At 71.2% G+C, this 42,184-nt stretch carries 42 protein-coding genes and 2 pseudogenes (1 of these 44 only partly in view); 18 read left to right on the top strand and 26 right to left on the bottom strand.

Annotated features, from left to right (window positions below; translation table 11 throughout):
• From ADK65_RS16730 to ADK65_RS16700, 7 genes and pseudogenes are all read right to left on the bottom strand, one after another.
• Positions 1-526, bottom strand: a pseudogene (locus tag ADK65_RS16730) (type VI secretion protein); the annotation flags it as partial.
• Positions 527-544: 18 nt separating this feature from the next.
• Positions 545-1,954, bottom strand: a complete 1,410-nt coding sequence (locus tag ADK65_RS16725; protein WP_053670941.1) for an ATP-binding protein — start codon at positions 1,952-1,954, stop codon at positions 545-547.
• 6 nt (positions 1,955-1,960) lie between these two features.
• Entirely contained in the window at positions 1,961-3,517 is a 1,557-nt protein-coding gene (locus ADK65_RS16720; RefSeq protein ID WP_053670940.1) for an SCO6880 family protein, read from the bottom strand.
• Positions 3,514-4,848 carry a hypothetical protein gene (locus ADK65_RS16715; protein WP_053670939.1) on the bottom strand — a complete coding sequence of 445 codons (1,335 nt, stop codon included), beginning with the start codon at positions 4,846-4,848 and terminating at the stop codon, positions 3,514-3,516. Before ADK65_RS16715 ends, ADK65_RS16720 begins: the two co-directional genes overlap by 4 nt.
• The gene (locus ADK65_RS16710; protein ID WP_053670938.1) at positions 4,838-5,665 is read right to left on the bottom strand and encodes a hypothetical protein; all 828 of its coding nucleotides are present in this window, start codon (positions 5,663-5,665) and stop codon (positions 4,838-4,840) included. Before ADK65_RS16710 ends, ADK65_RS16715 begins: the two co-directional genes overlap by 11 nt.
• Positions 5,666-5,874: 209 nt before the next feature.
• Positions 5,875-6,183 carry a hypothetical protein gene (locus ADK65_RS16705; RefSeq protein ID WP_003991275.1) on the bottom strand — a complete coding sequence of 103 codons (309 nt, stop codon included), beginning with the start codon at positions 6,181-6,183 and terminating at the stop codon, positions 5,875-5,877.
• Positions 6,184-6,661: 478 nt separating this feature from the next.
• Positions 6,662-7,951: a S53 family peptidase gene (locus ADK65_RS16700; RefSeq protein ID WP_053670937.1), complete on the bottom strand. Its 1,290-nt coding sequence runs from the start codon at positions 7,949-7,951 to the stop codon at positions 6,662-6,664.
• A gap of 215 nt (positions 7,952-8,166) precedes the next feature.
• On the opposite strand from ADK65_RS16700, the gene ADK65_RS16695 reads away from it, so the two are divergent.
• The 3 genes from ADK65_RS16695 to ADK65_RS16685 all read left to right on the top strand — a co-directional run bounded on the left by ADK65_RS16695 (position 8,167) and on the right by ADK65_RS16685 (position 11,041).
• Positions 8,167-8,913, top strand: coding sequence for a trypsin-like peptidase domain-containing protein (locus tag ADK65_RS16695; RefSeq protein ID WP_053670936.1), 747 nt, complete (start codon positions 8,167-8,169; stop codon positions 8,911-8,913).
• 197 nt (positions 8,914-9,110) lie between these two features.
• Positions 9,111-10,118 carry an NlpC/P60 family protein gene (locus ADK65_RS16690; protein WP_234352895.1) on the top strand — a complete coding sequence of 336 codons (1,008 nt, stop codon included), beginning with the start codon at positions 9,111-9,113 and terminating at the stop codon, positions 10,116-10,118.
• 224 nt (positions 10,119-10,342) lie between these two features.
• Positions 10,343-11,041 (top strand): phosphatase PAP2 family protein, encoded by a 699-nt coding sequence (locus tag ADK65_RS16685; protein ID WP_053670935.1) that lies wholly within the window; start codon positions 10,343-10,345, stop codon positions 11,039-11,041.
• A gap of 7 nt (positions 11,042-11,048) precedes the next feature.
• Here ADK65_RS16685 and ADK65_RS16680 read toward each other — a convergent pair whose 3' ends face one another.
• Together ADK65_RS16680 and ADK65_RS37185 are read right to left on the bottom strand one after the other, a co-directional pair.
• Complete coding sequence (locus tag ADK65_RS16680; RefSeq protein WP_053670934.1) at positions 11,049-12,602, bottom strand: FAD-binding oxidoreductase; 1,554 nt, start codon at positions 12,600-12,602, stop codon at positions 11,049-11,051.
• A gap of 90 nt (positions 12,603-12,692) precedes the next feature.
• A complete protein-coding gene (locus ADK65_RS37185; protein WP_159038793.1) occupies positions 12,693-12,863 on the bottom strand; it encodes a hypothetical protein in 171 nt (56 codons plus the stop codon).
• A gap of 138 nt (positions 12,864-13,001) precedes the next feature.
• Here ADK65_RS37185 and ADK65_RS16675 point away from each other — a divergent pair, with 138 nt between their 5' ends.
• Both ADK65_RS16675 and ADK65_RS38850 read left to right on the top strand, forming a co-directional pair.
• Entirely contained in the window at positions 13,002-13,853 is an 852-nt protein-coding gene (locus ADK65_RS16675) for a hypothetical protein (protein WP_053670933.1), read from the top strand.
• A 91-nt stretch (positions 13,854-13,944) separates the two neighbouring features.
• Entirely contained in the window at positions 13,945-14,106 is a 162-nt protein-coding gene (locus ADK65_RS38850) for a hypothetical protein (protein WP_199825650.1), read from the top strand.
• A 36-nt stretch (positions 14,107-14,142) separates the two neighbouring features.
• Here ADK65_RS38850 and ADK65_RS16670 read toward each other — a convergent pair whose 3' ends face one another.
• Positions 14,143-14,520, bottom strand: a complete 378-nt coding sequence (locus ADK65_RS16670) for a metal-sensitive transcriptional regulator (RefSeq protein WP_053670932.1) — start codon at positions 14,518-14,520, stop codon at positions 14,143-14,145.
• Positions 14,521-14,724: 204 nt separating this feature from the next.
• Here ADK65_RS16670 and ADK65_RS16665 point away from each other — a divergent pair, with 204 nt between their 5' ends.
• Together ADK65_RS16665 and ADK65_RS16660 are read left to right on the top strand one after the other, a co-directional pair.
• Positions 14,725-15,345 carry a DUF47 domain-containing protein gene (locus ADK65_RS16665; protein ID WP_053670931.1) on the top strand — a complete coding sequence of 207 codons (621 nt, stop codon included), beginning with the start codon at positions 14,725-14,727 and terminating at the stop codon, positions 15,343-15,345.
• A 7-nt stretch (positions 15,346-15,352) separates the two neighbouring features.
• Positions 15,353-16,351 carry an inorganic phosphate transporter gene (locus ADK65_RS16660; RefSeq protein WP_053670930.1) on the top strand — a complete coding sequence of 333 codons (999 nt, stop codon included), beginning with the start codon at positions 15,353-15,355 and terminating at the stop codon, positions 16,349-16,351.
• A 125-nt stretch (positions 16,352-16,476) separates the two neighbouring features.
• Here the strand turns inward: ADK65_RS16660 and pstB are convergent, their stop codons facing one another.
• The 11 genes from pstB to ADK65_RS16605 all read right to left on the bottom strand — a co-directional run bounded on the left by pstB (position 16,477) and on the right by ADK65_RS16605 (position 28,171).
• Positions 16,477-17,253, bottom strand: a complete 777-nt coding sequence (gene pstB, locus ADK65_RS16655) for a phosphate ABC transporter ATP-binding protein PstB (RefSeq protein ID WP_053670929.1) — start codon at positions 17,251-17,253, stop codon at positions 16,477-16,479.
• Positions 17,254-17,323: 70 nt separating this feature from the next.
• The gene (gene pstA / locus ADK65_RS16650) at positions 17,324-18,385 is read right to left on the bottom strand and encodes a phosphate ABC transporter permease PstA (protein WP_053670928.1); all 1,062 of its coding nucleotides are present in this window, start codon (positions 18,383-18,385) and stop codon (positions 17,324-17,326) included.
• Complete coding sequence (gene pstC / locus ADK65_RS16645; protein WP_053670927.1) at positions 18,382-19,383, bottom strand: phosphate ABC transporter permease subunit PstC; 1,002 nt, start codon at positions 19,381-19,383, stop codon at positions 18,382-18,384. Before pstC ends, pstA begins: the two co-directional genes overlap by 4 nt.
• A gap of 103 nt (positions 19,384-19,486) precedes the next feature.
• Positions 19,487-20,614, bottom strand: coding sequence for a phosphate ABC transporter substrate-binding protein PstS (gene pstS / locus ADK65_RS16640; protein ID WP_053670926.1), 1,128 nt, complete (start codon positions 20,612-20,614; stop codon positions 19,487-19,489).
• Positions 20,615-20,860: 246 nt separating this feature from the next.
• On the bottom strand, positions 20,861-21,295 hold the full coding sequence (locus ADK65_RS16635; protein ID WP_053670925.1) for an NUDIX hydrolase: 435 nt from the start codon (positions 21,293-21,295) through the stop codon (positions 20,861-20,863).
• A 32-nt stretch (positions 21,296-21,327) separates the two neighbouring features.
• A complete protein-coding gene (locus ADK65_RS16630) occupies positions 21,328-22,404 on the bottom strand; it encodes a CHAD domain-containing protein (RefSeq protein WP_053670924.1) in 1,077 nt (358 codons plus the stop codon).
• Positions 22,385-24,619, bottom strand: coding sequence for an RNA degradosome polyphosphate kinase (locus ADK65_RS16625; protein ID WP_053670955.1), 2,235 nt, complete (start codon positions 24,617-24,619; stop codon positions 22,385-22,387). The genes ADK65_RS16630 and ADK65_RS16625 overlap by 20 nt, the downstream gene beginning before the upstream one ends.
• A 351-nt stretch (positions 24,620-24,970) precedes the next feature.
• The gene (locus ADK65_RS16620; protein ID WP_053670923.1) at positions 24,971-25,897 is read right to left on the bottom strand and encodes a hypothetical protein; all 927 of its coding nucleotides are present in this window, start codon (positions 25,895-25,897) and stop codon (positions 24,971-24,973) included.
• Positions 25,894-26,901 carry an ABC transporter gene (locus tag ADK65_RS16615; protein ID WP_053670922.1) on the bottom strand — a complete coding sequence of 336 codons (1,008 nt, stop codon included), beginning with the start codon at positions 26,899-26,901 and terminating at the stop codon, positions 25,894-25,896. Before ADK65_RS16615 ends, ADK65_RS16620 begins: the two co-directional genes overlap by 4 nt.
• Positions 26,898-27,782 (bottom strand): ABC transporter ATP-binding protein, encoded by an 885-nt coding sequence (locus ADK65_RS16610; protein WP_053670921.1) that lies wholly within the window; start codon positions 27,780-27,782, stop codon positions 26,898-26,900. The genes ADK65_RS16615 and ADK65_RS16610 overlap by 4 nt, the downstream gene beginning before the upstream one ends.
• Positions 27,779-28,171, bottom strand: coding sequence for a GntR family transcriptional regulator (locus ADK65_RS16605; protein ID WP_053670920.1), 393 nt, complete (start codon positions 28,169-28,171; stop codon positions 27,779-27,781). The genes ADK65_RS16610 and ADK65_RS16605 overlap by 4 nt, the downstream gene beginning before the upstream one ends.
• Before the next feature lie 108 nt (positions 28,172-28,279).
• Between ADK65_RS16605 and ADK65_RS16600 the strand changes: the two genes are divergently transcribed.
• The 6 genes from ADK65_RS16600 to ADK65_RS16575 all read left to right on the top strand — a co-directional run bounded on the left by ADK65_RS16600 (position 28,280) and on the right by ADK65_RS16575 (position 33,696).
• Positions 28,280-28,831, top strand: coding sequence for an RNA polymerase sigma factor (locus ADK65_RS16600; protein ID WP_053670919.1), 552 nt, complete (start codon positions 28,280-28,282; stop codon positions 28,829-28,831).
• Positions 28,828-29,664: a hypothetical protein gene (locus ADK65_RS16595; protein WP_053670918.1), complete on the top strand. Its 837-nt coding sequence runs from the start codon at positions 28,828-28,830 to the stop codon at positions 29,662-29,664. Before ADK65_RS16600 ends, ADK65_RS16595 begins: the two co-directional genes overlap by 4 nt.
• Complete coding sequence (locus ADK65_RS16590; RefSeq protein WP_053670917.1) at positions 29,661-30,521, top strand: ABC transporter ATP-binding protein; 861 nt, start codon at positions 29,661-29,663, stop codon at positions 30,519-30,521. Before ADK65_RS16595 ends, ADK65_RS16590 begins: the two co-directional genes overlap by 4 nt.
• Entirely contained in the window at positions 30,518-32,029 is a 1,512-nt protein-coding gene (locus ADK65_RS16585; protein ID WP_053670916.1) for a hypothetical protein, read from the top strand. Before ADK65_RS16590 ends, ADK65_RS16585 begins: the two co-directional genes overlap by 4 nt.
• Complete coding sequence (locus ADK65_RS16580) at positions 32,026-32,646, top strand: ABC transporter (RefSeq protein ID WP_324614275.1); 621 nt, start codon at positions 32,026-32,028, stop codon at positions 32,644-32,646. The genes ADK65_RS16585 and ADK65_RS16580 overlap by 4 nt, the downstream gene beginning before the upstream one ends.
• 108 nt (positions 32,647-32,754) lie before the next feature.
• A complete protein-coding gene (locus ADK65_RS16575) occupies positions 32,755-33,696 on the top strand; it encodes a LysR family transcriptional regulator (RefSeq protein ID WP_053670915.1) in 942 nt (313 codons plus the stop codon).
• Here ADK65_RS16575 and ADK65_RS16570 read toward each other — a convergent pair.
• Both ADK65_RS16570 and ADK65_RS16565 read right to left on the bottom strand, forming a co-directional pair.
• On the bottom strand, positions 33,686-33,883 hold the full coding sequence (locus ADK65_RS16570) for a DUF397 domain-containing protein (protein ID WP_053670914.1): 198 nt from the start codon (positions 33,881-33,883) through the stop codon (positions 33,686-33,688). The genes ADK65_RS16575 and ADK65_RS16570 overlap by 11 nt on opposite strands.
• Complete coding sequence (locus ADK65_RS16565) at positions 33,880-34,704, bottom strand: helix-turn-helix domain-containing protein (RefSeq protein ID WP_199825649.1); 825 nt, start codon at positions 34,702-34,704, stop codon at positions 33,880-33,882. The genes ADK65_RS16570 and ADK65_RS16565 overlap by 4 nt, the downstream gene beginning before the upstream one ends.
• A gap of 144 nt (positions 34,705-34,848) precedes the next feature.
• Here ADK65_RS16565 and ADK65_RS16560 point away from each other — a divergent pair, with 144 nt between their 5' ends.
• A complete protein-coding gene (locus tag ADK65_RS16560) occupies positions 34,849-35,067 on the top strand; it encodes a hypothetical protein (protein WP_053670913.1) in 219 nt (72 codons plus the stop codon).
• On the top strand, positions 35,064-35,408 hold the full coding sequence (locus ADK65_RS37180) for a hypothetical protein (RefSeq protein WP_234352893.1): 345 nt from the start codon (positions 35,064-35,066) through the stop codon (positions 35,406-35,408). The genes ADK65_RS16560 and ADK65_RS37180 overlap by 4 nt, the downstream gene beginning before the upstream one ends.
• Here ADK65_RS37180 and mshD read toward each other — a convergent pair.
• Positions 35,365-36,291: a mycothiol synthase gene (gene mshD / locus ADK65_RS16555; RefSeq protein WP_053670912.1), complete on the bottom strand. Its 927-nt coding sequence runs from the start codon at positions 36,289-36,291 to the stop codon at positions 35,365-35,367. The two genes, ADK65_RS37180 and mshD, sit on opposite strands and share 44 nt — an antisense overlap.
• Positions 36,292-36,436: 145 nt before the next feature.
• Between mshD and ADK65_RS16550 the strand changes: the two genes are divergently transcribed.
• From ADK65_RS16550 to ADK65_RS16540, 3 genes are all read left to right on the top strand, one after another.
• Positions 36,437-38,254, top strand: coding sequence for a bifunctional metallophosphatase/5'-nucleotidase (locus ADK65_RS16550; protein WP_053670911.1), 1,818 nt, complete (start codon positions 36,437-36,439; stop codon positions 38,252-38,254).
• Between the two features lie 58 nt (positions 38,255-38,312).
• Positions 38,313-39,524 carry a DUF2993 domain-containing protein gene (locus ADK65_RS16545; RefSeq protein WP_053670910.1) on the top strand — a complete coding sequence of 404 codons (1,212 nt, stop codon included), beginning with the start codon at positions 38,313-38,315 and terminating at the stop codon, positions 39,522-39,524.
• 147 nt (positions 39,525-39,671) lie between these two features.
• On the top strand, positions 39,672-40,703 hold the full coding sequence (locus ADK65_RS16540) for a glycoside hydrolase family 5 protein (RefSeq protein ID WP_053670909.1): 1,032 nt from the start codon (positions 39,672-39,674) through the stop codon (positions 40,701-40,703).
• A 67-nt stretch (positions 40,704-40,770) separates the two neighbouring features.
• On the opposite strand, the pseudogene ADK65_RS16535 reads toward ADK65_RS16540, so the two are convergent.
• Together ADK65_RS16535 and ADK65_RS16530 are read right to left on the bottom strand one after the other, a co-directional pair.
• A pseudogene (locus ADK65_RS16535) lies at positions 40,771-41,739 on the bottom strand (pectinesterase family protein); the annotation flags it as partial.
• A gap of 197 nt (positions 41,740-41,936) precedes the next feature.
• Positions 41,937-42,184, bottom strand: partial view of a hypothetical protein gene (locus ADK65_RS16530; RefSeq protein ID WP_053670907.1) — the 3' end only. The gene runs 601 nt beyond the window's last position; 248 of the gene's 849 nt are visible here — the last part of the coding sequence; the start codon falls outside the window, past its right edge — the gene reads right to left on this strand; it ends in the stop codon at positions 41,937-41,939.

Raw genomic sequence — 42,184 nt, 5'->3', positions numbered from 1 at the left:
GGGCGGGGGCGTGGTGCTGGGATGTCCCCGGTGTCGCGTGCTGTGCCGGTGCCTGGGTCCCGTGCCGTACCGGGGCCGGGGCAGGGTGTTCGTGGGCCGGAGCCGCGGCGGGGGCATGCGTCGGGGTGCCGTCCGCCGGTGTCGCCTTCTCCAGGCGGCGTCCCGCCCGGACCGCCCGCCACCGGGCCAGTGTGCCCATCACGAACACCGTCAGGACGACCAGGATCATCAGCTGGCCGATGAACAGGCCCCAGAACAGGCCGTAGCCGGAGAGTTCGGTGGGGGGTGTGCCGGGCCAGGCGGCGGGGATGTCGTGGGGCTTGGCGATGAGGGCGCGCATGGCCAGCGGCGTGCGGGTGAAGGTGATGCCGGACGGCCAGGAGCCGTGGGCGAACCAGGCGGCGAGGCCGGTGGCCGTCCACACCAGCAGGGTCATGCCGAGGAGGAACGCGAGTATGCCGACCAGCAGGCCGTCGGGGATGCCTCCCTGGCCGTCCCGCTGGGTGCGGCGGTCGTCCGGTCTCACGCGTCCTCCCCTGCCGGCCTACGCCACCGTTGATTCGGAGTCGCCCAGGTGGTGCTCCACGAAGGCCGCGGCCCGTTCCTCCGCCTCGAGCTCGGCGGCGTGCAGGGCGTCGTCGGCGAGGTCGTGGGAGGACTCGGTCATCGCGCGGTCGGTGAAGACCAGGGGGCGTTCGGTCTCGGTGATCAGGTGTTTGACGACCTGGACGTTGCCGTTGACGTCCCAGACGGCGATGCCGGGGGTGAGGGTCGGGATGATCTCGACCGCCCACCTGGGCAGGCCGAGGACCCGCCCCGTCGCCCTCGCCTCGTCGGCCTTCTGGGCGTAGATCGTCCGGGTGGAGGCCATCTTGAGGATCGCCGCCGCTTCCTTGGCGGCGGCTCCGTCCACGACGTCGGACAAGTGGTGGACGACCGCCACGAAGGACAGGCCGAGGCGCCGGCCGAACTTCAGCAGGCGCTGGAACAGCTGCGCGACGAAGGGGCTGTTGATGATGTGCCAGGCCTCCTCGACCAGGAAGATGCGCTTCTTCCGGTCGGGGCGGATCCAGGTGTGCTCCAGCCACACGCCGACGATCGCCATGAGGATGGGCATGGCGATGGAGTTGCGGTCGATGTGGGACAGGTCGAAGACGATGAGCGGCGCGTCGAGGTCGATGCCGACCGTGGTGGGGCCGTCGAACATGCCGCGCAGGTCACCGTCGACCAGACGGTCCAGGACCAGGGCGACGTCGAGGCCCCAGGCGCGTACGTCGTCTATGGCGACGTTCATCGCCTCGGCCGACTCGGGTTCGGGGTGGCGCAGCTGCTCGACGATGTCGGTCAGGACCGGCTGGCGGTCGACGATGGTCTCGTTGACGTAGGCGTGGGCGACCTTGAGGGCGAAGCCGGAGCGTTCGTCGAGGCCGTGGCCCATGGCGACCTCGATGATCGTGCGGAGCAGCGCGAGCTGGCCCGTGGTGGTGATCGCGGGGTCGAGCGGGTTGAGGCGGATGCCCATGTCCAGGGCCGCCGTCGGGTCGAGGCGGATGGGAGTTATGCCCAGCTCCTCGGCGATGAGGTTCCACTCGCCGACGCCGTCCTCGCCCTGGGCGTCCAGGACGACGACCTGGCGGTCGCGGAAGCGGAGCTGGCGCAGGACGTAGGTCTTCTCCAGCGCCGACTTGCCGTTGCCGGACTCGCCGAGGACCAGCCAGTGCGGCGCGGGCAGCTGCTGGCCGTAGAGCTGGAAGGGGTCGTAGATGTAGCCCTTTCCGGAGTACACCTCGCGGCCGATGATGACGCCGGAGTCGCCGAGGCCCGGGGCGGCGGTCGGGAGATAGACCGCCTGGGCCTGGCCCGTGGACGTGCGCACCGGAAGCCTGGTCGTCTCGACCTTCCCGAAGAGGAAGGAGGTGAAGGCCTCGGTGAGGACGGACAGCGGATCCCGCATCAGGTCCTACCTCCGAATGCCGGTGGCGAAGGGAAGGGTGTTCACGAAGGCGCGGTGGTGCTCGCGGTCGCACCATTCCAGCTTGAGGTACGACTTTCCGGCCGAGGCCCTTATCGTCCGCTTGTCGCGGGCGAGGGCGTCGGGGGAGCGGGAGCTGACGGTGATGTAGCCGACGAGGTTGACGCCGGCGGCGCCGCTGGCGAGGTCCTCGCCCCGCTGGTCGAGCCGGGAGTGCGCGGCGACGTCGCGTGGGTCGACGGTGCGGTTCATCTTGGCGGCGCGGGACGCCTCGGCCTCGTCGTTGGTCTTCTCGGTGAGCATGCGCTCGATGGCGACCTCGGTGGGTTCGAGGTCCATGGTGACGGCGACCGTGCGGATGACGTCCGGGGTGTGGACGAGGAGCGGGGCGAGGAAGTTGACGCCGACGGGGGTCATCGGCCACTCCTTCACCCAGGCCGTGGCGTGGCACCAGGGGGCGCGGGTGGAGGACTCGCGGGTCTTGGCCTGGAGGTAGGTGGGCTCCATGGCGTCCAGTTCGGCCGGCCAGGCGTTGCGCTTGGTCATCGCCTGGATGTGGTCGATGGGGTGGTCCGGGTCGTACATGGAGTGGATCAGCGAGGACAGCCGCCCCTGGCCGAGCGGCTGGCGGACGCGGATGTCGGCTTCCTGGAGGCGCGAGCAGATGTCGGTGAGCTCGCGGGCCATGACGACGGCGAGTCCGGCGTCCCGGTCGACCTTGCCGCCGTGGGCGCGGGCGGCCCGGGCCATGGCGTTGGCCTCGGCGGCGAGTTCGCGGGTGTAGTGCATGCAGGCGACGAGGTAGGCGCGGTGCTGCTCGCTGCTGGTGGACACCATGGACTGGAGCTGGTCGTAGGACTCCTGGAGCCACGGCAGGGCCTTGTCGTCGCCGCGGACGGCGACGTCCTTGGCGTGGGCGTCCGGGTCGGCCGGGAGGGTGCGGGCCAGCATCTGCAGGCGGGTGACGAAGCCGTCGCCGTTGGCCACGTGCTTGAGCAGGGTGCCGAAGCGGTCGACGAGGGCTTCCTGGTCCTCGCTGTCGCGCAGGCCGACGCCGGGGCCCTCGATCTCGATGGCGGCGGTGACGGTCTTGCGGTCGGCGTGCAGGAGCACGGCGATCTCGTCGGGGCCGAAGGGGGCGGCCAGCCAGGTGATGCGGCCGATGCCCGGTGGCGGGCCGACCTCGATCTCCTTGCCGTCCAGCCGGGTGCCCGCCTCGATCGCCGAGGAGCGGTAGGTGGTGCCCTGCTTGAGGGTCCGCTTGTAGCTGCGGTTGATCTCGAACCACTTGTAGAAGGTGCGGTGCTTGTACGGCACGTACACCGCGGCCAGCGCCAGCATCGGGAACCCGGCGAGCAGCACGATGCGCAGCGACAGGACCGGGACGAGGAGCCCGCACATCATGCCGAGGAACGCGCCCACGACGATCAGGGCGATCTCGCCGGTCTCGCGGTTGCGGCCGATGATCGCGTTCGGCCGGGCGCGGCCGATCAGATATGTCCGGCGGGGCGTGACCGGATGGGACACGTGGGACTCGGTTGTCAACGCCCTTCACCTCCCGTGCGGTTGCTACTGCTGTTGCGGGTGTTGCTGGCGTGCGGGGTGTTGACGGGGCTGCTCGAACGGGGGGCGGGTGCGGCGGAGGGGACAGATCCGCCGCCGCCGTTCGAGGTGCGGGCGCTGTGCGCGGCGACCCCGCCGGATGCGGGGTTGCTGGGGCGGGGGGCGGAGGACTGGCTGCCTCCGCCGTTGTTGTCGGCGCGGGAGCTGTGGGTCTTGATGCCCTGCGCGACGAGGGTGGCGGGGGAGCTGATGACCGCGGCGGCCTTGCTCTCGGCGCCCTGCATGAGGCGGTTGTTGCGGGAGCCGGCGATCTCGTCGCCGAAGCCGGGGACGAAGCGGTAGATCATCGCGCTGGCGAAGATGGCGAGCAGGATGATGGCGAGGCCGGAGACGACGGCGGAGAAGGCGTTCGGGCCGTCGTCGGCGGAGAGTGCGCCGGCGAGGCCGAGGACGATGACGATGACCGGCTTGATGAGGATGACGGCGATCATGATGCCGGCCCAGCGGCGGACGTGGCCCCACAGGTTCTTGTCGACGAGGCCGGCGTAGACGACGGTGCCGAGGAGGGCGCCGACGTAGAGGAGCGCGGCCCTGATGACGAGCTCCAGCCAGAGGACTCCGGCGGCGAGGATGCTGACCAGGGAGACGACGATCAGCATGATCGGGCCGCCGCCGATGTCCTCGCCCTTCTTGAGGGCTTCGGAGAAGGTGCCGAAGAACGCGTCGGTCTGGTCGCCGGTGGCTTTGGCGAGGACCTCGGTGATGCCGTCGGTGGCGGAGACGACGGTGTAGAGGATCAGGGGGGTGAAGGCGGAGGCCAGCACCGTGAGCCACAGGAAGCCGATGGCTTCGGAGAGGGCGGTGGTGAGGGGGACGCCGCGGACGGCTCGCTTGGCGACGGCCAGGAGCCAGAGCAGGAGCGTGAGGATCGTCGAGGCGGCGAAGACGACGGCGTACTGCTGGAGGAACTTGGGGTTGGTGAAGTCGACGTTGGCGGTCTCCTTCACGGCGTCGCTGAGCTTGTCGACGGTCCAGGAGGCGGCGTCGGCGCAGCCCTTGGCGAGGGAGGAGAGGGGGTCGAGGGTGGAGGTGGGGTCCAGGCGGGAGGTACCGCTGCCGGTGCGGTCGCCGGTGTCGCCTTCGCAGATTTCCAGGGCCCGGCCGGAGAGCAGGGAGCAGTTGCCCTTGCTGGGGCTGGGGCTGGGCGAGGGCGTGGGAGCGGCTGTCGCCCGGGTTGCGAACAGGACGAGGGCGGTCTGCACGGCAGTGAGGGTCGCGGCGACCTTGACCGAGCGGCGCGGGCTACCGGGCATAAGTGAACCCTCCGAACTCCTCGACGGCCTTCGAGATGGCCTCCGACGTCGACACCCTGTTGTCGCCGTTGACCGGCGCGGGGCCTTCCTTCTGGGAGAAGCTGTCGACTTTCCAGTCGCCGTCGGTCCAGCGCAGCTGGAGGGTCATGGTGAACCAGTCGTTGGTGACCGGGTCCTGTGAGCTCTCCCCCGTCATCCCGAACACGCCGGTGCACCAGACCTCGACCGTGGCGGTGTTGCCCGAGTAGTCGGTGACCTTGGTGCCGACCGGCATGGTGCGGGAGACGTAGGTGCTGCCCTTGGGGGCCTCGCCGTTCGCGTCGAGGCCCACCTTCTCCAGGAACGCCTTGCCGTAGACCTGGTCGAGGTTTCTCTCCAGCCCGGAGACCTTGTCGGCGTCGAACACCTGGCGGAGGATCTCGGTCCGCCGTGCGGGCTTGAGGATGTCGGCCGAGACCAGCACGACAGCGTAGTTCGCCGCGGCGCTCTCAGCTCCCTGCTGGTCCTGGGCGAAACCCGAGGGGATTCCGGCGGCCGACTTGCCCTTGACGGGACGCTGGCCGGAGGGGGCCGTCGCCGTCGAGTCCGGTTTGCCCGAGGAGCCGCCCGTCGAAGAGGACGAGTCGCCGTCCCCCCGGTTGGCGAAGGCGATCGCTGCGATCAGGAGGACCACCACGCCGACCACTGTGACCAGGCTGCGGGAGGAGGAGCGGCGGCGGGGGTCGGTGAAGGCGTCGCCGGAATCGGGCAGGCGGGTGCGGGTCTGGCCCGTGCCGGCGTAACCGCCGGAGGACTGGTGGTCGTCACCGAGACTCATGCCGCGTACGCCCCCTCGACGTCGTGCGGAAACACTTCGTACCGGTCGTACTTTTCATACTGCTCGTACGACGGTAGCCGTGCTGGTTCCCGCGCGGGCGCGGTGTGGTGACTCGACATCAGGGAAACGCAACCTCAGCCGGTGGGCACGACGGGCGGGTGGGATGGAGGGGGAGCCGGGCGGGACCGGCCGGACGGACGGTGCCCGGGCTACACGGCCATGCCGTACACGATGGTGAAGAGGGTGCCGAGGGAGCCGATGATGAAGACTCCTGTGAGACCGGCGATGATCAGGCCCTTGCCCTGCTCCGCGCTGAAGGTGTCCCGCAGGGCGGTGGCTCCGATGCGCTGCTTGGCGGCGCCCCAGATCGCGATGCCGAGGCAGAGCAGGATGGCCACCGCCATCACGACCTCGATCATCACCTTCGCCTCGTTGCCCAGGCTGCCGAAGGGGCCCCAGTCCGGAGCGATCCCGCCGATGATGGTGTTGATGTCTCCCTTGTCGGCCGCAAAGAGCATGTAAGTCACCGCCCCTGTTGGGTAGTTCCGCACCCTCTGCGGTAGTGCAGAGGTCAGGCCTCATTGTCGCCGACAATGATGCTGTCGGATGTCGACTTGGCGTCATTGATTGGCGGGTTTCGTACCAATACCTTGCCACCGTTCCGCTCCGGGCCCTAGGGGAGGTGACGGGCGGTGCGCGAAGGATCGTATGGTTACTCTGTGTATCACGGCAGGTCACGCCGGGCAATGAGGCCTGAGCGGAACCTGGTGTGTGGTTCTGTCGTTGTGCCCTCTTGCGGCCTTTTCCACCGTTGGGGGCCGTTTCTGACGGCCGGTCGGGTGAGTGGTCGCGCCGGTGTTCTCCGGGTGAAGGCTACCTGGCAGGGCGAAGGGGCCGCGGCTGGGATGCCGCGGCCCCTTCGCCCACCCGCCCCCCGGGCCCCCACAGCGCCGGGCGGCGGCCCCCGGTGACGGTCCGTCACCGGGGGGAAGTACGTCAGCCGGTGAAGGCGCCCAGTCCCTGCGGGGTGCCCAGACCGGTCGGGCCGTCGTAGCCCGTCCGGGCGGTGCAGAAGTAGCTGGTGGTGCAGCTGCCGTTGCTGCCGCTGGTGACGTCGTTCAGGGCGGTGGTGTTCGCGTAGGGGAACCTGGCCGGGTAGGAGCCGGTGGACGGGGTGCCCGCGAGGGCGTAGACACTCGCGATGATCGGGGCGGAGGCGCTGGTGCCGCCGTAGGTGGCCCAGCCCTGGCCGTCGGCGCCGTAGGTGTCGTAGACGGAGACGCCGGTCGCCGGGTCGGCGACGGCCGAGACGTCGGCGATCATGCGCTTGGTGCAGCCGGTGTCGGTCTGCCAGGCGGGCTTGGTGTCGTAGGCGGAGCAGCCGGAGCCGGTGCCTTCGGTGCTGCTGGTCCGCCAGACGCTCTCGGTCCAGCCGCGGGTGGTGGAGGACGTGGAAAGTCTGGTGCCGCCCACGGCCGTGACGTACTTGGAGGCCGCCGGGTACTCGGCGCCGTAGCCCGCGTCGCCCGCGCTGACGGTGATGGCGACGCCCGGGTGGTTGAAGTAGGCGGAGTCGTACGAGGTGTCGGAGGAGGACTCGCCGCCGCCGTAGCTGTTGGAGACGTACTTGGCGCCGAGGGCGACGGCCTCGTTGACGGCGGTGCCGAGGTTGGTCATGGTGGCGGACTTGGCCTCGACGAGCGTGATGTGGCAGTTCGGGCAGATGGCGCTCGCCATGTCGAGGTCGAGGGATATCTCGCCGGCCCAGCCGCTGTCGGGGGCGGGGAGGGCGGTGGTGGAGCCGGTCTGGCTCACCTTCTTGAAGCAGCCGTTGGCGGTGGTGCAGGCGGGCAGGCCGTACTGGGAGCGGTAGGCGGCGAGGTCGGATTCGGCGTTGGGGTCGTCGTAGGCGTCGACGATGGCGATGGTCCGGCCGGAGCCGTTGCTCGTGGCGGCGGAGGTCAGTCCGTAGGCGCTGCGCAGGTCGGAGGGGCCGTAGCCGGAGGGGGAGGAGGCGTCGGCGGCCTTGGCGGAGAGGCCGTGCTGCTGCTGGAAGGCGGTGCGGCCGCCGGTGACGCGCAGGGCGTTGCAGGCCATCTCGCCCTGGTGACGGGGCAGGGCGCAGGAGCGGGTCCAGGTGACCTTGGACGTGCTCGGGTCCGCGGCCTGGGCGTGGGCGGCGGTGGTGAGGCCGGTGAGGAGGAGTGCGGCGGTGGCGGTGACGGCGGACGCCACGCGGCGCCATCTGAGGTGGGACGTGGGGGGAGTCGGGGGTGTCGTGCGCAAGGTACAGCCTCCTGGCAGTGGTGGTGAGAGGCCTGCGGGTGGGGGAACCGCCGGTGTGATTCCCGGCGGGGGCGGCGACCCGCGACGACCATGGCTTGTTGAGTACGTGACAACAAGACAGCGCTCGGAATCCTGACTTCCGCCTTACTGAAGAGGGTGCGGGGCTTACCTGTCGCTGACGGCCCGATGGCCCTGGGATGGGGGCGGCTTGACTGATGCCGCTCTCACCTTCGTCTGGCACAGTCGCCCGGGTGAAGCGCGTCCTGTCCGTCGCCGTGATCCTCGTCGCCCTCATCACCGCGTCCACCGCGACCGCCGACGACGGGGCCGGCCCGTTCGGTGTGACCGTCACCGGCCGCGACGCCCGGGTCGGGGTGCTCCTCCGTGGCGCAGGGGGAGGGCACTTCTGTACGGCGTCCGTGGTGGACGCGCCACACCGGAACCTGATCGTCACCGCGGCGCACTGCCTCGGCGGAGACGGTGCGCAGGTCTTCGTGCCGGGCTACCGCAACGGACGTGCGCCCTACGGCGAGTGGACGGTGCGGCGGCGGTTCCTGCCCCGCGGCTGGACCGACGGGCACGACGAGGACAGCGACGTGGGATTCGCCGTGCTCGCGCCGCGGGGCGGCACGGAGGTCCAGGACGTCGTCGGCGGGAACCGGTTCGTGACCGGCACGGCGACCGGGGCCACCGCGGTGACCGTCACCGGGTACCCCAACGCCCGTGAGACGCCGGTCCGCTGCACCGACAAGCCGGCCGCGTTCGGCCGCACCCAGCAGCGCATCGCGTGCCCCGGCTTCAGCGGGGGCACCAGCGGCAGCCCCTGGGTGAACGGGGACGGGCAGGTCGTCGGTGTCCTCGGCGGGCACGACCAGGGCGGGACGACCTCGGGGATCTCCTACAGCGTGGTCCTCGGCGCGGAGGCCCGGCGGCTGTACCGGCAAGCGGCGGGGCACTCGTGACGGTGTCACGGACCCGCGTGCGCCAGGAGGAGCGTGCCGCACCGCCGTGCGCCCGCCGGAGCCGCCGTGCCTCCGGCCGTGCCGCCCCGTGCCGCGCCCCGTTCCCCCGTCCGCCCCGACTCCCTTCCCCGTGATCATTCCCGGGCGGGCCGGCCGCCTCTAGACTGGCCCACGGACTCCTGGGCGGTGAGGGGCGGTTGACGGTGCGTAAGGCGTGGATCGTGGCGAGCGTTGCGATCAGCTCGGCGCTGGCCTTCGTGATGCTGCTCGTCGTCGGGGTCTACCTCGTCGCGGGGAACCTGGTCAACGGCGTGGGAGGCGGGGCGAAATCGCTGGCCAAGGGGTCGGTGCCCGCCGCGTACGCGGCCCTCGTGCAGAAGTGGGGCAACCTCTGCCCCGCCATCAGCCCGGCCCTGCTCGCCGCCCAGCTCTACCAGGAGAGCGGATTCAACCCCAGGGCCCAGAGCCACGCCGCCGCGCAGGGCATAGCGCAGTTCATCCCCGGCACGTGGGCCAGTCACGGCATCGACGGCGACGGCGACGGCGACCGTGACGTGTGGGACCCGAAGGACGCGATTCCCTCGGCCGCCTCCTACGACTGCGAACTCGCGTCGTACGTGAAGAAGGTTGGCGGGAATGCGACCGAAAACATGCTGGCCGCCTACAACGCTGGGGCCTACGCGGTGATCAAGTACGGGGGCGTGCCGCCGTACAGCGAGACCCGCAACTACGTGAAGCGGATCACGACGCTCTCCGAGAGCTTCGCGGCGCCGGTCGGGCGGGTCGACCCCTCCGAGCAGGCCGCGGCCGCGATCGAGTACGCGCAGAAGAAGCTCGGCACGCCGTACCTGTGGGGCGGCACCGGCACCGCTGAGCAGGGCGGACGCTTCGACTGCTCGGGTCTGACCCAGGCCGCCTACGCGACCGTGGGCATCAGGCTCCCGCGCGTGGCCAACGACCAGTACAACGCCGGACCGCACCCCTCGCGGGACGAACTGCTCCCCGGCGACCTGGTGTTCTTCTCGGACGACCTCACCAATTCCCGTGCCATCCGGCATGTCGGCATTTATGTCGGAGGCGGGTACATGATCGACGCGCCCCGGACCGGTGCCGTCATCCGGTTCGACCCGATCGACACCCCGGACTACTTCGGTGCCACCCGGGTCACCGAAGATGGCGCGAAAGCACTCCCCACCACGGTCTGAACCCTGCGTGAACCCTCCCCCTGAGCTGCGACAACGTATCTCTCTTCGATAACGTCTGCGTGATCATTCGGTGGAGTGTGGAACGTATCAACGGGAGCCATGCGTTCCTGGTGACGTAGCCGAGCGGACGTCAGTGCAGCGGAAGCGGATCTACAACCACGGGGGTGGCAGGAGCGGCGCACGCACAGGTGCGCCGGTAGAGACGACGAAGGGGCCGCAGCGCCATGGCTGGACTCGCCGATTCCGGGTCGAACCCTGACGTCGACCTGTTGTACGACATCAATGGCCTGGCCAAGGACGCACCGCCGTGGTCCGACCGGGTCATGGAGTACGTCGGCGAGTACGGGCTGCTGCTCGGCATCGTCCTGCTCGTGGTGTGGTGCTGGTGGTCGGTGCGGCGGCGCGGCGGAGAGGACGCGGCGTCCACCGTCGCGGCGCTGGTCTGGACCCCGTTGGCCGCCGGTATCGCCGTCCTGGTGAACGTGCCCATCCGGGGGTTCGTGGAGCGGCCCCGGCCGTTCCTGGATCACCAGGGGCTCGAGGTGCTCGTCCAGGGCAAGACCGACTACTCGTTCGTCAGCGACCACGCGACGATCGTCATGGCCCTGGCGGTCGGCCTGTTCGTCGCCCACCGGAAGTTCGGGCTCGTCGCGCTCGTACTGGCGTTGTTCGGCGGGTTCATCCGCGTCTACATGGGCGTGCACTACCCCACGGACGTCGTGGGCGGATTCGCGCTGGGCACCGCCGTGGCGCTGCTGCTGTCGCCGCCCGCCATGGCCCTCCTGACGCCTTTGGTGAAGGCCGTCGAGCGCTCGCCCCGGCTGGGGTGGCTGGTGCGCGCCGGAGGGCGTGCGGACGGCGAGGACACGGTGATCCCCGAGGCGCGCAGCGAGCGGGCCTCGGAGCGGGACCTCGCCGCGTAAGGACCCCTTACAGCGCCTGGGGGTACGTGAAGAAGCGGTCCGGGTCGTACTGCTTCTTCAGCTTGGCCAGGCGCGTCGCCGCATCCCCGTAGTAGGCCTTGCGCCAGTCGGTCAGGGTCGGGTCGGTGTAGTTCTGGTAGGCGGCCCCCGAGGCGTAGGGGCGCATGGCCTTGTGGGCCGAGGCGAGCCAGTCGCGGGCCGTCGTACCGCTCGTCCCGGCCCGCCAGGCGCCGATGTACTGGGCCAGCATGCGGGAGCGGCGGTGGACGAACGCCGTCGCGGTGGGGGAGACGCGGTTCACCGCGCCGCCCAGGGCCGTCAGGGCGATGCTGCCGGTGCCGCCGCGCACCGAGGCGATCTGCGCCAGCAGGGCGCGGATGCCGGCCGTGGACAGGGAGCGGTCGAAGAAGTCCGACGCCGCGGCATAGGTCTCGCGGCCCAGCGCGCCCTTCGGGGAACGGCCCGGGGTCGAGCCGGGCAGATGGCACTGCGCGTCCGTCGGGAACGAGGAACAGCCCGCGTACACCTCCATCGACTCCTCGTACGAGCGGCGCTTCAGGGAGACGCTGCGGGCCGGGGCGCCGACCCGGTCGGCCAGGCGGTCGACGGCGTTCTTCAGCTCGCCGTAGGTGCCCAGGGAGAACGCCGAGACGGAGACGGTCGGGGTGCCGCCCGCGGCGTTCGCCAGGTGCAGGGACGACCAGATCTCGTCGGGCTGCGACGGGCCCCATTCCTGCCAGGCCTTCACCACCGCCGCCGCCTTGGACCAGGGCCAGGACAGGTACGCCGAGACACCCTGCGGGGCGGGGTGGGTGGTGAAGTGCAGTTCCGTGACGACGCCGAAGTTGCCGTTGCCGGCGCCGCGCAGGGCCCAGAAGAGGTCCTTGTTCTCGCGGGCGTCGGCGGTGAGCTGCTTGCCGTCGGCGGTGATCAGGGTGGCCCGGGTGAGGCTGTCGCAGGTCAGGCCGTAGGCACGGGAGACCACGCCGTGGCCGCCGCCGAGGGTGAGGCCCGAGACGCCGACGGTGGGGCAGGAGCCGGCCGGGATGGTGACGCCCTTCGCGGCGAGCGCCCGGTAGACGTCGATGAGTTTGGCGCCGGCGCCGACCACCGCGGTGGTGCCCGAGGCCCGGACGCGGTTGAGCTTGGAGACGTCGATGATCAGGCGGCCGTCGCCGGAGGACCAGCCGGCGTAGGAGTGGCCGCCGTTGCGGATCGCGACCCGCAGGGCGTGGGCGCGGGCGTAGGCCAGCGAGGTGCGGATGTCGTCCGCGTGGGAGACGTACGCGACCGCGGCGGGCTTCAGCGCGTCGAAGCGGGTGTTGTAGAGCTGCCGGGCCGTGGGCCAGGCGGCGTCGCCCGGGCGGACCAGGGGACCGTCGAGGTCGCGGGCCAGGGCGGACCAGTTCGCGGCGGTGGTTCTCGAGGTGGTGGAGGCGCGCACGGCGTCGGTGGCCGTGTCTCCGGAGCGGGTGCCCGACTGGGTGCAGGCAGTGGTGAAAGGGGTCGCGGCCGCGGCGATCGCCGCCGTGCCGGCCGTGAGTATCGTGCGCCGTTCCATGAGGCCTCCCGGTGGTTCCGTCCTGGGAGACGGGGGGACGGGAGTGAGGGTTCCATGGTCCGGGCCCGGCCGGGAGGTGTCGGCGCGGTCTCAGCCCGTCGCGTGCCGCTCCGCGTCCGTACGCGCCTGGCTTCTCGCTCTGCGTGCCGGGCCGCGCCAGCCACAGATGCAGTGGGCCATGCAGAAACGGCCCTTCTCCATGGTCGTCGTGCGGTGTTCCGGGGAGTTGGGGGGAAGTTCCGGCCCGTCCTGCTGCGCCACGCCGACCACGTTACCCAGCGCGGGTGAACGGCTCGTACGGCGGTCGGCGCGGCCTCGCGTGACGGGGGCACAAACCCGTCGTTAACCGGAACGACGAGGGGGCCCGTGACGGACGTACCGGCTGGGGGTAGGCAGGCGATGACTGGGCGGCAGCGGGAAGGGCGGCACCGGCGGGCGGGCGCGACGGTCGTCGCCGCCGTGGTCCTGGCCGGTGCGGGGCTGGGGTCCGCGGGGTGCTCCGCGGGTGACGCGGCGGCCGGGGACGCTCGCGGCGGGGAAGCGGTCACCGTGCTGCGCCAGTCCGCCGGACGGCTCGTCGGCGCGGGGAGCTCCAAGGCCCGTACGTCGATGGAGATGGCCACCGGCGGGACCCGGGTCACCATCCGGGGCGCCGGGGTGTACGACTACCGCAAGCGGATGGGGCGGTTGAAGGTGCTGCTGCCGCAGGACCCCGCGGGGGTGGCCGAGCGCCGGCCGATCACCGAACTGCTCGCGCCGGGTGCGCTGTTCATGAAGAACCGGGGCGCCGGTGTGCCCGCGGACAAGTGGGTGCGGGTGGACACCCGGACCCTGTCCGACGGGAACCTCGTCACCGGCGGCGCCACCGACCCGTTCACGGCGGCCGAGGTGCTGCTCGGTACGCGGACGGCGACCTATGTGGGCCGGACGGAGGTCGCGGGCACCGGAGTGCGCCACTACCGGGGGACGGCGAACCTCGCCGACGCGGCCCGGCGCGCGTCGAAGGGGAACGGGGAGCCGCTGAAGGCGGCGGCCGAGGGGTTCGCCACCGCCGAGGTGCCGTTCGACGCCTACCTCGACGACGAGGGACGCATCCGCAAGGTCAGGCACCGTTTCAGCTTCCTGAACGGTCGGCAGAAGAGCCCCGTCGCCGTCGCCTCGACGACACTGCTCTACGATTTCGGGGCCTCGGTGCGCGTACGGTTGCCCCGGACCGACGACATCTACGCGGGCCGGATCGCCGAGGAGTGACCGGCGTGAACTAGCCCGTCCGTGCCATGCGCGGTGTGTGGGCCGCTCCCTACTCTAGGAAGCCGGCAACGGCAGAGACGAGGTGATGCACGTGGCTCCGGTCGGCGGTACGGCAGTTCAGGACCACGTGGCCCTCGCCGAGATCGAGCTGTGCGGAGAGCTGATCATCGCGGCTTCGGCCGCCCGCGAGCGGCTCAGCCTGGAGAGCATCGACGAGGTGCTGAAGGTGGCGGAGGAGCGGGACTCCTCCTGACGCCGGGGCGGGGCGTCCGTCGAGGCCGGGTCCGGTTCACGTCCGCAGCATGCGGGCGATCGCCTGGGTCGCCTCCTTCACCTTCGCGTCGATCTCGTCACCGCCCTTGAGGGCCGCGTCCGCGACGCAGTGCCGCAGGTGTTCCTCCAGCAGCTGCAGGGCGAAGGACTGCAGGGCCTTGGTGGAGGCGGAGACCTGGGTGAGTATGTCGATGCAGTAGACGTCCTCGTCGACCATGCGCTGCAGGCCGCGGATCTGGCCCTCGATACGGCGCAGGCGTTTGAGGTGCTCGTCCTTCTGCTTGTGGTACCCGTGCACACCGTGGTCGTGATCGGCCGTCGCGTCGGCACCCGCGGTCTCGGCGCTGCCGGGGGTGACATCTGCGACATCTGTTGCGTCGGTCACGTCCGTCATCGCTTCCTCCTGGTGGGCCGTGGGTCGATACATACCCCTGGTGGGTATATGGTACCGAACTTTGCGGGGTATACGGGCCTGACGACCGCCCCCGTGCTCACCACTCTGCCCGATGGGCGACACTGGTGGGCGGCCCGATAGCCGTGGCCGGATGATGCGCCTAGCATCAGCCTGACCGAAACCGAAGCACCCCGAGGACCCCACGTGCGCTTTCGTCTGACCCCCAGGGAGACGAGCTTCTACGACATGTTCGCCGCCTCCGCGGACAACATCGTCACGGGCTCGAAGCTCCTGATGGAACTGCTCGGGGCGGACTCATCCGCCCGGGCCGAGATCGCAGAGCGTATGCGGGCCGCGGAACACGCAGGTGACGACGCCACGCACGCGATCTTCCACCAGCTGAACTCCTCGTTCATCACGCCGTTCGACCGCGAGGACATCTACTCCCTCGCCTCGTCGCTCGACGACATCATGGACTTCATGGAGGAGGCCGTCGACCTGGTCGTCCTCTACAACGTCGAGGAACTGCCCAAGGGCGTCGAGCAGCAGATCGAGGTACTGGCGCGCGCTGCCGAACTGACGGCCGAGGCGATGCCGCACCTGCGGACCATGGAGAACCTCACCGAGTACTGGATCGAGGTCAACCGCCTGGAGAACCAGGCCGACCAGATCCACCGCAAGCTGCTGGCGCACCTCTTCAACGGCAAGTACGACGCCATGGACGTGCTCAAGCTCAAGCAGATCGTGGATGTGCTCGAGGAAGCGGCGGACGCCTTCGAGCACGTGGCGAACACGGTGGAGACCATCGCCGTCAAGGAGTCCTGAGCCCTCAATGGACACCCTTGCTCTGGTCGTGACCATCGGCGTCGCGCTCTTCTTCACGTACACCAACGGCTTTCACGATTCGGCGAACGCGATCGCCACGTCCGTCTCGACGCGGGCGCTGACGCCGAAGGCCGCGCTGGCCATGGCCGCGGTGATGAACCTCGCCGGTGCGTTCATGGGCTCCGGGGTCGCCAAGACCGTCAGTGAGGGCCTGATCCAGACACCGACCGGGTCGAAGGGGATGGGCATCCTCTTCGCCGCGCTGGTGGGCGCGATCGTCTGGAACCTCATCACCTGGTACTTCGGTCTGCCGTCCTCCTCGTCCCACGCGCTGTTCGGCGGCATGGTCGGCGCGGCGCTGGCCGGCGGGACGACCGTCTACTGGAGCGGGGTGCTGGAGAAGGTCGTCATCCCCATGTTCATCTCCCCGGTGGTCGGTCTGCTGGCCGGTTACCTGGTGATGACCGCCATCATGTGGATCTTCCGCAAGGCCAACCCGCACAAGGCCAAGCGCGGTTTCCGCATAGCGCAGACCGTCTCGGCGGCCGGCATGGCGCTGGGGCACGGTCTGCAGGACGCGCAGAAGACCATGGGCATCGTCGTGATGGCGCTCGTCATCGCCGATGTCGAGGACTACGGCGATCCGATCCCGGTGTGGGTCAAGATCGCCTGTGCGGTGATGCTGTCGCTGGGCACCTACGCCGGTGGCTGGCGGATCATGCGGACGCTGGGCCGGAAGATCATCGAGCTGGACCCGCCGCAGGGCTTCGCCGCGGAGACCACCGGCGCGTCGATCATGTTCACCACGGCGTTCCTGTTCAAGGCGCCGATCTCCACGACGCACGTGATCACCTCGGCGATCATGGGCGTGGGGGCCACCAAGCGCGTGAACGCAGTGCGGTGGGGCGTCGCCAAGAACATCATCCTGGGCTGGTTCATCACGATGCCGGCCGCGGCGATCGTGGCCGCCGCGTCGTTCGGGATCGTGAACCTGGCGTTCCTGTAGCGCACCGGACGCCAAGCGCAGCGGACACATACGACAGGGCCCGCCCCCGCAAGCCGGGGGCGGGCCCTTTTTCGGCCTCACGGTGGCACCGCCATGCAGCACCGCGAGGAGTCGGCGGGGTGCGATCAGCCGAAGCGGCCCGAGATGTAGTCCTCCGTGGCCTGGACCGACGGGTTGGAGAAGATACGCTCGGTGTCGTCGATCTCGACGAGCTTGCCGGGCTGGCCGACCGCCGCGAGGTTGAAGAAGGCCGTGCGGTCGGAGACGCGGGCCGCCTGCTGCATGTTGTGCGTCACGATGACGATCGTGAAGCGCTCCTTGAGCTCCCCGATCAGGTCCTCGATCGCGAGCGTGGAGATCGGGTCGAGCGCCGAGCAGGGCTCGTCCATGAGCAGGACGTTCGGCTCGACCGCGATCGCCCGCGCGATGCACAGGCGCTGCTGCTGGCCGCCGGAGAGGCCCGAGCCGGGCTTGTTCAGGCGGTCCTTGACCTCGTTCCAGAGGTTCGCGCCCTTGAGGGAACGCTCGACGATGTCGGAGAGCTCGCTCTTCTTGTAGGTGCCGTTCAGCCGCAGGCCCGCCGCGACGTTGTCGAAGATCGACATCGTGGGGAACGGGTTCGGGCGCTGGAACACCATGCCGACCTCGCGGCGGACCGACACCGGGTCGATGTCCGTGCCGTAGAGGTCCTCGTCGTCGAGGAGCACCTTGCCCTCGACCCGGCCGCCCGAGGTGACCTCGTGCATGCGGTTCAGCGTGCGCAGGAACGTCGACTTGCCGCAGCCGGAGGGGCCGATGAACGCCGTCACCGAGCGCGGCTCGACGGTCATCGAGATGTCCTCGATCGCCTTGTGGGAGCCGTAGTAGGCGGTCAGTCCGCTTACGTCGATTCGCTTGGCCATGACTACTTCACTTCCAAAAAGTCCGGGGGGTCGCTGTGGCCCCGCGCGGCGGTAGCCGCAGGTTGTCGCGTCAGCGACCGGTCTTGGGGGCCTTCCAGCGGGCGATCCCGCGGGCCACCAGGTTCAGGAGCATCACGAAGGCGATCAGGGTGAGTGAGGCCGCCCAGGCGCGGTCGTACGCCGCACCGGAGCCCGCGCTGTTCGCGTACTGCTGGTAGATGTACAGCGGCAGCGAGGCCTGCGCCCCCTCGAAGGGGTTGGCGTTGATGAACGCGTTGCCCCACACCAGCAGCAGCACCGGGGCGGTCTCGCCGGTGATGCGGGCGATCGCGAGCATGATGCCCGTGGTGATGCCGCCGATGGAGGTCGGCAGGACCACCTTCAGGATGGTGCGCCACTTGGGGACGCCGAGCGCCAGGGACGCCTCGCGCAGCTCGTTCGGGACGAGCTTGAGCATCTCCTCCGTGGAGCGGACGACGACCGGCATCATCAGGATGGCCAGGGCCAGCGAGCCGGCGAAGCCGAAGGGCTCCATCTCGAACATCAGCATGAGGCTGAGGATGAACAGACCCGCGACGATCGAGGGGATGCCGGTCATGACGTCGACGAAGAACGTGATGGCCTTGGAGAGGTTGCCCCGGCCGTACTCGACGAGGTAGATCGCGGTGAGTACGCCCACCGGCGCGGCGATCACCGTGGCGAGTCCGACCTGCTCCAGGGTGCCGAGGATGGCGTGGTAGATGCCGCCACCGGGCTCGGTGTCCGCGACGACGCCCATGGAGTGGGTCAGGAAGTAGAGGTCGAGGACCTTCACGCCGCGCGCGACGGTCGACCAGATCAGCGAGGCCAGCGGCACGACGGCGAGCAGGAAGGCGACCCAGACGAAGGAGGTCGCGATGCGGTCCTTGGCCTGCCGCTTGCCCTCGACGGCCGCGGCGACGGCGTAGGTGCCGGCCACGTAGAGGATCGCGGCGATCAGGCCCCACTGGACGCGGCTGTGCAGGCCGCCGGCCAGGCCGATGCCGACCGCGAGGGCGATCGAGCCGACGGCGATGGCGTAGGGGGACCACTTGGGCAGGCGGGCGCCGCGCAGGGTGCCGGGGCCCTTCGGGGTGACGGTCGCGGTGCTCATGCGTTGGCCCCCGAGTACTCCTTGCGGCGGGCGATGATCGCCCGGGCCGCGCCGTTGACCAGCAGGGTGATGACGAACAGGACCAGACCGGAGGCGATCAGCGCGTCGCGGCCGAACTCGGTGGCCTCACCGAACTTGCTGGCGATGTTCTGGGCGAACGTGCCGCCGCCCGGGTCCAGGAGGCTCGCCTGGATGTCGAAGGTCGGGGAGAGCACGGTGGCCACGGCCATGGTCTCGCCGAGGGCGCGGCCGAGGCCGAGCATCGAGGCGGAGATGACGCCGGAGCGGCCGAAGGGGATGACCGCCATGCGGATCACCTCCCAGCGGGTGGCGCCGAGCGCCAGGGCGGCCTCCTCGTGCATCTGCGGGACCTGGCGGAAGACCTCGCGGCTCACGTTGGTGATGATCGGCAGGATCATGATCGCGAGCAGGATGCCGACCGTCAGCATCGAGCGGGGGGCGCCGCCCTCCCAGGAGAAGACGCCGGTCCAGCCGAAGTAGTCGTTCAGCCAGCCGAAGAGGCCGGTCATGTGCGGCACCAGGACGAGGGCGCCCCACAGGCCGTAGACGATGGACGGCACGGCGGCGAGCAGGTCGATCACGTACGCGATGGGGCCGCGGATCCGGCGCGGGGCGTAGTGCGTGAGGAACAGCGCGATGGCGACGGCGACCGGGACCGCGATGACCATGGCGACGATCGAGGAGACGACCGTGCCGAAGGCCAGGACGGCGATGCCGAAGTTCGGCGGGACGAGGTTGGTGTCCCACTGGAAGGTCGTGAGGAAGTTGCCCTGGTCCTTGCTGATCGCGAGGGAGGCGCGGTAGGTGAGGAAGACCGCTATCGCGGCCATGATCACCAGCAGCAGGATGCCCGAGCCGCGGGAGAGACCGAGGAAGATCCGGTCTCCGGGCCGGGTGGCCCCGCGTGCGGCGCGCTTGTCGACGGCCGGCTGTGAGGCGGGGGGAGAGGTGTCGGTTGTCTGTGTGGGTGTGCCCATCGGGTTCTCCGGTCTGCGGAGCCGTACGCGGGGTACGGCCACTGGCGGCGGTGCACCGGACGGTGCGGCCCGGCCCCGGGGAGGGGGCCGGGCCGCACGCGGGTCAGCTCAGGCCCTCGATGGTGGTGCGGACCTGGGAGATGATGTCGGCCGGGATCGGCGCGTAGTCGTTCTCCGAGAGGACCTTCTGGCCGTCCTCGGAGGCGATGTAGCGCAGGAACGCCTTGGTGCCGGGCAGGGTGTCGGACTTGTTGCCCTTGTCGCAGACGATCTCGTAGGTGACGAGGACCATCGGGTAGGCGCCCTCGGCCTTGGTGCCGTAGTTCAGCTGCAGGGAGAGGTCCTTGCCCGTGCCGACGACCTTGGCCTCGGAGATCGCCTTGGTGGCGTTCTCGACGGTGGCCTTGACCGGCTGGGCGGCGCCCGTGTCGAGGTCGACCGTCTTCAGGCCGTCCTTGGCGTAGGACAGCTCGAAGTAGCCGATGGCGCCGTTGGTCTGCTTCACCTGCTGGGCGACGCCGGAGGAGCCGGAGGCGGACTGGCCGCCCTTGGCCTGCCAGGTCTTGCCGCCGTCGTAGGGCCAGTCGCTCTTGGCGGTGGCGATCAGGTACTTGGTGAAGTTGTCCGTGGTGCCGGAGTCGTCCGAGCGGTGGAACGCCTGGATCTTGAGGTCCGGGAGCTTCGCCTCGGGGTTCAGCTTCTTGATCGCCGCGTCGTTCCAGTTGGTGATCTTGCCGTTGAAGATCTTCGCCAGGGTCGGGGCGTCCAGGACGAGGTTGTCCACGCCGTTGACGTTGTAGCCGACCGCGATCGGGCCGCCGACCATCGGCAGGTCGATGCCCTGGCCGCCGTTGCAGACCTTCTTGGAGGCGGCGACCTCGTCGGGCTTGAGTGCCGAGTCGGAGCCGGCGAAGGCGACCTGGCCCTGGGTGAACGCGGTGACGCCGGCGCCGGAGCCGCCGCCCTTGTAGTTGATCTGGAGGCCCTGGCAGGCCGCGGTGAACTGCTTCACCCAGGCGTCGATCGCGTTCTTCTGCGCGGAGGAGCCGTCGGCCAGCAGCTGGCCCTTGGCGTCGTCGCACTTGACGTTGCTCGGCGCGGCGGCGTTGGAGGAACCGCCGCCGGAGGCGCCGCCGGTGTCGTCGGAGCCGCACGCCGTGAGGGCCAGGGCGCCGGAGACGGCGAGAGCACCGAGAGCGAGGGCCCGCCGGTTCATGCGCTGAAGCTTCACTTGAGTTCCTTCCAGGAGCCGCCGTCCTGATCGGCGGCGTGCGAAGACGAGGTGTCGCGGACACGGCCGTACTCAGCAGGCGCGGCTCGCGTCGGTAAGGCCGAAATTAGGCAGATCAGGTGAAGGCGTCGATGGCCGCACATGAACGAGGGGTGAACCCCTGTCTAAGGCCTGGTGAGGTAACGGAATGCTCACGGGGAGAGCACGTCGTCATTCCGCTTTCGCGGACGAATCGGGACGGTCCGGTCAGCCGCCCGTCCGGGGCAGGTGCAGCACGGCGAGCAGTTCGCCGACCAGGGGCCGGTCGTGGGGCTGGGTGAGACGGTCGCGGGCGACGGCGGGCGCCAGCCACAGCACCCGGTCCACCTCGTCCGTCGGCGAGAACGCGCAGCTCACCGCCTCGGCGGCCCAGTAGCGGACCTGCTTGGGGCGCCCGCCCGCCAGGTAGCGCTGAGTGGACAGCTCGGGGCCCGGCAGGGCACGGCAGCCCGTCTCCTCCGCCACCTCGCGCAGGGCGCCGGTGAGTGCGTCCTCGCCGCGCTTCAGTTTCCCCTTGGGCCACGACCAGTCGTCGTATTTCGGCCGGTGCACGAGACAGAGCTCCGGCTCGCCGGTGGCCGGGGACCGGCGCCACAGGACGCAGCCCGCAGCCCGGACGGTGGTGTCCTTGGGAATGTTCACCGTGTCTCACCGCCTCCTGGTGCCGGGCCCGGTCATGACGCGCCCACGGTCTCCTTCTGCCAGGCCTGCTGGAACGCGAAGCGCGCCGCCTCCACCTCGTGCCGCTGGTCGGCGTGCAGCACGCCGAGGGCGTACGCCGTGGCCGGGGCGATGCGCGGGGTACGGGCCGCCTGGGCCGCCGCTGCCGCCGCCTCCGAGGCGTCGCGGTGCCGGTTCAGGGCCTGGCCCGCGGAGAGCAGGCGCAGGTCGACCACGGCGTTGCCCTTCGGGCCGCTGACGGCCTCGCGGGCGTAGCGGTGCAGGCGCAGCAGCAGCCTGACCTGGTGCCATGGGGCGTCCTGCGGGTGCGGGACCGTGTCCGGGGACAGGCCGTGGACGAGGGCCGTGGCGTTGTACGGGTTTCCCGCGGTGACGAGGGGGAGTGCGGTCACGGCGTCGGCGAGGCGGTCGTGGGCGGACCGGGCCAGGGGGCGCAGGTCGGTGGTGCCGGCGGTCTTCGTGAGGGGGACCTCGCTGGCCAGGACGGCGACCTTGTCCGCGACGGCGTGGAAGCGGCTGCTGCCCAGGGCCTGCAGGGCGGTGGAATGGGCCCGGGTGCGGGCGAGGGTGAGCTGGCGGTCGAGCAGGGCGCCCGCCTTGGCCGCGCCGACGGTCAGATTGCCGCGTTCCGGCGCGGCGGCACCGGCCCTGGGGTGCGCCGCCGCGCCCGCCCGTGCGCCGGCCTGGGCCGGGAACGCCGTGGAGCCCGACAAGCGGTGCAGGGCCGCCAGCAGGCGTTCCAGGCGGGCCGTATACGCGTGCTCCATGGCCAGGGTCCCCGAGACCCAGGCCAGTTCGGGGCGCATCGTCTCGCACCAGTCCGCGTCGAGGAGGGACTGGAACGAGTGCAGGCTGGCGCTGATACGGCGGGCCGAGCGGCGCAGGGCGCGGGCCGCTTCGGCGGACCCCTCAGAGCCGTTCGGCCCCGACCCCGTCTCCCGGTGCAGGCGCAGCGCCCGGAGGAACTCCGTGGCCTGGGCCCGCAGATAGCCCGCGAGGGCGTCTCCGGTGGGGGCGGGCCCGTCGTGCCTGGACCGGGGGTCCGTGGGGTCAAGGTGTCGCTGTGCCACGCCGGCGCCTCCGGGCGTCTATGAGCATCTCCTGGACGTTGCGCAGGGGCTGTCCGTCCGCGTCGGTCGCATGCCGGGTCCAGTCGCCGTCCGGGCCGAGGTGCCAGGAGGCGGTGGAGTCGGACATGCCGGTCTCCAGCAGCCGGTTCAGGGCTGCCCGGTGGGCCGGGTCGGTGACCCGGACCAGGGCCTCTATCCGGCGGTCGAGGTTGCGGTGCATCATGTCGGCGCTGCCGAACCACACCTCGGGCTCGCCGCCGTTGCCGAAGGCGAACACCCGGGAGTGCTCGAGGAAACGGCCGAGGATCGAGCGGACCCTGATGTTCTCCGACAGGCCGGCCACGCCCGGGCGCACGGCGCAGATGCCGCGCACCCAGATGTCCACCGGCACGCCCGCCTGGGCCGCGCGGTAGCAGGCGTCGATGACGGCCTCGTCGACCATCGAGTTGACCTTGATGCGGACGTACGCGGGCCGTCCCGCGCGGTGGTGCTGGATCTCCTTGGTGATCCGTGAGACCAGGCCGTCGCGCAGCGACTTGGGCGCCACGAGCAGCCGGCGGTAGGTCTCCCGGCGTGAGTAGCCGGACAGGCGGTTGAAGAGGTCCGAGAGGTCGGCGCCGACCTGCGGGTCGGCGGTGAGCAGGCCGAGGTCCTCGTAGAGGCGGGCCGTCTTCGGGTGGTAGTTGCCGGTGCCGACGTGGCTGTAGCGGCGGAGCGTCTCGCCCTCCTGGCGGACCACCAGCGACAGCTTGCAGTGGGTCTTCAGGCCGACCAGGCCGTAGACCACGTGACAGCCGGCCTCCTCCAGTTTGCGCGCCCACTTGATGTTGGCGTGCTCGTCGAAGCGGGCCTTGATCTCGACCAGGACCAGGACCTGCTTGCCGGTCTCCGCGGCCTCGATGAGGGCGTCGACTATCGGGGAGTCGCCCGACGTGCGGTACAGCGTCTGCTTGATGGCGAGAACGGCCGGGTCGCCGGCCGCCTGCTCCAGGAAGGCCTGGACGGAGGTGGAGAACGAGTCGTACGGGTGGTGCAGCAGGACGTCCCGCTCGCGCAGCGCGGCGAAGATGTCCGGAGGGGACGCCGACTCGACCTCGGCGAGGTCGCGGTGGGTGCCGGCGACGAACTTGCGGTACTTGAGCTCCGGCCGGTCCAGCGAGGCGATCCGGAACAGGCCCGTCAGGTCCAGCGGGCCGGGCAGCGGATAGACCTCGGCCTCGCTGATCTTCAGCTCGCGCACGAGCAGGTCCAGGACCTCGCGGTCGATGGACTCCTCGACCTCCAGGCGCACCGGCGGGCCGAAGCGGCGCCGCATGAGCTCCTTCTCCAGCGCCTGGAGGAGGTTCTCCGCGTCGTCCTCCTCGACCTCCAGGTCCTCGTTGCGGGTGAGGCGGAAGGCGTGGTGCTCCAGGACCTCCATGCCCGGGAACAGCTCCTCCAGGTGGGCGGCGATGACGTCCTCGATGGGGACGTAGCGGCCCGGGGAGCTCTCCAGGAACCGCGACAGCAGCGGCGGCACCTTGACGCGGGCGAAGTGCTTGTGGCCGGTGACCGGGTTGCGCACCACGACGGCCAGGTTCAGGGACAGGCCGGAGATGTACGGGAAGGGGTGCGCCGGGTCGACCGCCAGCGGGGTCAGCACGGGGAAGATCTGATGCCGGAACAGGGTGAACAGGCGGGCCTGCTCCTTCTCCTGGAGCTCGTTCCAGCGGACCAGGTGGATGCCCTCCTCCGCGAGTGCGGGGGCGACGTCCTCGTGGTAGCAGGCGGCGTGCCGGGCCATCAGCTCGCGCGAGCGGGCCCAGATCATCTCCAGCACCTCGCGCGGCTGGAGGCCGGAGGCGGAGCGGGTGGCCACGCCGGTGGCGATGCGGCGCTTCAGTCCGGCCACCCGGACCATGAAGAACTCGTCCAGGTTGCTGGCGAAGATCGCGAGGAAGTTGGCCCGCTCCAGCAGGGGCGTGTTCGGGTCCTCGGCGAGTTCCAGCACCCGCTCGTTGAACGCGAGCCAGCTGCGCTCCCGGTCGAGGAAACGACCCTGCGGCAGCTGGGGCCCGTCGTACGGCGACTCCTCGTACGCGTCGAGGTCGGCGTCGATGTCCGGTTCCAGATCGGAGACGGCCGCGGCCACCGTGTGGGGGCGGTGGGCTGCTATGGAGCCCACGGAGGGCTGCGCGTGCTGGACCTGTGCTGCCTGGGTGTTCGGCTGGCTCATGGACCCATTCTTCCGCGCCGCGAGCATCACGGGCGCGTCGGACAGCACGGGCGGGAGCGGAGATGCCACATGAGTGCTCCCGTTTCCCTCGGGACCCTCGCGGGGTGGGGAAGCCTCGGGCACGGCGGGATTCATTGGCCGAGCTTCGCAAGCTCGTCTGAATCGATGGTTACGGAGACATGACGTGCGGGATATCGGGGAGCGGCTCGCGGGCGTCCACAGGGCCGGGTGAGGGGCCGGTGCGGTTGCCCACAGGCTGTGGACGGTGCTCGGCGACGCCGTACGCCGCGGAGTGTCCCGAAAGGGCGGGCCGCGCGTCCATCCCCCCGTGGAAGGACGCGCGGACCGGGTTCAGGGGAGGCGGCGGGCCAGCAGGAGGAAGGCGGCGGCCGTCGCGGTGCCGGCCACGGCCAGCAGGAGGCCGGTCTCCACGTACTGGAGCGGCCAGAAGTGGGACCGCGGGTGGAACGTGGCGTGGCTGATCTGGACGCCGTGGGGCCTGGGGGTGTCCCAGGTGACCTGGAAGGCCGAGCGGGGCAGTTCGATGCTGCCGGGCGCGATGCGGCTGACGGTCGGCCAGAGGTCTGCCCGGTGCCGTTCCAGGAGGCTGTGGAGGAGCAGGGAGGCGGCCAGGGCCACTCCCGTGGCGGGCAGGGCCCGGCGCCACACCAGTCCGGCGAGGGCGCCGAGGGCGAGTCCGGCCAGGGCGTAGGCCACGGCCACCGGGCCCGTCGACACGAACGCGTCCGGGTAGTACCAGTCGCCGACCAGGTCGGGATCGCCGTCGCCGCGCGCCCAGACGTTCAGCGGCACGAGCGCGCCGGTGCCGGCGGTGAGCAGCGCGGCCGGGGCGGCCAGTTTCGCGGCCAGCCAGCGCAGGGGGCCGACCGACTGGGTCCAGGCCAGCTGTGCGGTGCCGCTCTCCAGCTCACGGCCCACGAGGGCGCCGCCCGCCCAGGCGGCCACGGGGAACATCACCCAGGACAGGGCGGTGGCGAGCACGGCGATGCCGTTCGCGTACACCTCGTCGGCGGTGATCGCCTCGACCGCCGCACAGGAGGGGAGCCCGTCCGCCGGGGGCGTGGCGCACGCGCTCACGCCCGCCCGGGCCGCGTCCCCCAGGGAGTGCAGCCAGATCAGGGCGGCGGTCGCGGCGGCCAGGGCCAGGAGGGACAGGACCAGGGCCGTGCGGTGCGTGCGCAGCACCGCCCGCAGCAGGCCGCCACGGTGGAGGGCGGCACGGCCGGCGGGGGCGGTCGCCGCGGTGAGGGCGGTCATACGGCGGCTCCCGTGCGGCGGCGCAGCAGGACGAAGGCGGTCGCGGCCGCCAGGGCGGCGACGGCGAGGAGGAGGCCGGTCTCCATGAGCTGGAGGGGCCAGAAGTGGGAGGCCGGGTGGTAGTCGGCGAAGTAGTGGGTGATGCCGTTTCTTGCGTCGCAGCCGGGCTCGCCCGAGCACGACGGGATCGGGACGCGGGCACCGGAAGCGTTCAGGGCGCCGGTCTCGACGATCATGCCGTCGATGCCGGGGGTGCCGTCGTCCAGGCTGGTCACGGCCGTCCGTACCGGCCACAGACGCGGACGCAGTTCGTCGGCGACGTAGACGAGTGACACGACCGCCAGGACGGCGACGCCGAGGGCGGGCAGCGTCCGGCGCAGCAGCAGCCCCACCAGGACGCCGACGGCCAGGGCGGCGAGGGCCTCGGCCGCGGCGACGGTGCCGTTGATCTCGAAGACGCCGTCGTCGTGCCACTCGCGCCAGCGCATGGCACTGATCAGGGAACGGTCCGACGACCACAGCACGCGGTGCAGCAGCGTCAGCGTGAGGGTGCCGGTCACGAGCAGCAGGGCCGGGACCGCGAGCTTGGCGGCCAGCCAGCGGGCCGGGCTGACGGACTGGGTCCAGGCGAGCTGTGCGGTGCCGTTCTCCAGCTCGCGGCCGATGAGGGCGCCGCCCGCCCAGGCGCCGGTGAGCAGCGGGAGGAGCCTGAGCAGGCCGAGGCCGACCGCCACGGCCGTCTCGTACCGGCTGTTCGCGGGCCCGGGCATGTCGCAGCCGAGGTTCGTGGGGGGCCGGTCGCAGCCCAGGTCCGTGTACTCGGCCCAGGCGGCGTCCGCGCCCGGGCCCATCGCCCACAGCAGCGCCCCGGCGGCCACCGCCACCAGCCCCAGCCAGAACAGCAGTGCGGTGCGGTGCAGTCGGAGCATGGCCAGGAGCAGGCCGCGCGACGGCGAGGCGGGCCGGGTGACGGCGGGTGCGGTCACGGTGTCGAGGGCGGTCATACGGCGGCCTCCCGCGTGTCGAGCAGGAGCGGCGGGGCGGCGGGGGAGCGCAGGTGGGCCAGGACGACTTCCTCCAGGGACGGGCGGTCGCCCTGGAATCCGTCGCCGAGGGGGCCCGTGGGCCGGACCAGGGCGGTCAGCTGGCGGCCGGTGGTGCGCGACTCGACCACCGTGTGCGGGTCGAGGGCCTCGCCCGCCCGGCCGGTGACCAGGGTGTGCGCGGCGAGCAGGTCGTCGAGCGGCCCGGCGAGCCGGACGCGGCCCGAGCCGAGCAGCAGCAGGTGGTCGCAGGAGCCCTCCAGCTCCGCGACGACGTGCGAGGACATGACAACCGTGGTGCCGTGTTCGGCGGCGTCGGCCATGAGCGTGGCGGTCAGCTGGTGCCGGGCGAGCGGGTCGAGGTCGGCCATCGGCTCGTCCAGGAGCAGCAGTTCGGGGCGCTTGCCCAGGGCGAGGGCGAGTGCGACGCGGGTGCGCTGGCCGCCGGAGAGCGTCCGGATCTTCGTGTCGGGGTCGAGGTCGCCCTCGGCGACGATCCGTTCGGCGACCCGGGCGTCCCAGCGCCGGGGGTTGAGGTCGCGGCCCAGCCGCAAGGTCCCGGCGATGGTGAGCTGGGGGTACAGGGGCTTGTTCTGGGCGACGTAGGCGAGGCGCTCGCGGGCCGCGGCCGGGGCCGTACCGAGCACGGTGACGGTGCCCTCGGTGGGGCGGATCAGCCCGGCCGCCAGGGCGAGCAGGGTGGACTTGCCGGCGCCGTTCGGGCCGGTGAGGGCGCACACGCGGCCCGTGGGGAGCCGGAAGGTGCAACCGTCCAGGGCCGGGGCGCGGCGTCGCCCGAACCTCCTGCCCAGCCCGGCCGCCTCGATGGCGGTGTCGGTCATGCGTCCCCCTTGAAGTCTGCGAAATGCGCGTCGAGTACGGAAGTGAAGAGAGCGGCCACGTCCTCGCGCTCCAGGCCGGCCTCGCGGGCCCGGACCGCCCAGGCGTCCAGGTCGGCGCGCAGCGGGGAGTCCACGGGGGCGGTGCTCAGGGCCTTGCGGACGAACGTGCCCAGTCCGCGGCGGGCCTCGACCAGGCCCTCGCGCTCCAGCTCCCGGTAGGCCTTGAGGACCGTGTTCGGGTTGATGGCGGTGGCCTCCACGACCTCGCGGGCCGTCGGAAGCTTGTCGCCCGGCTCCAGCAGGCCCAGGCGCAGGGCCTGTTTGGTCTGCTGGACGATCTGGACGTAGGTGGCGACGCCACTGCGCCGGTCGATGCGGTACTCGACCACTGCTGCACCACCCTTTCACTAATTGAGTAGTGAAAGGGTGGTGCAAGGGCGTGAGGAAAGTCAAGCTGCTTCGTGAACCGTTCGGGCCGGGCCGTCCGATGAGGAGACGTGAGCGATACGAGAAGCGACGGGGAGCTGCTGCGGGTCATAGCCGCGGACGCCGACCGGCGTGCCTTCGAGGAGCTGTACCGGCGTTACGCGCCCTGGCTCCGGGCCCGGTTGCGGGGGCGGTGCGCCGATCTCGGGGTAGTCGACGACGTGGTGCAGGAGACGTTCCTCGCGGTGTGGCGGGGCACGGCCCGCCACCGGCAGGAGGGCCACTCACCGGACGCGGCCGGGTGGCTGTGGCGCATCGCCTCGCGGCGGCTGGTGGACGCGCTGCGGGGCGACGGGGCCCGGGGGCGGCTGCGGCAGGCCCTGGCGCGGCTGCGGCACCGGGACGAGGCCTCGGCGGAGGAACGCGTGCTCGCGGGGGTGGAGCACGGGGACCTCGCCGGGGCGCTGGTCCGGCTGTCGCCGGAGCTGCGGGCGGTGCTGCAGGCGACCGTCATCGACGGGCTGACCACCCGTGAGGCGGCCGTGCTGCTCGGGATACCGCCCGGCACGGTCAAGACACGGGCGATGCGGGCCCGGAAGCAGTTGCGGGAGGCCCTGGCATGAGCTGGCACGTGTCCGAAGAGGATCTGCGCGCTTACGCGCGAGGGGAGTTGCGGGCCCCCGCGCTCTGGTCCGCCGACACACATCTGACGTCCTGCGCGCGGTGCCGCGCGGTGCTCGCCGAAGTCAGCGACCCCGTCGCTCTCGACGCCGGCTGGGACCGGCTCGACGCCGAACTGGACGCGCCCCGGACGGGGTTGCTGGAGAGGCTGCTGGTGCGGGCCGGGGTGGCCGGGCACACCGCGCGGCTGCTGGCGGCGACGCCGGTGCTGCGGCGGTCCTGGCTGGGGGCGGTCGTCGCCGTGCTGCTGCTGAGCGTCGCGGCCGGGTACGCCGTGCCCGGCGGGGAGTTCCCCACGCTGTTCCTGGCCCTCGCGCCGCTGCTGCCGCTGGCCGGGGTGGCGCTGTCGTACGGGCCCGCGCTGGATCCGACGTACGAGATGGCCGTCGTCGCTCCGATGCACGGGTTCCGGCTGCTGATGATCCGGACCGTGGCCGTGCTGTCCGTGGTGCTGGCGCTGAACGGGCTGGCGACCCTCGCGCTGCCCGCCTACGGGCTGCGGGCGCTGGCCTGGCTGCTGCCCGGGCTGGCGCTGACGGCGACCGGACTCGCGCTGATGCCCCGTCTCGGGCCGGTGCTCGCACCGTCCCTGGTGGGCGGGGCATGGGCCGGGCTGCTGCTGGCGGCCGACGCGCTGCGGGCCGGGGCGGACGTACCCCTCGCCCCGTTCACCGCGGCCGGGCAGGGCGTGTCGGCGGTGGTCGCCGGGCTCGCCGCCGGGCTGCTCTTCCTGTTCCGTGACCGATTCGACCTCTTCCAGGGACGTGCCGTATGACCACGACCGTGTCCGCCTCCGGGCTGAGTCTCCGCTACGGCGGTACCCGGGCCCTCGACGACGTGTCGCTGCGGCTGACCGCCGGTGTCACCGGGCTGCTCGGCCCCAACGGCGCCGGCAAGACCACCCTGCTGCGGGTGCTCGCCACCGCCCTGCGCGCCGACCGGGGGGCCTTCACCGTGCTCGGGCACGACCCGGGCACCGCCCGAGGCCGCCATGAGGTGCGGCGCCGACTGGGCTACCTGCCCCAGACCCCGGGCTTCCACCCGGACTTCACCGCCTTCGAGTTCGTCGACTACGTGGCGATCCTGAAGGAGATGACCGGCCGGGCCGCCCGGCACCGGGAGGTGCGGCGGGTGCTCGACGAGGTCGGCCTGGCGGACGTGCGCGGCAAGCGGATCCGCAAGCTGTCCGGGGGCATGCGGCAGCGCGTCGCCCTGGGAGCGGCCCTCGTCGGCGATCCGGGGTTCCTGGTGCTCGACGAGCCGACCGTCGGACTGGACCCCGAACAGCGCATGCGGTTCCGGGAGCTGATCGCGGAAGCCGGGCAGGGGCGGACGGTGCTGCTGTCCACCCACCAGACGGAGGACGTGGCGATGCTCTGCCACCGCGTGGTGGTCATGGCCGCCGGGCGGGTGCGGTTCGAGGGCACCCCGGCCGAGCTGACCGAGCGGGCCTCGGGACGCGTGTGGAGCAGCACGGAGCGGGCCCCCGGGGCGAAGGCGGGGTGGCGCACGGGGACCGGCACCTTCCGGAACGTGGGCGACCCGCCGCCCGGCGCCGAGCTGCTCGAACCCACCCTGGAGGACGGCTACCTGCTCACCCTCGACGGCACCGGAGCGGAGGTGGCGGCATGACCGCGGTGACGGAGAAACCGGCCGTGCCCGGGACGGCGGAGGAGCCGGGCGGGGCCTGGAGGGCCGTGTTCGCCCTGGCCGTGTTCGAGTCCCGCCGGCTGCTGACCCGGGTCCCGGTGCTGCTGGCCTTCGCGGTGTACGTCGGCTGGACCGTGTGGCGCGGCGGGAGGGCGTGGGGCGACTACCCGGCCCTCCAGGACGCCGACCGGGCCACCCAGGGCGCGCCGATGCTCATCGGCCTCGCGGTCCTGCTGTCCGTCAACTTCGCCGCCCTGCGCTCCCGGCGGCACGACACGGAACGGCACCTCGCGGTGCTGGTGCTCCCGCGGTGGCGCCGTACGGCCGCCCACGCCCTGTCGGTCGTGGCCGTGGCCCTGCTCACCGCCGTGTGCGTGGCAGGGCAGTTCGGCCGGGAGGCCCTGCGGCCCGGCGCGATCGGGCACGGCTCGGTGGCCGAACTGCTGGTCGGCCCGCTGACCGTGCTGCTGTGCGGGCTGTTCGGGCTGCTCCTGGCAGGTCTGGTGCGGTCCGCTCTGGCCGGGCCGCTGCTGGTGGTGCTCTTCCTGTTCTTCTTCGTCTTCCTCTCGGGCCTGAACGACGGGGCGAGGTGGCTGCTGCCGGCGGTCGAGGAAGCGAGCGCCAACACCCTGCCGTCGGACCTGATGGGCCGCCCCGCCGCCTGGCACGCCCTGTACCTGGCCGGGCTGGGCCTGTGCCTCGGACTGCTGGCGGTGCTCCTGGCCGGTGCCCGCAAGCCGGCCGTGTTCGCCGGTGTCGCCGGGGCGCTCGCCATGACGCTGGTGGGTGGGGTGGCCCAGTCGGCGGGCGACTCCCCCGAGCTGGTCAAGGCACGCGAACGCGCCACCGTGCACCCCGAGCAGGTGCAGACCTGCGCCCGGCGGGACGGATCGACGTACTGCGCGTTCCCCGAGTGGGGGCCGCGGGTGGCGGACTGGGCCGGGGTCGTGGACCGGGTCCGGTCCCTGGCCGGGGGCAGCGCCCACGAGCAGGACCTCGTCGTACGGCAGCGGATCGAAGCGCGCTACGGCCTCTCCAGCGACTCCGCCCTGACCCCGCTGGAGCGGCCGCACGAGGTGACGGTGGGCACCGCGTGGGGCGGCAACCGCGTCCCCGAGTTCTCCGCGGCCGTGGCCGGTGTGCTGATCGCGGGCGGCGAGAAGGCCGCGAGCTCGATCTGCGACGGCCGCATGGTCCCCCTGATGTGGCTGGCCGTGGGCTGGGAGTCCGAGCCGCTCGACGCATTGCGCCGCGTGCGCCTCGACGACAGCGTCACCGGCTCCGCCTACGTGCTCCAGCCCACCGACGGCCTGTACATGACCGAGGCCCAGACCGAGGTGCTGCGGGCGCTGCTCGACCTGCCCCGCGGTGAAGCCGAAGCGCGGGTCAAGGACCACTGGGGCGAGCTGACCGCACCCAAGGTCACCACGGCCCGGGCCGCCGGACTGCTCGGCCTGCCCGCGCCCGAGGGGAAGGACACGTGCTCGTGATCCGGCAGCTGGTGGTCCCCGTCCACCGGACGGTGCCATGGGCGGCGATCGGCGCGGCCGGGGCGGCGGGACTGCTGCTCGCCGCGCTGACCCGGACCGGCGAGACGGCGGAACGGCTCTCCCTGTACCTGCTGCGGGCCGCGATCCTCGCCTTCGCGATGGGCCTGGCCTTCCTCCTGGACGACCCGGCCCGGCACACCACGTCCACCGTGCCGACCCCCCGCCCGGTCCGCATCGCCCTGCGTACGGCCCTCGCCGTCCCGGCCACGGCGGCCTGGTGGACGGTGGCCCTGCTGCTCGTGCCGCCGGAGGTACGGCCCCCGGTCGGTGATCTCACGCTGGAGGCGGGGGCGGCCTTCGCCGCGGCGGTGGCGGGCGGGGCGGCCGCGATGCGGTTCGGCGAACCGACCCGGCCCGGACTGCCGGTGGCGGTCGGACTGCTGACCACGTCGGTGCTCGTCATGCTGTTCTGGCCCGGCCGCTGGGCGCTGTTCGTGCCGGTGGAGGACGAGCGGTGGGCGGCGGCGCACGAGCGGTGGGGCCTGGTGCTTGGTGGGGCGGTGCTCCTCGGCGCGGCGTGGGCGGTGGAGCCCCTGCGGCGGCGGGTCCGGCTCTAGTCGGCGCCGGGCACATCGAGCGGTTGTGTAGATGGTCATGCTCAGCCGCGTACGCCAATACAGCAGGGCGGTCCTACAACCAAGGGTTGTGTGGCTACCCTGCGGCTCGTGGATCTCAAAGCCGTACGCGCCTTCGTCGCGATCGCCGACTCCGGGCAGTTCCAGAAGGCCGCCGTGGACCTGGCCCTCACCCAGCAGGCCGTGTCCAAGCGGATCGCCGCTCTGGAGAAGGACCTCGGCGTGCGGCTGCTGGTGCGCACACCACGCGGGGCGGAGCTCACCATCGACGGTCAGGCGCTCTTGCCACACGCCCGCGCCCTGCTCCAGGCGGAGGAACGGGCGGTGGCCGCCGTACGGCCAGGCGACCGGGTGCTGCGGGTCGACGTCGTGGGGCGCCGGGCCGCCACGGCGGGACTGGTACGGGACTTCCACCGGGCGCACCCGGAGATCAGGCTGGACGTCGTCACCCTGTTCGGATTCGACGCGGCGGTCGCCGCCGTGCGGGACAGGGCCGTCGACGCCACGTTCCGGGCCGTCACCATGCCCGGGCACCGGATCCCCGACGGCATCACGGCGACCCCGGTCCTCGACGAGCCGCTCCGGCTGTGCGTCGGCCCCGGCCACGAGTTCGCCCGGGCCGAGTGGGTGACGCCGGCGCAACTCGCGGGACACCGCATCTGGATGCCGGGCAACGAGCCCGGCACGGAGTGGGCCGCCTACTACGACGAACTCGCCGCCACCTTCGGCCCGGCCATCGACACCATCGGCCCCAACTTCGGCGTCGAGGCCCTCCTCGACACGGTCGCGGACTCCCCGACCCTGGCGACGTTCCTCAGCGAACGAACCCCGCTGGTATGGCCGACCGACCACGACCTGCGCCTCGTCCCGCTGCGCGACCCGACCCCGGTCTACCCGCACTCCCTGCTCTGGCGCACGGACAACCCCCACCCGGGCCTGACCGCCCTGCGCGCCCACCTGGCGGCACAGCCCCGGCTCACGGAAGGCAAGACCTGGCGCCCGTCCTGGGCGGCCCCGACAGTCAGTCGGTGACGTACGTGAGGAACGACGCCCAAGGGTTCGCGCCGAACACGAGTATCGGGCCCTGGGGCTGCTTGCTGTCGCGGACCGGGATCATGCCGGGGCAGTTGTCGGCGACCTCGACGCAGTTGTTGTCTCCCCCGTCGCTGTAGGACGACTTGCGCCACACAGCAGCGGTGAGGTCGACGGTGTTCGTCATGATCTGTGCTCCTCCAGTACGCCCCTGATGAACGCGAGCGAGTCCGACGGGGACAACGCCAGGTCGCGAAGCCGATCGTAGGACGATCGCTCCCGGAGAACCTCGTCCGGATCCTCGACCAGCCGACCACCGCTGTTGCCTTCCGTGTAGGCAACGGCGTTTCCATTCCTCTGCCAGAGCAGCGTCAGCGATCCGTTCATATGGTGATGCGCACCCGCTGAGAACGGCAGTACCTGGAGCGCCAAGTTGGGCCACAGTGCGGCTGCCTCAAGGTGAAGCAACTGGTCGCACCAGGTCTTGCCCCGGGCAGCAGGACGTCGGAGAGCGAACTCGTCCACGATGATCCGGACCTCGGGCTCCGGCTTCTGTCCCAGCACTGACTGCCGTCCGAGCCGGGCGGCAACTTGCTCCTCGACAGCGTCGTCACCGTCAGCCGTTGTCTGGGCGCCAGACAACACCCCACGAGCGAAGTCCTCGGTCTGGAGCAGTCCTGGAATGCCCAGCGAGAACTTCCACATGATCCGCGCCGTAGCCTCCAGCGCCATGAACTCCTTGTACTGATCCTTGAACGCATCCAGCCGAGCCGCCTTCCAGTGGCTCAACAGCAGGTCACCCGTGCCGTAGTACCCGTCCAGGTCCTCCATGACCGTCACCTTGGAGAGCCGCTCCCCCGACTCCAGCCGGCTCAGATAGCTCTTCTCGTAGCCGGTTTCGTCGGCCAGCTGCCCCAGTGACTTCCCGGCCTTCTCCCGCAGGACCTTCAGCGTCTGCCCGAGCATCACCCGCCCGGAGACCGGCTCCGCGTCAACCTTCTCGCCCACGTCACCCCTCCCCGTTGTCTGCGCGCCAGACAACACCGGACCTCTTCCGCAGCGTACGTGCGATGAGTGACGATCGAGGCACGAACGGTGATCACCGCTCGTCAACCTCGCCTTGAATCCCCTGCCCTGAGAAGGGACGCCTCCGTGCGCCTGCGTATCGCCGAACTCTGCGAGTCCCTGCTGCTCGCCCTCCTGCGGAGCCTGCTCCCCGCCCGAGGGCGTCATCGAACGGTGTCGGCGCCCCAGCGGCCGTCGGTGCTGACCCACTCCCCGCCGGTCCCCACCCCTCGGCCCCCGGAACCGCTGCTCATGGACAGCCCGCTCGTCCGGCCGTACCTGCGTGCCGAGGAGGTGTTCGTATGAGGCTGCTCCCCTGGACCGGGATCGACGGACGGCCCTGTTACCTCAGCACCGACGACCCCGACAGCCTCCTCTCCCGGCTCGCCGATGACATCGAGGCTGCTCAACTGGCCTCCGCGGACCAGGTGCTCGCCGGCGCCAGGGCCGTACTCGGCGATACCGGAGCCGGTGAGCACGCGCTGCGTTTCGCTCTGGTCAGGGCGGTGGAGTCGCTGGGGGAGGTGCTGCGGGTGGCGGCGAGCCGGGGTGAGCGCATCACCGACCAGCGACGCCCTGACCCGGAACCTCCCTACGGCTCCCTCAGGTCTCCGTCCGATACATCAGGTCCACCTCGTGCGTGGTGAACCCCAGCCGTTCGTACACGGACACCGCCGCGGAGTTGTCGGCGTCGACGTACAGCATCGCCGTCGGCAGGCCCTGCTCCGCCAGGTGCCGCAGCCCGATCGTGGTCAGGGACTTGCCGAGGCCGCCGCCCTGCGCGCCGGGGCCGACGCCGAGGACGTACACCTCGCCCAGGCCCTCCTCGGCGTGCACCTTCGTCCAGTGGAAGCCCACGAGTTCGTCGCCGCGGAAGGCGAGGAAGAAGCCCGCCGGGTCGAACCACGGCTCGGCCTTGCGGTCGTCGAGGTCGCGCTGGGTGAGGGAGCCCTGCTCGGGGTGGTGCGCGAAGGCGGCGGCGTTCACCGCGAGCCAGGCCGCGTCGTCCTTGCCGGGGACGAAGGCGCGGACCGAGACGCCCTCGGGGAGAACCGGCTCGGGTGCGTCGAAGTCGGCCAACGAGCGGCGCATCTGGCGCAGTTCACGGAAGAGCGTGAGGCCGAGGACCTGTGCGAGATGCCGGGCGGCGGAGTGCCCGCCGTGTGCCCAGACCCGCAGGCGCTTGCCCGACGCGGCCAGCAGGGCCGAGCCGAGCGCCCGCCCGTGCCCGTGTCCGCGATGCCCGGGATGCACCACCAGCTCGGCGGCCGGCGGCTCCACCGGGTCCGTGTCCTCCAGCTGGGCGTAACCGACCAGTTCCCCGCCCGCGGTCAGCAGCAGATGGGACACGCCCTCCCGCTCCCCGCCGCGCAACTGCAACCGGCCCTGTTCGGACACCGCCTGCTGCCCGTCGGTCCGGGCCGCCTCGTCGAGCAGTCCGAGCACGGCCTCGGTCTGCTCCGCGGTGAGCGCGGCAAGGGTCTCGATCGAGCGGGGGCGGCCCGGCCTTACGGTGTCGTCGCTGGTCATGCGTACGAGGGTACGGGGCACCACCGGCAAATCGGCGGCAAAGAAGCAACCAGGCCGTAACCATGAAACACCTGTTGCGCTACGCGCGTTGACTCTAGGCTGCGCCGGACGACATCACTGTCCCAGCAGACCTACAGGGGGGCGTATGCCAGCCACTTCACCGGCGCACCCGGACCGCCGCAGACGTCGTACGAACCGTTTCGCCGCTCTCACCGCCGGTGTCGTCACCGTCGGCGCGCTGGCGGCGGCCGGGCTGCCGGGCTCGGCCTCCGCCGGGGAGGAGCGCGGCGAGGGCGGGTACGGCCACGGCCGCTACCAGGACGTCCAGCTGCTGTCCTTCAACGACCTGCACGGCAACCTGGAGCCGCCCGCCGGTTCCTCCGGCCGGGTCACCGAGACGCAGCCCGACGGCACGACGAAGACCATCGACGCCGGTGGTGCCGAGTACCTCGCCACGCATCTGCGGCAGGCCCGCAAGGGCGAGAAGTACTCCATCACGGCCGCCGGCGGCGACATGGTGGGTGCCTCCCCGCTGCTGTCCGGGCTGTTCCACGATGAGCCGACCATCGAGGCGCTGAACAAGCTCGACCTCGACGTCACCTCCGTCGGCAACCACGAGTTCGACGAGGGCGCCAAGGAGCTGGCCCGCCTCCAGAACGGCGGCTGCCACCCGAAGGACGGCTGCTACTCGGACAAGAAGTTCAAGGGCGCCGACTTTCCCTACCTCGCGGCCAACGTCCTCGACGAGAAGACGAAGAAGCCGATCCTCAAGCCCTACTGGGTGTGGAAGAAGAACGGCGTCAAGGTCGGCTTCATCGGCGTGACCCTGGAGGGCACCCCGAACATCGTCTCCGCCGAGGGCGTCAAGGGCCTGTCCTTCAAGGACGAGGTCGAGACGATCAACAAGTACGCCAAGGTGCTGCAGAAGCAGGGCGTGAAGTCGATCGTCGCGCTCATCCACGAGGGCGGTTTCCCGGCGTCGACGTCGTACAACTACGACTGTGACTCCCCGGGTGCGGGCGACGGCATCTCCGGCCCGATCGTCGACATCGCCAAGAACGTCACCCCGCAGGTGGACGCGCTGGTCACCGGCCACACCCACAACGCGTACGTGTGCAGCATCGCCGACCCGGCGGGCAAGCCCCGCATGGTCACCTCGGCCGCGTCCTTCGGCCGCCTCTACACCGACACGACGCTGACCTACGACCGCAGGACCGGCGACATCGCCCGTACGGCGGTGAAGTCCGCGAACCGCGTGGTCACCCGGGACGTCCCCAAGGCGCCCGACATGACCGAGCTGATCGGCAAGTGGAACACGCTGGCCGCGCCCATCGGCAACCGCGCGATCGGTTACATCTCCGGCGACATCGGCAACACCGGCACCGAGTCCCCGCTCGGCGACCTCATCGCCGACGCCCAGCTCGCCCACGGCAAGCAGCTCGACCCGGAGACCGACCTGGCGCTGATGAACCCGGGCGGCATCCGCGCGCCGCTGACCTACACGGCCAAGGGCGCCGAGGGCGACGGTGTCGTCACCTACGCCGAGGGCTTCACGGTCCAGCCGTTCGCCAACACCGTGAACCTCCAGGACTTCACGGGCGCGCAGGTCATCCAGGCGCTCAAGGAGCAGGTGTCCGGCCCCAACGCGGCGGCGCCGAAGGTCCTGCAGGTCTCGTCCGGCCTGACCTACACGCTGGACCTCACCAGGACCGGCGCCGACCGTGTGGTCACGGACAGCATCAAGCTGAACGGCTCGGCCATCGACCCGTCGGCCACCTACCGTGTCGCGACGAACAGCTTCCTCGCGGGCGGCGGTGACGGCTTCCCGACCCTGGGCCAGGGCACGAACGACGTCGTCGGCGCCGACGACCTGACCGCGCTGGAGCAGTACCTGACGGCCAACTCCTCGGCTGCGAACCCGATCGCGCCGCCGAAGGCGGACCGGATCACGATCGTGAAGTAAGTCGCATACCGGCGGTTCGAGTTGCGGGTGGGGCCGGTGCGCATGGTCGGATGGATCGATGCGTACCCCCCACCACCTCGATGCGCATCCCCGTCCGAACCCGTACGAGGAGCTCGCCGCCCTCGATGACGGGCCTCTGGAGGAGACCCCTCTGGAGGAGTTCCTCCCGGAGGAACGCACTGCGGGCGCCGAGGACGCCTGGGCCCCGCCGGACCATCGCCGCGGCGGCAAGCGGCGTCGGAAGAATCGTTTCGCTGGCTTGCCGTTCGCGGTGAAGGCGGTCGTCGGCCTGGTCGTCCTCGCCTCGTTCGCCGCCCTCGGCGACCGCTGGGCGGTGCTGTACGCCGAGCACCGGGCCGCCGACACCCTCAAGGACCGCCTCGACCTGGCCGCAGCGCCCGAGGTGGAGATCGGCGGCTTCCCCTTCCTCACCCAGCTCGCCGACAAGCGGCTGGAGTCGGTGAAGCTGACCGTCCCGGACGTCGCCGCCGACCGCGTCTCGCTCGCGAAGGTGTCGGCCACGGCCCATGACGTGCGGCTGAACGCCGAAGGGCTGACGTCCGTGCGCGGCGCCGACGTCCCCCGGTTCGACGGGGACGTCGTGCTGTCCTTCGAGGACCTCAACCGCGAACTCGGAGCGTCCCAGGTGACGTTCACCGGCGAGGGCCGGGACCGGGTGCGGGCACGCGGCACCCTGCCCGTCGCCGGGCACGACCTGAGGCTGCGGGCCGAGGCCCGGATCCAGCGGCAGGGCGAGCGGGGCATCGCCACCGAGATCGGCGGCATGCGCCTGGACATCGGGGACCTGGCGACCTACCGCCCCGGCAAGCGCGCCTCGGAAGGGCTGCACCTGACGCCCGAGGCGTCCGCCGACCTGGCCCGGGAGACCCGGAAGGCCAAGGCCCTGCTGTCGGTCCCCGCCATCGTGCGGCGGATGGGCGTGCCCGAGGCGGCCGTCAACGAGGCCCTGGCCGACGACGGCAAGCTCACCGAGCTGACCGGCTCCCCGCGCTTCGCCCGCCAGGCCGAACGCCTGAACCTCATCGACCTCGCCCTGGACAACCCCGGCGTGCTCAAGAGCCTCGGCCTCGACCCCGCCCTCCTCGGGGAGTTGTCCCGCCTGACCCGCCCGGTCCTGGCCGACCGGCTCGCGCTGGCCTTCGAACTGCCGAAGCCGGAGCAGGGGAACGTGAAGCTGGAGGACGTACGGGTGGAGCAGGACGGCATCCGGGTGCGGCTGTCGGGCTCGGGGCTGACGGTGGGCGGCTGAGCGGGCCGAGGCAGGCGGATCACCATCTGGGTGAAACTTTATGTGCTGATGTGTTGACCTCTGTTCGAGTTCCCTTCTAGTTTCGTGCTCCCATGAGCGGGCCGTCCGGCGGTCGCTCATCCTTGCACCTGCTCAGAAGGGGATGTCGTGTCCGACAAGAACCAGCGTGGGACAGCCGCCGCGGGGGCGCTCCTGGCCTGCGTCACGGCATTCGGCGGGGCGTTCGCCTCCCCCGCGGCCGCCTCTCCCACCCACCGTCCCACCCCACCGCCCGTCAGCGACTTCAAGGGCGTCAACTGGGCCGACCCGCGCGACAACTACGCCCACGACGCGGTCGTGCCCTCGGGCCTGTCCACCTCCGACAGCTACGCCACGACCTACGCCAGGTCCAAGGCGATCATCGGCGGGTTCTCCAAGCTCGGCGCCAACACCGTCCGCCTCCCGGTCAACCCGACCTCGGTGAACGGGCCGTTCTGGAAGTCGTACCGGGGCGCGATCGACGCCGCCACCGCCAAGGGCTTCAAGGTCATCCTGGGCTACTGGGAGGCCGACAACGCCAAGGACGGCAAGATCGACGACCAGGCCACCTGGGACCGGATGTGGAAGCGGATCACCACCGCCTACGCCGGCAACTCCAAGGTGTACTTCGAGCCGATGAACGAGCCGTTCGGCTACACCGCGCAGGAGTGGACCGACATCGCCGCGAAGTGGGTGACCACCCACCGCGACGTGCCCCGGGACCGGATCCTGATCGGCGGCTACAAGTACAGCGAGGACGTCAAGCCGGTCTGCGCCGACCCACGCCTCAAGGGCGTCCGCCTGGCCCTGCACAACTACGGCTTCTGGCACACCGACTGGGCCAGCGTCGAGCAGTGGAAGGCCGACTTCAAGAGCCGCATCGGCGACTGCGCGTCCCGCACGATCCTCGACGAGTTCGGCGCGTCGATGACCACCGGCCTGGACTACAACGGCCCGGTGGGCACCTCCAACGAGATCGCCTACATCCAGGCCGCGACCGACACCATCCGGGAACTGGGCCTCGGCTCGGTCTACTGGCCCGGCCTGCGCAACGGTGACACCTACTCCCTCACCACGCTCCAGGGCACGGGCACCAAGCTCAGCCTGACGGTGAACAACCAGAGCGGCCTGGACCGGCTGCACTACGCCTGGAAGCAGTAGTCACCCTCGAGATGGTGGCCCTTCCGGGTCCGGCGCCGCTCGTCAGCCGGACCCGGAAGGGAGCCGTTCAGGACGCCGAAGGCGTCCAGCCCGCGAGCCAGTCCGCGACCTCCTGGTCCGCGGCCTGCGCGTCGCTCAGATGGGGCCGGTTGCTGCTCGCGCCGCCCGCCCCCGCGCCGTGGTTCTTGTACTCGGCGAACCGGTCGTCCTTCCACGAGAACCCGCTCATGTCGGTCCACGGGGTCGACTTGACCGCGTTGCTCAGGCTGGTGTTGCGGACGGTGGCCTGCGGATCGAGGGACGCGTCCCCGCCGGCGTGCCAGGGCCGTCCGAGGTAGAAGGTCCCGGCCGACACATCGCCGTTCACGGTGGAGTCGGCGATCAGGAAGCCCCTGCGGTTCGCCGCGGTGCTCGGCGCGGCGATGTACCCGGCCGAGGTGCCGTCCCAGCGCTTCTTCAGCGTGATCACGGACTTGTCGACGACGGCCGTGGCCCGGCCGAAGATGAAGTCGACGTTGCCGATCACGTAGGAGTTGGAGACGTACACCCGGCCCAGCCGGTCCTTCGACGCGGTGTCGAGCAGCAGGGTGTCCTGGTCCCCGCTGACGATGATCCCGTCCAGGAACACCTTGTCGGCGGCGGTCCGCAGGGCGACGGCCTGATGGTCCTTGAAGTGCTGGTTGGCCTTCTCGTCGAAGTCGTTGGAGATGGTCAGGTTGCGCGCCTGGAAGTCGTCGGCCTCGACGGCGACGGTGGCGCTGCCGCCCGTGCCGTAGGTGCCGCCGCCGGGCTTGGGGGTGCCCGACGCGTTGTTGTAGACGATGGTGGTGTCCTTGCGGCTCCCGCCCGTTCCCTGGATGGTGACGTGCGGCTTGTTCGACGGCACCTTCACCAGTTCCCGGTACGTCCCCGGCTTCACGGCGATCACCACGCGCGAGGGGTTGTTCGCGGGCACGGCGTTCACGGCGGCCTGGACGGTGCGGTACTGACCGCTGCCGTCCTGGGCGACGGTGAGGGTGGTGGCGGCGGAGGCCTTGGCGGATACGGCGGATGTGGAGGCGGCCGTGGCGGCGGCGGCCAGGGCGAGGGGGATCCCGACTGCCAGGTGGGCGCGGCTTCTGCGGTGACGGCGACGGGCCTTGCTGCGCGGCTCACTCATGCGGCGATCCGTTCCGTGTGGGGGAATGACCGCTGAACAGTCGCCGCCCCACACGGAAAGGTTGCCGGTGTGCCCTACTGGGTGCAGGACTCGGGGTCGAGCTTCTCCTCGATCTTGTCCTCTCGGCCGTCGGGCTGGCCGCTGGGCAGGAGCTTGTCTGAGATGCCGTCGATGTAGTACCCGTGCGAGTAGACGGTCTGGTAGCCCCGGTCACGCCAGCTGTGCACGGTCCGGTCCCCGTCGCCCTTGTTCCACTGGTAGTCCTCGACGTGGAAGACGGGGTTGACGCGCACCACGCGCTGGTACGGCGTCCAGGTCACGG

This window comes from Streptomyces sp. NRRL B-1140 (genome assembly GCF_001280065.1).
In the GTDB taxonomy this organism is placed as follows: Bacteria; Actinomycetota; Actinomycetes; order Streptomycetales; family Streptomycetaceae; genus Streptomyces.
Note: the sequence above shows the minus strand (reverse complement) of the source record. Positions and strands in the feature narration are given on the sequence as shown.

Excerpts from the sequence above, each read along its gene's own strand:
- ADK65_RS16610 (WP_053670921.1), bottom strand. The coding sequence starts at position 27,782 with ATGACCGACACCGCCATCGAGGCGGCCGGGCTGGGCAGGAGGTTCGGG.
- ADK65_RS16685 (WP_053670935.1), top strand. The coding sequence starts at position 10,343 with ATGGCTGGACTCGCCGATTCCGGGTCGAACCCTGACGTCGACCTGTTG.
- ADK65_RS16705 (WP_003991275.1), bottom strand. The coding sequence starts at position 6,183 with ATGCTCTTTGCGGCCGACAAGGGAGACATCAACACCATCATCGGCGGG.
- ADK65_RS16670 (WP_053670932.1), bottom strand. The coding sequence starts at position 14,520 with ATGACGGACGTGACCGACGCAACAGATGTCGCAGATGTCACCCCCGGC.
- ADK65_RS16620 (WP_053670923.1), bottom strand. The coding sequence starts at position 25,897 with ATGACCGCCCTCACCGCGGCGACCGCCCCCGCCGGCCGTGCCGCCCTC.
- pstC (WP_053670927.1), bottom strand. The coding sequence starts at position 19,383 with ATGGGCACACCCACACAGACAACCGACACCTCTCCCCCCGCCTCACAG.
- mshD (WP_053670912.1), bottom strand. The coding sequence starts at position 36,291 with ATGACCAGCGACGACACCGTAAGGCCGGGCCGCCCCCGCTCGATCGAG.
- ADK65_RS16675 (WP_053670933.1), top strand. The coding sequence starts at position 13,002 with ATGACTGGGCGGCAGCGGGAAGGGCGGCACCGGCGGGCGGGCGCGACG.
- ADK65_RS16615 (WP_053670922.1), bottom strand. The coding sequence starts at position 26,901 with ATGACCGCCCTCGACACCGTGACCGCACCCGCCGTCACCCGGCCCGCC.
- ADK65_RS16590 (WP_053670917.1), top strand. The coding sequence starts at position 29,661 with ATGACCACGACCGTGTCCGCCTCCGGGCTGAGTCTCCGCTACGGCGGT.
- ADK65_RS16715 (WP_053670939.1), bottom strand. The coding sequence starts at position 4,848 with ATGCCCGGTAGCCCGCGCCGCTCGGTCAAGGTCGCCGCGACCCTCACT.
- ADK65_RS37180 (WP_234352893.1), top strand. The coding sequence starts at position 35,064 with ATGAGGCTGCTCCCCTGGACCGGGATCGACGGACGGCCCTGTTACCTC.
- ADK65_RS16725 (WP_053670941.1), bottom strand. The coding sequence starts at position 1,954 with ATGCGGGATCCGCTGTCCGTCCTCACCGAGGCCTTCACCTCCTTCCTC.
- ADK65_RS16695 (WP_053670936.1), top strand. The coding sequence starts at position 8,167 with ATGCCGCTCTCACCTTCGTCTGGCACAGTCGCCCGGGTGAAGCGCGTC.
- ADK65_RS16680 (WP_053670934.1), bottom strand. The coding sequence starts at position 12,602 with ATGGAACGGCGCACGATACTCACGGCCGGCACGGCGGCGATCGCCGCG.
- ADK65_RS16585 (WP_053670916.1), top strand. The coding sequence starts at position 30,518 with ATGACCGCGGTGACGGAGAAACCGGCCGTGCCCGGGACGGCGGAGGAG.
- ADK65_RS16570 (WP_053670914.1), bottom strand. The coding sequence starts at position 33,883 with ATGACGAACACCGTCGACCTCACCGCTGCTGTGTGGCGCAAGTCGTCC.
- pstB (WP_053670929.1), bottom strand. The coding sequence starts at position 17,253 with ATGGCCAAGCGAATCGACGTAAGCGGACTGACCGCCTACTACGGCTCC.
- ADK65_RS16625 (WP_053670955.1), bottom strand. The coding sequence starts at position 24,619 with ATGAGCCAGCCGAACACCCAGGCAGCACAGGTCCAGCACGCGCAGCCC.
- ADK65_RS16660 (WP_053670930.1), top strand. The coding sequence starts at position 15,353 with ATGGACACCCTTGCTCTGGTCGTGACCATCGGCGTCGCGCTCTTCTTC.
- ADK65_RS16710 (WP_053670938.1), bottom strand. The coding sequence starts at position 5,665 with ATGAGTCTCGGTGACGACCACCAGTCCTCCGGCGGTTACGCCGGCACG.
- ADK65_RS16550 (WP_053670911.1), top strand. The coding sequence starts at position 36,437 with ATGCCAGCCACTTCACCGGCGCACCCGGACCGCCGCAGACGTCGTACG.
- ADK65_RS16595 (WP_053670918.1), top strand. The coding sequence starts at position 28,828 with ATGAGCTGGCACGTGTCCGAAGAGGATCTGCGCGCTTACGCGCGAGGG.
- pstA (WP_053670928.1), bottom strand. The coding sequence starts at position 18,385 with ATGAGCACCGCGACCGTCACCCCGAAGGGCCCCGGCACCCTGCGCGGC.
- ADK65_RS16545 (WP_053670910.1), top strand. The coding sequence starts at position 38,313 with ATGCGTACCCCCCACCACCTCGATGCGCATCCCCGTCCGAACCCGTAC.